Annotated in this window: 63 protein-coding genes (1 of these 63 running past the window's edge); 11 read left to right on the forward strand and 52 right to left on the reverse strand. The window is 46.1% G+C overall.

Annotated features, from left to right (window positions below):
- Positions 1-297: 297 nt before the first annotated feature.
- Both FC61_RS10720 and FC61_RS10725 read right to left on the reverse strand, forming a co-directional pair.
- Positions 298-687, reverse strand: coding sequence for a CvfD/Ygs/GSP13 family RNA-binding post-transcriptional regulator (locus tag FC61_RS10720; protein WP_011667910.1), 390 nt, complete (start codon positions 685-687; stop codon positions 298-300).
- Between the two features lie 33 nt (positions 688-720).
- The gene (locus FC61_RS10725) at positions 721-1,314 is read right to left on the reverse strand and encodes a peptidylprolyl isomerase (RefSeq protein WP_035464177.1); all 594 of its coding nucleotides are present in this window, start codon (positions 1,312-1,314) and stop codon (positions 721-723) included.
- A gap of 121 nt (positions 1,315-1,435) precedes the next feature.
- On the opposite strand from FC61_RS10725, the gene FC61_RS10730 reads away from it, so the two are divergent.
- Entirely contained in the window at positions 1,436-1,945 is a 510-nt protein-coding gene (locus FC61_RS10730; protein ID WP_011667912.1) for a phosphatidylglycerophosphatase A family protein, read from the forward strand.
- 99 nt (positions 1,946-2,044) lie between these two features.
- Positions 2,045-2,710: a VTT domain-containing protein gene (locus tag FC61_RS10735; protein WP_011667913.1), complete on the forward strand. Its 666-nt coding sequence runs from the start codon at positions 2,045-2,047 to the stop codon at positions 2,708-2,710.
- Positions 2,711-2,790: 80 nt separating this feature from the next.
- Here FC61_RS10735 and FC61_RS10740 read toward each other — a convergent pair whose 3' ends face one another.
- On the reverse strand, positions 2,791-3,144 hold the full coding sequence (locus tag FC61_RS10740) for a MerR family transcriptional regulator (RefSeq protein WP_021741093.1): 354 nt from the start codon (positions 3,142-3,144) through the stop codon (positions 2,791-2,793).
- Between the two features lie 72 nt (positions 3,145-3,216).
- On the opposite strand from FC61_RS10740, the gene FC61_RS10745 reads away from it, so the two are divergent.
- The 3 genes from FC61_RS10745 to FC61_RS10755 all read left to right on the forward strand — a co-directional run bounded on the left by FC61_RS10745 (position 3,217) and on the right by FC61_RS10755 (position 5,848).
- Positions 3,217-4,074 (forward strand): SDR family NAD(P)-dependent oxidoreductase, encoded by an 858-nt coding sequence (locus FC61_RS10745; RefSeq protein ID WP_021741092.1) that lies wholly within the window; start codon positions 3,217-3,219, stop codon positions 4,072-4,074.
- A 122-nt stretch (positions 4,075-4,196) separates the two neighbouring features.
- Positions 4,197-5,036 (forward strand): aldo/keto reductase, encoded by an 840-nt coding sequence (locus FC61_RS10750; RefSeq protein ID WP_021741091.1) that lies wholly within the window; start codon positions 4,197-4,199, stop codon positions 5,034-5,036.
- A gap of 17 nt (positions 5,037-5,053) precedes the next feature.
- Positions 5,054-5,848, forward strand: coding sequence for an SDR family NAD(P)-dependent oxidoreductase (locus FC61_RS10755; protein WP_021741090.1), 795 nt, complete (start codon positions 5,054-5,056; stop codon positions 5,846-5,848).
- A 238-nt stretch (positions 5,849-6,086) separates the two neighbouring features.
- Here the strand turns inward: FC61_RS10755 and FC61_RS10760 are convergent, their stop codons facing one another.
- From FC61_RS10760 to FC61_RS10860, 21 genes are all read right to left on the reverse strand, one after another.
- A complete protein-coding gene (locus FC61_RS10760; protein WP_021741089.1) occupies positions 6,087-7,493 on the reverse strand; it encodes an APC family permease in 1,407 nt (468 codons plus the stop codon).
- A 192-nt stretch (positions 7,494-7,685) separates the two neighbouring features.
- Positions 7,686-9,539 carry a SpaA isopeptide-forming pilin-related protein gene (locus FC61_RS10765; protein ID WP_042516658.1) on the reverse strand — a complete coding sequence of 618 codons (1,854 nt, stop codon included), beginning with the start codon at positions 9,537-9,539 and terminating at the stop codon, positions 7,686-7,688.
- Between the two features lie 332 nt (positions 9,540-9,871).
- Positions 9,872-12,103 carry a WxL domain-containing protein gene (locus FC61_RS10770; protein WP_021741105.1) on the reverse strand — a complete coding sequence of 744 codons (2,232 nt, stop codon included), beginning with the start codon at positions 12,101-12,103 and terminating at the stop codon, positions 9,872-9,874.
- Positions 12,104-12,342: 239 nt separating this feature from the next.
- The gene (locus tag FC61_RS10775; RefSeq protein ID WP_021741104.1) at positions 12,343-12,984 is read right to left on the reverse strand and encodes a WxL domain-containing protein; all 642 of its coding nucleotides are present in this window, start codon (positions 12,982-12,984) and stop codon (positions 12,343-12,345) included.
- Positions 12,985-13,580: 596 nt separating this feature from the next.
- Positions 13,581-14,210 carry a TIGR01906 family membrane protein gene (locus FC61_RS10780; protein ID WP_011667919.1) on the reverse strand — a complete coding sequence of 210 codons (630 nt, stop codon included), beginning with the start codon at positions 14,208-14,210 and terminating at the stop codon, positions 13,581-13,583.
- Positions 14,203-14,997 carry a TIGR01457 family HAD-type hydrolase gene (locus FC61_RS10785; RefSeq protein ID WP_021741102.1) on the reverse strand — a complete coding sequence of 265 codons (795 nt, stop codon included), beginning with the start codon at positions 14,995-14,997 and terminating at the stop codon, positions 14,203-14,205. The genes FC61_RS10780 and FC61_RS10785 overlap by 8 nt, the downstream gene beginning before the upstream one ends.
- A 12-nt stretch (positions 14,998-15,009) precedes the next feature.
- On the reverse strand, positions 15,010-15,681 hold the full coding sequence (locus FC61_RS10790; protein ID WP_042750156.1) for a YutD family protein: 672 nt from the start codon (positions 15,679-15,681) through the stop codon (positions 15,010-15,012).
- An 11-nt stretch (positions 15,682-15,692) separates the two neighbouring features.
- Positions 15,693-17,078 (reverse strand): bifunctional metallophosphatase/5'-nucleotidase, encoded by a 1,386-nt coding sequence (locus tag FC61_RS10795; protein ID WP_021740967.1) that lies wholly within the window; start codon positions 17,076-17,078, stop codon positions 15,693-15,695.
- 59 nt (positions 17,079-17,137) lie between these two features.
- Positions 17,138-17,746, reverse strand: a complete 609-nt coding sequence (locus tag FC61_RS10800; protein ID WP_011667923.1) for a metallophosphoesterase family protein — start codon at positions 17,744-17,746, stop codon at positions 17,138-17,140.
- Positions 17,747-17,760: 14 nt separating this feature from the next.
- Complete coding sequence (locus tag FC61_RS10805) at positions 17,761-18,609, reverse strand: aldo/keto reductase (RefSeq protein ID WP_021740968.1); 849 nt, start codon at positions 18,607-18,609, stop codon at positions 17,761-17,763.
- 122 nt (positions 18,610-18,731) lie between these two features.
- Positions 18,732-20,135, reverse strand: a complete 1,404-nt coding sequence (locus FC61_RS10810; protein WP_035464072.1) for an amino acid permease — start codon at positions 20,133-20,135, stop codon at positions 18,732-18,734.
- Positions 20,136-20,340: 205 nt separating this feature from the next.
- The gene (locus FC61_RS10815) at positions 20,341-21,531 is read right to left on the reverse strand and encodes an acetate/propionate family kinase (RefSeq protein ID WP_011667926.1); all 1,191 of its coding nucleotides are present in this window, start codon (positions 21,529-21,531) and stop codon (positions 20,341-20,343) included.
- 16 nt (positions 21,532-21,547) lie between these two features.
- Positions 21,548-22,570, reverse strand: coding sequence for a class I SAM-dependent methyltransferase (locus FC61_RS10820; protein ID WP_021740970.1), 1,023 nt, complete (start codon positions 22,568-22,570; stop codon positions 21,548-21,550).
- Positions 22,571-22,665: 95 nt separating this feature from the next.
- On the reverse strand, positions 22,666-22,860 hold the full coding sequence (locus FC61_RS10825; RefSeq protein ID WP_021740971.1) for a hypothetical protein: 195 nt from the start codon (positions 22,858-22,860) through the stop codon (positions 22,666-22,668).
- A complete protein-coding gene (locus FC61_RS10830; protein ID WP_021740972.1) occupies positions 22,860-23,282 on the reverse strand; it encodes a prepilin-type N-terminal cleavage/methylation domain-containing protein in 423 nt (140 codons plus the stop codon). Before FC61_RS10830 ends, FC61_RS10825 begins: the two co-directional genes overlap by 1 nt.
- On the reverse strand, positions 23,279-23,491 hold the full coding sequence (locus tag FC61_RS10835; protein WP_021740973.1) for a hypothetical protein: 213 nt from the start codon (positions 23,489-23,491) through the stop codon (positions 23,279-23,281). The genes FC61_RS10830 and FC61_RS10835 overlap by 4 nt, the downstream gene beginning before the upstream one ends.
- Positions 23,463-23,912 (reverse strand): prepilin-type cleavage/methylation protein, encoded by a 450-nt coding sequence (locus tag FC61_RS10840; protein ID WP_021740974.1) that lies wholly within the window; start codon positions 23,910-23,912, stop codon positions 23,463-23,465. The genes FC61_RS10835 and FC61_RS10840 overlap by 29 nt, the downstream gene beginning before the upstream one ends.
- Entirely contained in the window at positions 23,899-24,210 is a 312-nt protein-coding gene (locus FC61_RS10845) for a competence type IV pilus major pilin ComGC (RefSeq protein WP_021740975.1), read from the reverse strand. Before FC61_RS10845 ends, FC61_RS10840 begins: the two co-directional genes overlap by 14 nt.
- Positions 24,203-25,261, reverse strand: coding sequence for a type II secretion system F family protein (locus tag FC61_RS10850; RefSeq protein ID WP_233995603.1), 1,059 nt, complete (start codon positions 25,259-25,261; stop codon positions 24,203-24,205). The genes FC61_RS10845 and FC61_RS10850 overlap by 8 nt, the downstream gene beginning before the upstream one ends.
- Positions 25,191-26,156 carry a competence type IV pilus ATPase ComGA gene (comGA, locus tag FC61_RS10855; protein WP_052471855.1) on the reverse strand — a complete coding sequence of 322 codons (966 nt, stop codon included), beginning with the start codon at positions 26,154-26,156 and terminating at the stop codon, positions 25,191-25,193. Before comGA ends, FC61_RS10850 begins: the two co-directional genes overlap by 71 nt.
- A 104-nt stretch (positions 26,157-26,260) precedes the next feature.
- Positions 26,261-26,998, reverse strand: coding sequence for a YebC/PmpR family DNA-binding transcriptional regulator (locus FC61_RS10860; protein ID WP_011667935.1), 738 nt, complete (start codon positions 26,996-26,998; stop codon positions 26,261-26,263).
- Between the two features lie 278 nt (positions 26,999-27,276).
- Here FC61_RS10860 and FC61_RS10865 point away from each other — a divergent pair, with 278 nt between their 5' ends.
- Both FC61_RS10865 and FC61_RS10870 read left to right on the forward strand, forming a co-directional pair.
- Positions 27,277-28,755, forward strand: coding sequence for an ABC transporter substrate-binding protein/permease (locus FC61_RS10865; protein ID WP_021742021.1), 1,479 nt, complete (start codon positions 27,277-27,279; stop codon positions 28,753-28,755).
- Positions 28,748-29,488 carry an amino acid ABC transporter ATP-binding protein gene (locus FC61_RS10870; RefSeq protein ID WP_021742020.1) on the forward strand — a complete coding sequence of 247 codons (741 nt, stop codon included), beginning with the start codon at positions 28,748-28,750 and terminating at the stop codon, positions 29,486-29,488. Before FC61_RS10865 ends, FC61_RS10870 begins: the two co-directional genes overlap by 8 nt.
- A gap of 56 nt (positions 29,489-29,544) precedes the next feature.
- Here FC61_RS10870 and FC61_RS10875 read toward each other — a convergent pair whose 3' ends face one another.
- Both FC61_RS10875 and ccpA read right to left on the reverse strand, forming a co-directional pair.
- Positions 29,545-30,372, reverse strand: a complete 828-nt coding sequence (locus FC61_RS10875) for a hypothetical protein (RefSeq protein WP_225356124.1) — start codon at positions 30,370-30,372, stop codon at positions 29,545-29,547.
- A gap of 148 nt (positions 30,373-30,520) precedes the next feature.
- Positions 30,521-31,522, reverse strand: coding sequence for a catabolite control protein A (gene ccpA, locus FC61_RS10880; protein ID WP_035464741.1), 1,002 nt, complete (start codon positions 31,520-31,522; stop codon positions 30,521-30,523).
- Between the two features lie 194 nt (positions 31,523-31,716).
- Here ccpA and FC61_RS10885 point away from each other — a divergent pair, with 194 nt between their 5' ends.
- A complete protein-coding gene (locus FC61_RS10885; protein WP_011667940.1) occupies positions 31,717-32,814 on the forward strand; it encodes an aminopeptidase P family protein in 1,098 nt (365 codons plus the stop codon).
- An 84-nt stretch (positions 32,815-32,898) separates the two neighbouring features.
- On the opposite strand, the gene FC61_RS10890 is transcribed toward FC61_RS10885, so the two are convergent.
- Positions 32,899-33,261 carry a hypothetical protein gene (locus tag FC61_RS10890; protein WP_011667941.1) on the reverse strand — a complete coding sequence of 121 codons (363 nt, stop codon included), beginning with the start codon at positions 33,259-33,261 and terminating at the stop codon, positions 32,899-32,901.
- Positions 33,262-33,282: 21 nt separating this feature from the next.
- The gene (locus tag FC61_RS10895; protein WP_011667942.1) at positions 33,283-33,687 is read right to left on the reverse strand and encodes a DUF948 domain-containing protein; all 405 of its coding nucleotides are present in this window, start codon (positions 33,685-33,687) and stop codon (positions 33,283-33,285) included.
- A 169-nt stretch (positions 33,688-33,856) separates the two neighbouring features.
- Between FC61_RS10895 and FC61_RS10900 the strand changes: the two genes are divergently transcribed.
- Positions 33,857-34,738, forward strand: coding sequence for a mechanosensitive ion channel family protein (locus FC61_RS10900; RefSeq protein WP_021742017.1), 882 nt, complete (start codon positions 33,857-33,859; stop codon positions 34,736-34,738).
- Between the two features lie 148 nt (positions 34,739-34,886).
- Here the strand turns inward: FC61_RS10900 and FC61_RS10905 are convergent, their stop codons facing one another.
- The 7 genes from FC61_RS10905 to FC61_RS10930 form a co-directional block, all read right to left on the reverse strand.
- Entirely contained in the window at positions 34,887-36,254 is a 1,368-nt protein-coding gene (locus tag FC61_RS10905; RefSeq protein WP_042516660.1) for an MFS transporter, read from the reverse strand.
- A gap of 158 nt (positions 36,255-36,412) precedes the next feature.
- Entirely contained in the window at positions 36,413-36,709 is a 297-nt protein-coding gene (locus FC61_RS10910; RefSeq protein WP_011667945.1) for an ArsR/SmtB family transcription factor, read from the reverse strand.
- Between the two features lie 13 nt (positions 36,710-36,722).
- Entirely contained in the window at positions 36,723-36,881 is a 159-nt protein-coding gene (locus FC61_RS12425; protein ID WP_011667946.1) for a hypothetical protein, read from the reverse strand.
- 209 nt (positions 36,882-37,090) lie between these two features.
- Positions 37,091-38,197, reverse strand: a complete 1,107-nt coding sequence (locus FC61_RS10915) for a PrsW family glutamic-type intramembrane protease (protein WP_021742903.1) — start codon at positions 38,195-38,197, stop codon at positions 37,091-37,093.
- Between the two features lie 13 nt (positions 38,198-38,210).
- Positions 38,211-39,668, reverse strand: a complete 1,458-nt coding sequence (locus tag FC61_RS10920; protein ID WP_052538421.1) for a serine hydrolase — start codon at positions 39,666-39,668, stop codon at positions 38,211-38,213.
- Positions 39,669-39,682: 14 nt separating this feature from the next.
- Positions 39,683-40,369: a double zinc ribbon domain-containing protein gene (locus FC61_RS10925; RefSeq protein WP_021742901.1), complete on the reverse strand. Its 687-nt coding sequence runs from the start codon at positions 40,367-40,369 to the stop codon at positions 39,683-39,685.
- Between the two features lie 7 nt (positions 40,370-40,376).
- The gene (locus FC61_RS10930) at positions 40,377-40,652 is read right to left on the reverse strand and encodes a Mor transcription activator family protein (protein ID WP_021742900.1); all 276 of its coding nucleotides are present in this window, start codon (positions 40,650-40,652) and stop codon (positions 40,377-40,379) included.
- Positions 40,653-40,815: 163 nt separating this feature from the next.
- Between FC61_RS10930 and FC61_RS10935 the strand changes: the two genes are divergently transcribed.
- The gene (locus FC61_RS10935; protein WP_021742899.1) at positions 40,816-41,001 is read left to right on the forward strand and encodes a YlcI/YnfO family protein; all 186 of its coding nucleotides are present in this window, start codon (positions 40,816-40,818) and stop codon (positions 40,999-41,001) included.
- Between the two features lie 258 nt (positions 41,002-41,259).
- Here the strand turns inward: FC61_RS10935 and cbpB are convergent, their stop codons facing one another.
- From cbpB to murI, 4 genes are read right to left on the reverse strand one after another with little or no spacing between them, the layout of a single operon-like run.
- Entirely contained in the window at positions 41,260-41,751 is a 492-nt protein-coding gene (gene cbpB, locus FC61_RS10940) for a cyclic-di-AMP-binding protein CbpB (protein WP_021742898.1), read from the reverse strand.
- 21 nt (positions 41,752-41,772) lie between these two features.
- On the reverse strand, positions 41,773-42,291 hold the full coding sequence (locus FC61_RS10945) for a YfcE family phosphodiesterase (protein WP_035465108.1): 519 nt from the start codon (positions 42,289-42,291) through the stop codon (positions 41,773-41,775).
- A gap of 2 nt (positions 42,292-42,293) precedes the next feature.
- Positions 42,294-42,893, reverse strand: a complete 600-nt coding sequence (locus FC61_RS10950) for an XTP/dITP diphosphatase (RefSeq protein ID WP_021742896.1) — start codon at positions 42,891-42,893, stop codon at positions 42,294-42,296.
- Between the two features lies 1 nt (position 42,894).
- On the reverse strand, positions 42,895-43,725 hold the full coding sequence (gene murI / locus FC61_RS10955) for a glutamate racemase (protein ID WP_021742895.1): 831 nt from the start codon (positions 43,723-43,725) through the stop codon (positions 42,895-42,897).
- A 190-nt stretch (positions 43,726-43,915) separates the two neighbouring features.
- On the opposite strand from murI, the gene FC61_RS10960 reads away from it, so the two are divergent.
- Positions 43,916-44,440: a YslB family protein gene (locus FC61_RS10960; RefSeq protein ID WP_024525492.1), complete on the forward strand. Its 525-nt coding sequence runs from the start codon at positions 43,916-43,918 to the stop codon at positions 44,438-44,440.
- 87 nt (positions 44,441-44,527) lie between these two features.
- Here the strand turns inward: FC61_RS10960 and trxA are convergent, their stop codons facing one another.
- From trxA to tgt, 13 genes are all read right to left on the reverse strand, one after another.
- On the reverse strand, positions 44,528-44,845 hold the full coding sequence (gene trxA, locus FC61_RS10965) for a thioredoxin (protein WP_011667952.1): 318 nt from the start codon (positions 44,843-44,845) through the stop codon (positions 44,528-44,530).
- Between the two features lie 88 nt (positions 44,846-44,933).
- Complete coding sequence (locus FC61_RS10970) at positions 44,934-47,297, reverse strand: endonuclease MutS2 (RefSeq protein WP_021742893.1); 2,364 nt, start codon at positions 47,295-47,297, stop codon at positions 44,934-44,936.
- Between the two features lie 24 nt (positions 47,298-47,321).
- The gene (locus FC61_RS10975; protein ID WP_021742892.1) at positions 47,322-47,858 is read right to left on the reverse strand and encodes a CvpA family protein; all 537 of its coding nucleotides are present in this window, start codon (positions 47,856-47,858) and stop codon (positions 47,322-47,324) included.
- 1 nt (position 47,859) lies between these two features.
- Positions 47,860-48,120, reverse strand: coding sequence for a cell division protein ZapA (locus tag FC61_RS10980; protein ID WP_021742891.1), 261 nt, complete (start codon positions 48,118-48,120; stop codon positions 47,860-47,862).
- A gap of 144 nt (positions 48,121-48,264) precedes the next feature.
- Positions 48,265-48,576 carry a DUF1292 domain-containing protein gene (locus tag FC61_RS10985; protein WP_011667956.1) on the reverse strand — a complete coding sequence of 104 codons (312 nt, stop codon included), beginning with the start codon at positions 48,574-48,576 and terminating at the stop codon, positions 48,265-48,267.
- A gap of 8 nt (positions 48,577-48,584) precedes the next feature.
- Positions 48,585-49,022: a Holliday junction resolvase RuvX gene (ruvX, locus tag FC61_RS10990; protein WP_011667957.1), complete on the reverse strand. Its 438-nt coding sequence runs from the start codon at positions 49,020-49,022 to the stop codon at positions 48,585-48,587.
- Positions 49,019-49,291: an IreB family regulatory phosphoprotein gene (locus FC61_RS10995; protein ID WP_024525493.1), complete on the reverse strand. Its 273-nt coding sequence runs from the start codon at positions 49,289-49,291 to the stop codon at positions 49,019-49,021. The genes ruvX and FC61_RS10995 overlap by 4 nt, the downstream gene beginning before the upstream one ends.
- Before the next feature lie 111 nt (positions 49,292-49,402).
- A complete protein-coding gene (gene alaS, locus FC61_RS11000) occupies positions 49,403-52,042 on the reverse strand; it encodes an alanine--tRNA ligase (protein ID WP_035465118.1) in 2,640 nt (879 codons plus the stop codon).
- A 311-nt stretch (positions 52,043-52,353) separates the two neighbouring features.
- Entirely contained in the window at positions 52,354-53,712 is a 1,359-nt protein-coding gene (locus tag FC61_RS11005) for a DEAD/DEAH box helicase (RefSeq protein WP_011667960.1), read from the reverse strand.
- Complete coding sequence (locus FC61_RS11010) at positions 53,709-54,674, reverse strand: DHH family phosphoesterase (protein WP_024525495.1); 966 nt, start codon at positions 54,672-54,674, stop codon at positions 53,709-53,711. The genes FC61_RS11005 and FC61_RS11010 overlap by 4 nt, the downstream gene beginning before the upstream one ends.
- 96 nt (positions 54,675-54,770) lie before the next feature.
- Positions 54,771-55,892, reverse strand: coding sequence for a DNA polymerase IV (gene dinB / locus FC61_RS11015; RefSeq protein WP_015473545.1), 1,122 nt, complete (start codon positions 55,890-55,892; stop codon positions 54,771-54,773).
- A gap of 118 nt (positions 55,893-56,010) precedes the next feature.
- Positions 56,011-56,436 carry a preprotein translocase subunit YajC gene (gene yajC / locus FC61_RS11020; RefSeq protein WP_021742886.1) on the reverse strand — a complete coding sequence of 142 codons (426 nt, stop codon included), beginning with the start codon at positions 56,434-56,436 and terminating at the stop codon, positions 56,011-56,013.
- A gap of 71 nt (positions 56,437-56,507) precedes the next feature.
- On the reverse strand, positions 56,508-57,383 hold the 3' portion of the coding sequence (gene tgt, locus FC61_RS11025; RefSeq protein ID WP_021742885.1) for a tRNA guanosine(34) transglycosylase Tgt. The gene runs 270 nt beyond the window's last position; only the last 876 of its 1,146 coding nucleotides appear in the window; the start codon falls outside the window, past its right edge; its stop codon occupies positions 56,508-56,510.

A 57,383-nucleotide genomic window follows, 5' to 3' on the forward strand; every position in this document is an offset into this window, starting at 1 on the left:
AAGTGCTCCGTGACAACTTTTAAAGTATATCATGTCGTCCAAATCATGTCAACATCTTTTTAAAACTTTTGAATATATATTCAACCAGGTGGCTGAGATATTCAGATGCTCGATGCCTTTCGACAACATAAATCATTGTATCAGTTGCTGTTTGACGCGTCAAGCATTATTTTCAAATTGTATGACTATTCAGCAATTTGTTTTTTATGCATTTCTGTCGTTCACAGCAACAGGTAATATCTTACCAAGCATCCCGTCTTAGGTCAAGGGAAAAATGAAAAAAATAAAGGCCCCTCTTTAGGAGGAGACCTTTTCTTGATCTAAACGTCGTGACGCTTCCGCTTTCCAACCGGATAGTCGGTCCGCAATTGGTTTAAAACCAATGTTGATTCGATGATTCGTCCAATAGTGTCGATGCTGATGTGGTAATGTCTCCTGATTAAAGTCAACATGTTCCAAACACCTTAACGACAAGCTAATCTTACCTGTAAACTCATCGATGTCTAAAATAACAACATCCACCTCTTGGTTAACTGCTAGATAATCATGGATATCCTTAACATAGCCACAATGACATTCTGAAATATGAATCAGTCCCTGGCGATGACCGCCAAGACTGACAAAGGCCCCATAAGGCTGAATTCCGGTAATATGGCCGGTCACCCGTTGGCCAATCTGAAATGCCATGCTACCGTCCTCCTTCTTATAGTAGGTTTTTGATTAGTCATTTTCTTGAATCGTCACTTTATCCATTGTTACAGGCATTGCTGGCTGATCACTAGCATCCGTCTTGACCTGAGCGATGGCATCGACAACATCCATTCCCGAGATCACTTGACCAAAGACTGTGTGGCGGAAGTCCAACCATGGCGTACCACCATTCTTATAGGCATCAACGATTTCATCAGGGAAGCCAGCATCCTTCATTTGGCCTTGCATTTGTTCAGTCATGTCCTTATCTTGCACAATAAAGAATTGACTACCGTTAGTATTCGGGCCAGCATTGGCCATTGACACGGCACCACGCAAGTTATAAAGCTCTTGTGAGAACTCATCTTCAAATGGTTGTCCCCAGATACTTTCGCCACCCATCCCAGTACCAGTTGGATCGCCACCCTGAATCATAAAGTTAGGAATGACCCGGTGAAAAGTTAAGCCATCATAGTAACCAGCCTGAGCGTGGGTTACAAAGTTTTCAACCGTCTTTGGTGCTTGTTCGGGGAACAGCTGTAGCTGAATAGTCCCCATCGATGTCTCAATCGTGACTTGTGGGCCCCTGGCGTTAGCCAAATCAATTTGTGGAAACTTTGTCATAATTATCCTCCATATCTTTTCAAACACTATCTTTTATCTATTATCACCGCCAGTCAACAAAAATGCAACTGACGCGGTCGGTGTTATACTGAAATTAATTAACTAATAAAGGAGATCCCTCATGGCAAAACCAGCAACTGCTTTAAAACAACGTACTATTGATCTACTCAACCAGCGCGGTGTCAATTTAGAAGACATTGCCGACCTGGTTATTTTCTTACAAAAAAACTTCATTAAAGACTTGAGTCCTGAATTAGCCTTGGATAGTGTCCAAACCGTCCTAAGCAAACGAGAAGTTCAAAATGCCATTATCACAGGTATCCAACTAGATATTGCAGCTGAAAATCACACACTCTTGGAACCCCTTCAAACCATTGTTGAACGTGATGAGGGTCTTTACGGTGTTGATGAAACCATGGCGCTATCCATCGTCGATATCTATGGGTCAATTGGCTTTACCAATTATGGTTACATCGACCGGGTTAAACCGGGAATCCTAGCCAAATTGAATGCCCATGAACCCGGAATCATTCACACTTTTTTAGATGATTTAGTTGGAGCCATTGCTGCCGCAGCTGCAGCACGATTGGCCCATGACGATCAGGGGGAACAAGATACACCCTTTAAGTAATTCTCATAATTTCATTAAGCTTCACTGATTCTGCTGACAGTGAGGTGTCTTCTGACTTACACTATGGTCACTAAATTAAAATGTATAAGGAGAACCTTAATGGGATATTTAATTGATTTTGTCCTTCACATTGACAGTCACTTGGTCAATATCGTCAATACCTTTGGCGGCTGGACCTATATCATCTTGTTTGCCATCATCTTTATCGAAACTGGTGCGGTTATCTTACCATTTCTACCGGGTGATTCGTTGCTCTTTGCCGCTGCAGCTCTAGCGGCTAATCCCGCTTATGGCCTAAATATCTGGCTTTTTAGTGGTCTATTCTTACTCGCAGCTGTTGCCGGTGATTCCCTTAACTTCTATCTTGGTAGCAAGGCGGGCGCCGCTCTGTCGAATCATTCCTGGTTTGGCCGTCTGATTAATAAAGACAAACTGGCTCAATCGGAAGCGTTCTTCCGTAAACACGGGCCCCTCGCAATTTTCCTAGGCCGCTTCATGCCAATTATTCGGACATTCGTTCCGTTCACTGCGGCGGGCTCAAAGTTTCCGTATGGCCGCTTCTTAACCTACAACGTTAGCGCTGCTATCACTTGGGTCTTTATCTGTTCCGGTGGTGGGTACTTCTTTGGTAACATTCCGTTTGTGAAAGAACACTTCTCCGCAGTTGTTCTGGGAATTATCATCATTTCACTGATTCCAGCCATCGTTGGTTGGCTAAGAGGTCGACACCCTGCAACGCCCAATCGCGTTCCTGAAGACGACTAAACCTATTCTCCACGCCAAGTCATTAGGACTTGGCTTTTTGTTTACGCCCATTTCCATCTAATAATCAGCGCTTCCGCCACCTATAGTTTATGTGTTTCAAGATAAGTAATCTTCTGGGCCAAAAGATTATCTGTTTTCTCCAGTTGCCGCATCTTTTCTTGAACGGTTTGCCGATAACCTTTTAGATAGTCTACTCGGTCTTGCATGCGGGCCTCTTGCACCCCCATCAAACTTTTAACAGGAACGCCCATCTCTCGTAGTAATACAATGACTTTAATCCACTCAACATCTTCTGCCGTATACTCCCGGTAATTATGAACATCCCGGCTAATCGGTCCGATAATCTTATATTCCTCATAATAACGAAGCGTTGCTTTAGATATCCCCACCATTTCAGCCGTCTTTTCTGCCGAATACACCGTTTTAACTGTCATTAGAAACTCCTTGCTATCAAGTTTACTTGATAGTTTAGAATCAATTTACATTCAAATCAAGGAGATCTTCTTATGACTAATAAAAAAGTGGCTGTCATCATTGGTGGTAATTCAGGCGTTGGTAAACGAACTGCCCTTGATCTGGCACGACAGGACGTAAATATCATTATCGTTGCTCGCAATACCAACAAGGGCCAGCAGGTTGTACAATCGATACGGCAACAAACTGGTAACTCTGATATCCAATTCATAGCGGCCGATCTGACCACTGAGTCCGCAGCGGCATCCTTAGCCAGCCAACTGGCTCTGCGGTTAGATCGCATCGACATTCTCGTCAGTTCCTTAGGTATTTTGACAACTGACCAGCAACTAACGCCCGACGGTTACGATCAAAATTTTGTTTTGAATTACTTGACTCACTTTTGGCTCATTAACGCCCTTCTCCCTTTAATCAAAAATTCTGCACAAGGACGAATTCTATTAATTGGGGCACTGCCAATCATTGTCCGTCGTTTAACCCCCACTTCACCGCAACCCGTCCCGAGTAGCTCTTCTTATAGCGGGTTGACCGTCACGAGCAACGCACTGGTTGGACGACTGTTACTAACAAGGAAACTAGCCACGATTCTTCAAGGAACAGCTATCACCATTAACATCTTCCATCCTGGAAACGTCCCGGACTCCAGTTACGGCACTCAGTCGACTGGCTGGCTTTTACGATTGTTTGGCCCCTTAATAGCCCAACTATCCAAGAAAAATCAACCAATCGGTGCTCGCCTTGCTACCGCCCCAGAGTTAGCCTCCGTAACGGGCCAATTCTTCAATGAATCCGGGAAAGTTATTCGATTACCGCAACAATTCTCACCAAGTCTAACCACTGATTGGTGGCAAACTAGTTGTAAGCTAACCTCCCAACCACTCAACTACTAATAGTCCCTTCTGACCAGCAAAACTTACTTTTTAGTTCCTATGCCACTTTAAAGTGGGTACTTCCGGTAATCACCATTTCGCTGTAGTATCGTGATACTATCAAATTGCAGGAGGCCTTTCCCATGATCACAAGCTTAACTGACCGCATCACTTTAAATAATGGTACCCAAATCCCCGGTCTAGGATTAGGGGTTTTTAAAATTGATAATACCACTACGGCAACAACCGTTGCTTCAGCCATTCAACAAGGGTACCGGCTCATCGATACTGCCCAAATTTATGGCAATGAGACCGGGACCGGAGCAGGTATTCAACAAGGACTAGCCGCAACTGGCTTACAACGTGCCGATCTGTTTATCACCTCCAAGGTTTGGAACGCGCACTTAACTTATGATGAAACCATTACTGCTTTTAACGATAGTCTCTCTAGCTTAGGGCTCGACTATCTCGATCTATATTTAATTCATTGGCCTGGACACGATGCCTACCGCGATGCTTGGCGGGCATTAGAAGACTTATATCGAGCGGGTAAAATTAAGGCCCTTGGCGTCAGCAACTTTGAACCGCATCACTTGAAAGACCTGCTCACCTTTGCTAAGGTTATGCCAGTTATTGACCAAGTCGAACGGCACCCTAAGTTAAACCAGGCGGCACTACGCACGTTCACAGCCCACCATGATATCAAGTTGCAGGCGTGGTCCCCACTCATGCAAGGACAGATTTTAGACAATCCCGTTCTACAGGAGATTGCGGCCAGTCATCATAAGACAGTCGCTCAAGTCATTCTCCGCTGGGATATTCAACAAGACATTCTGCTTGTCGTTAAATCGGTTAAGCCGAAACGCCTCGCTAGCAATGCCGCCGTCTTTGACTTTAAGTTATCGCCTGAAGATATGCAGCGTATTGACGCCCTCAATGCCGACTTACGCGTGGGACCCAACCCTGATGAATTTGATTTCTGACCTAGGAGGTTACATCAATGGATTTACATTTAACCGGAAAAACAGCGCTTATTACGGGATCTACTAAAGGTATCGGCAAGGCCATTGCAACTGAACTGGCTCGTGAAGGGGCCGATGTCATTATTAATGGTCGCCAAGCTTCGGTCGTTGAGCACGTCGTACAAGAACTCACTACGGCCTTCCCAACGACCCATCCCCGTGGAATTGCTGCCGACATTGCCCAGTCGGCAGACCAGCAAAAACTCTTTACGCAAGTCCCACAAGTTGATATTCTCATTAACAATATGGGAATCTTTGAGCCTATGGCCTACCAAGAAATTACCGATGACGTTTGGCGTAAATTCTTTGACGTTAACGTTTTAGCGGGTAATGCCTTAGCTAAATTTTATCTTCCCAAAATGCTAGCTCAAGACTTCGGTCGGATTATCTTTATCGCCAGTGAAGAAGCCATCATGCCTTCTGGTGAAATGCCACAATACAGTATGACCAAGTCCATGAACCTCTCCTTAGCTAAAAGCTTGTCAAAATTGACCGTTGCGACACACGTTACCGTGAATACCATCATGCCAGGCTCCACCATTACCGAGGGTGTTCAAACTATGTTGAACACTATGTACGCTGACAGTGGTCTACCACGAGACCAATGGGAAGCTGATTTCATGAAGAACCATCGTTCACGCTCCCAAATTCAACGCTTGATTCGACCAGCTGAAATTGGTCGATTTACTGCCTTCGTAGCCAGCCCAGATGCTAGTTCCTTTTCCGGTGAGGCCTTACGTCTAGATGGTGGATTGGTGCCAACAATTATGTAAGGCACTAGTCCTATAGCTAGTTTTTTTGGTTGACTTGGCTTGCCACTCATGCGATACTAGTCGAGGTGCCAAACCACGGTGAGGGTACGCGATCGGCGCGCAAGCGTTCCGAAGGTCGCCGCACCTCACCATTGCAGCATAACGGTCAAACGTTGTGCTGTTTTTTTGTGAATTTTTTTCTACATAATAAAACTAGGAGTGCCCCGCGTCATAGGGGTCACTCCTAGTTTTAATTTGACTATTCAGTTCGATTTTGCAGTTTAGAATGGCGCAAACCATAACCAAAGTAAACCCCAACTCCCACCAAGAGCCATAGCCCCACGGAAATCTTGGTCACGTTCGGCAACATAATAATAAAGTAAATGCTGGCTACCCCAGCCAAAATAGGTAGAAATGGGTACAATGGCATCTTAAAGCCATGATTTTCAATATCGGTTCGTCGCCGCAAGGGAATGACCCCAAAGGAAATAAAGGCAAACGCCAGCAATGTTCCCGCATTAATGAGCGAAGCCAATTCTGTCAGCGGCACCAGTCCCGCAAAGAACGCCTGCACAACCGTTGCAACAATAATGGCATTCTTGGGCACGGCACGCTTAAAACTAATCTCACCCATACGAGCCGGTAACAAGCCATCGCGCCCCAACGCATAAACCAGCCGAGAACCGCCAAAAAACATGGTAATCATCGACGTAAAAATACCGATTAATGCCCCAATGGTAATCAACTTATTCCACGTATTCAAGTGAATAAGTTGTAACGCATAGGCGGCCGGATCATCCACATTTAGTTGCCGATAATTAACAATCCCCGTCAGAACTAACGAAAAGGCGACGTATAAGATAACTGATACGACAACGGTTCCTAAAATACCCCGAACAACATTTTTCTCCGGTTCAATTGTTTCGGCTGAGTTAGCGGCCAGCGCATCAAACCCAATAAAAGCAAAGAAGACAGTTGCCGCGGCCGTTGAAATCCCACCTAGCCCCCACGGTGATGTTCGGAACTTTTGCGGATAAAATGGGACATAGTTCGCCGACTTAATGTAAAATACACCAACTACAATAAATAATATAATAATTGCGACTTTGATGACCACCGCCACATTCTCCACGCGTTTAGATAGCGTCGTCCCGTGAACAATAATGAACGCCACAATGAGCACAATCAGCGTTGCTGATAAATTGATCACGCCACCTTCCATCGGCCCTGCCTGCAAAGCTCGCGGCAAGTTGAAACCAACAGCGTGTAAAATATTATTATTAAAATACGCTGCAAACCCGGTTGCTTCGGCGGACACCGCTAGAAAATATTCCAAAATCAAGGCCCATCCTAGAATCCAGCCCACAATTTCGCCATAAACGACAGAACCAAATGAATAGGCTGATCCAGCAACTGGCATCGCTGAGGAGAATTCAGCATATGCCATCCCAACAATTCCAGAAACCAGTGCGGCGAGTAAAAAGGCCACAGCCACGGCGGGACCAGCGTGCAAGGCCGCCTCATGCCCAGGAAGAATGAAAATCCCCGTCCCAATCACGGCACCAATTCCTAACGCTACCAAATCACGTGCACGCAGCGTCTTGGATAACCGAGCATCTGCTTTCAAATATGTTGCAATTGACTCTTTTTTAAATATGTCTTTCATAACCCACCCCTATAAGTAATCATTCTGCCACGAATCTTTTAACTGTAATCTAATTAAGTTGCCATTTCAACCCCATTTTATGGTTAATTCCCCTAATTAGCAAATAGCGTTGACCGTTTAAGACCATGAACCCCCAAATTCTCAAAAAAAATGACGTGCCCCGTTAAGGGACGCGTCATTTCCTTTATGCAATTAATCTCGTCGTTTCAGCTCATACCAGCCGTAGCCACCAATACCTACAAGGATGAGAAGTACCCCTCCAACTACTTGTAGACCTTGACTGGTCGTTCGTTGCTCACCGGTCTGTGGCAGGCTATGTCCACTAGCATAAACCGCACCATTACTGTGACCCATTCGATGTTCCGTTCCCGTGCTTGACGGCGTCATCCCGGTCGACATAGTCCCAGTTGGGGCACCTGTTCCCGTCGAAATCGAACCATTCGTAGTCGCTGTTACCACGTGTTTAGGTGTCACTCGGCTTGACGGTGCTACCTTTGGCTTAACGGTTGCTACCGGCGTGCTAGGCGTCTTAGGATGTCCCGGCTTGGTCGTAATAGGCGTACCTGGAGTCGTCGGATGCTTTGGCATCGTTGGTGGTACCGTTGGTTTTATCGGCTTAGTTGGCTTTACCGGTGGTGTCACACCAGGCTTGGTTGGAGACGTGACACCCGGTTTTGTCGGCGGTACCGTGGTTCCTGGATTTTCGGGTTTCGTCGGTGGCGTGGTCCCCGGATTGCTGGGTTCCGTTGGATTCGTAGGGGTGCCAGGCTCCGTCGGCTCAGTTGGTGTAGTCGTTCCCGGATTACCCGGCTCCGTTGGATTCGTTGGATTTTCCGGTTCTGTTGGCGTTGTCGTCCCTGGATTCTCTTTTAAGGGATCGTCTTGCGCCGTTACACTCACCGCGGCCGTCTGATTAGCAACAATCGTAAATGTCACTGGTTTTTCGCTCACTTGATACCCGCTGGGTGCAGCCGTTTCAATAAACTCATACGCACCTGGCTCTAATTTTTCATACGTAATTTTACCCTGTTCGTCTGTCTTTAATCCCGTTGCAACGACCGTTCCGTCGGCCTTTTTCAACGTGTAAACCGCACCCGCTAAGACCTTACCTTCTGGGTCAGTTTTGGTTAATACAACTGAACCAGTGGCCGTGTCTGGCTGCGTACCACCACCAGTTGCACTACCGCCCCAGGCAATAGTAGAATCACTCTTTTGACCATTAAACGTAACAGAGTTTTCCCAACCATTTTGATCAAAATTCGTTGGTGTTGTGTCATAGGTTACTCGAGCAGCATTGGTCACACCGGGAACCGTGATGGTTAGTTGACTACCACTAACCGCTACACTAGGCGTTACATTTGACGAGCCCACAAAGACGCCAGTTGGCATCAACTGCCCCCGTTCTGCAGTGGCCGAGCCCTCAATATACGTTTGGCCGGGTCCCATGGTATCAGTTAACACCGCGTCATTTGCATCTTTACCGGCTTGTGCAGCATAAATCGTCCATCGTAATTTGGTCGGTCGCCCTTGCGCATCTGACTCAAGAATAATGCCTTGCTTTGCGATCTTATTACTCTGCGCATTATTCCCAGAACTTTCACCAGCCTTAACCGCGAAATTCAAGGTACCGGCACGGTTGGTCGCCGGCGCAGCTAACGCATTCGTAAAGGTAATAACACCGCTTGCTTCTCCGGCCTTAATCGTGAAAACCCCAACTTCTCGACCAGTGTCATCTGGAATTGAGATCACCATATCGCTGGCCGCATAAACACCATTCGGGAGGGAAACCACTGCTGTATCACCACTAGTTATTGGTATCCCATCCTTAATCGCCCATTTATAACTTACCTTATAGCTTTGACCGACTGTCACATTGGTAATAGGGGTCCCATCAAAATTCGTTAACTTAGCATCGCTCCCCTGTAATCCAACGGTTGGAACCGTATCAGCTTGAGCCGACATACTTTGCGTCAGAAATCCTCCTGCTAACAAAAAAGTCAACGCGACAAGCAAGCTCCACAGAACTGTGCGCGTTTTTCGTCTCATGTTAACACCTCCTCCAAAAACAAAACCGACAACTTATTTCCTAACGCTGCCCACACTATACGCGAAAATGATGGGCTGTCAGTAAATAACCCATTCGAATGGTTAATTTTAGCTAGTTCGTGCCCCAAACTAGCTAATTTCACGTTAAGTTCGTTTACAAGCGGATTCGTTGCGGTTCCACCGTTGAAGCGGCTTCGCTATTCTATAGTTAAGAAGCGATGGCCGTTCATTGATTCAAGACAAAAAGATGAAACCTAGTAGCCAACTAGACTTCATCCTTCATTATGGTGCTTTCTATTCCGCTCAATACTTTTGTTTCGCCCTAGTCAAGGTTAGCTGGGAGCATCATCAAGTGACCACGTTAATTCGCCTTGATAGTTTCCAGCCGTCGCGCCACTATCGATTGAAAGAAACATCCCTGTTTGGTGGTCCCAATCATCGGTAACGCCATAAACATTATGGTTTTTTGCCTGTTTTTTAGTCGTTTCGTGCGTCACAATTGGCGTCATTTCCTTTTCAATTGGTAGCTTTCCTTCGCGAGTCGCATAGACTGGCTTGCCACGTAAATGATCGCCTGCTTCGTTAATAAAGGCCGCAGCTTTCACACTCAAGCGCCATTTAGAACCAGCGCCTCGTGTATCTTGCACAGACAATTCCCAACCATCACCACGTTTTAATTCCTGGCGTTGACCAGTCAGTTGTTTCGATTCAAACGACACGTCACTAGGTGCCGTTAATTCTAAACAGCCTGAACAAGAAATCGTCACCTCTTCTGCATTTGACCGTAACTCACCAGAAGTCGCCACAACTTCAATGACATTATTACCCTTTTGTAATTGGTTAGCTTGCAACGTAACCTTAAACGTCCCATCTTCAGCAACTTTGACCGGTTCTTTTTGAACCTTGCCGTTGATCGTTACGTGCACCCAAATTGGCTCGTCATGTGCAAGGGAGGCAGCACTATCTAAGTCAACTTGACCGGTAATGGTGGTTGACTCGTTGACTGGCAGTGAGAGATGTTGATCGCTTGTGACCGTTAACGTTAATTCTTGACTGGGATTAATGACAAAATCAGGTGTCGTTAATTCACCAATCATCACGTTAGACGTGTATTTACTAGTTGTGCTCGCGACCTCACGCCGGTCTTTGACCGCGGCGGCGCGACCCGTAAATCGAATACTAGCCGTGGCAACATCCTTATTTAGCTTCTCTGCCAAGAAGACATTAATTGACTGGCCTTGACGATCATCAAGGGAAATATTTTGCACTTGCCCATTACTATACGTGACTTCGGCCTTATCATAATCAATATCCGTAGGGAGCTTTAAGTAGCTTTGAATATTCGCCCAGTTAGCTTGCTGCCCATCTTGATAGTTGAACTGATAGGATAGCTCGAGCTTATCCTTGGCAAAGACTTCATCCCCCGCCTTAACTTCCTTCTTCCGCGTAAGATTTTTTAGTGTTGTAGTTGTCTTACCGTCGATAAGATCTGGTGTTTTTTCGAAGACAACAAACTGATTTGATGCTTGACCAGAAGACGTTGTCCCCGTGAACCCCCATCGTGCTTTACCTGTTCGGTCTGGATCAATGAGGTTTACATTAACATCTACTGTTTGTTGTTGCCCAGTAAGTTTTTCTCCTGTCTTAGGGTCCTTGTCATCAAAGATGTACGTCATCTGGCCGTATGAATCATTTTCATGGTTAGCCGGTTGCCACTTAAACGTGACATGCCGCCACTCACCATTCGATAAAAACTTAGTTTGTCCACGAATACCATCATCAATTAATCCTTGATGCAACATGCCATAATAGTAATTCATATTATTAGCCGGCGTATGTCCACTTCCAAACCATCCTGAATCTTTATATCGCTCGTATGTTTCTGGCTTTGCTGCATAGTTAGAAGCGATATGCTCAATATGTTTGGAAACCAGCACATCGAATGAACTAACTTTTTGAGCCGCATACTTTCCTTTTTCAACATTCGCGTGCGTATCAAATTCCACGGCCCAAGCATTTTGCATGGCGGTCTTCGCAAGCTCAGTTAATTTGGACTGATACCTATCGACATCTGACGCCCAAATACCCAAACCTTCTCCTGGAACACTACCATACTCGTCCAATTCTGGCATCGCGTTAATACCTCGCGAATCATTATGCAAAGAAAATGCCATACCCTCACCAGACTTTCCACGCTGATTACCAAAGTATAACCACATGGATGCCGTTTGAGGTTCATTTAGATTAAATTCACTACCACGTTTGGACCAAACCGATGCGTACTCACTTATGTGCCGCGTCATTGATACCACCTGTGCTTCTGGCGTATCTGGATTATTTCCATTTACGACTTCAGCTCTACTTTTATTATCATTATTTGTTTTTTCAGTCGTCACGACTGAATCGTCCTGATTCATCACAATTCCTAACGGTGCTGTTTCTAATGCTTTCTTGTAGTCAGCAGGGTTAATCGTTCCCATATCCGCTGCCTGAGCAGTCATGCCACCAGTACCGACGGCCATCAAAATCGCCCCAGCACATATCCACTTCTTTAACACCTTCATCCCTCCGATAATTAAGTCATTTTATTTTCAAACGTTCGCGCCACTAGTCAATGACACCTCAACTTTTTTGATCAATTTCATTTGGTATAAGAATATTCATAAAGACGGTTTCATTCATCACATAACAAAGGGTCTGTAGCGTTTGCGACAAGCGCAAACCGGCAGGCCCAACGAGTCATTCTTCATCACAGGTTCACTGTGACCCAACGCTCTATGAACAACAATCTCCTCCTTATTTGTTACTGTGGCGCGTTGCTTAACTGCCAAGTCAGATTAGAAACATACGATCCTGGTAACTGACCAGCCGGAACTGACAACTTGAAATCACTCAAAGCGTACTCCGTATCCCAAATGCCCAGACCACCTTTGACTGGTGCAGACAGAACTAGTTGATTTTGTCCATCACCGCTCAAGGAAACTGCACTCATCGCTGGCTTAGGTGAAGCGTTATCTGCATTAGCCGGGGCTACCCCAGCCGCCGCAAATGATAGCTTCGCGCCATATAGCGAATTGTTGGCAGTCGAATCCGTAAATGCCGAATTCATTACCTGAACGTTCCAGCCACTGGCAATCCCATCGTTGGCCACTTCTAGATCGGAGTCTACTTTAGCCGCCTGAACGCTGAGATCCGTTGAGCCATTAGGCGTTGCATTACTCCCAAAGTCAATATTTGGCACCTTACTTAATGTCAGTGACGGGTTAGTCGTTGTAAATACCGTCGTTGCTTGACTGTCTTTAGGTGTCAACGTCGCACTAGGACTTGAAGAACCAGAACTTGAGGAACTACCTGCTGCTAATGCTGGTACTGCGGCCGCTAATCCTAAGCCTAATCCGACTACAGCTAAACTGCTTAACCAAATTTTTTTCATTTGGAGAGCCATAATCCACACTTCCTTAGTTAAATCTAGCTGTTAACAGGTTTATACACATTTGTCATCATACTGATTGACAACCTACCCCCACCACAAAATTTAAACCGTGCCGACCACTCTGTTCGTCAGCGTTCAAACTAACGTCACGTGGAGTAACCCTCCGCTTGATTCACGAGTATCATACTCACTTCCGCCTTAAAAAACTAGTCAACAGCCGGAGTTTCGTATCTATTCACTTAGTGATGGTAACCGCTCACAATTTATTTTTAATAGCCTTTTACCAACTGATTGATTGCGGGGGCCACTGATCATTCCCAAAAATCGTCACTCCTACTGGTGCCGATCAGCCCTAGAAACTCCTGAATTATCGTGCGGTCGCTACTGCTATTCTTAACAAATCATTCATACGCACAACTTAATAATTTTAGTTAAATTATCATCCCCCCATTATCTTTGGCCCTTTAATCAAACTAAATTTAAGATAACTGATTGGTCAAGAATCAACGTTTCTCCTTCGAAAATCTCCCCAGCCCGTTCTACCCCAAAACAAAAAAACGTCATTCATTAATGAATGACGTGCCGTTAAATACTTATTGATGCCCTAATTAAGCTTGGTGAATCGCGTGTCTACCACGCCAATACAACCAGCCTACACCCAGTTCAAATAGAACAAACGCTAAGATAAAGCAATGCAGAAAGAATGTATCCGGTAACGCGTTAATAATTGGGTCCAGATCCGGATCAAACAGCCAATCATTATTTCGGAACAGGACTTGATGAAAGGCAATGAAGAACCCATTAAAATTAATCGTCAACATCACACCCAAAAATACAGGAATGACCGCCGCCACTTGGGCCGGTCGAATCAGTCGCCATTCCTCCCCCCGCTGATGTAGTTGTCGTAAGAACCAGCCAGCCGGAATGATCGACAACACTAACACGATATGATTAATCAAAAATAATCGTTTAACATCTTCAAAATGAATCATGCCGGTAAAAGAAGTTGGAAAGTTAGTCATATTTAACTCCGTCACCCACGGCAATTCCAAATAGCGTAGCAACTGGTAATAATTGTGCATAATCCTTGTCGGTGACATATTCACGAGGTGCGTAATTCCTAACCAGTGAATATCGAGTCGATATAGCCAGAATGCATTGATCGTTAAGGTTATCGTTAGCGTTAGTAATGCTAAAAATAACGCCGTGAAACCACTCCAACGGTTTAACCTAGTCACGTGGTCCCACCTCGAGATCCCATCGATCCAGCGCACTTACGGTGTAGGTCGGCTGAATATTTTGCTGGGCAACTTGTTCAGGAGTCGAGACACCCGTATACGTCAACAACGTATCCACACCGGCATGAATACCGGCAAGAATGTCGGTTTGATAATTATCCCCAACCATAATAGCTTGGTCCGCCGCTACTCCTAATTGGTGCAACGCATTTTCCAACAGAATCGGTTCAGGTTTACCAATAAAGATCGGGTCCGTTTGGGTAGCATACCGCACCAAATCAACCAGTGCACCCGCACCTGGCATTAGCCCCCGTGCCTTGGGAATATTAGAATCTGAATTCGTGCCAATGAAGGTTGAGCCACTGCGAATGGCAAGAATTGCCTTAGCAAATTTTTCATACGTCACATCACTATCTAACCCAACCACAACGTATTCTGGATGTTCTTCATCCACCGTAAATCCTTTAGCCGCCAGCGCCTGATGCAGACCAATCTCGCCTACCACATAAACAGTTCGCTTACCGGTAGCCCCTGCACGTTGATCTAAATAATCAGCCGTTGCTAAACCAGCCGTATAAACATTATCCGTGGTGACGTGAATATTATGATTGTCAGCTAGATTAGCCACCACATCAACCGGGAGTTTGGTCGTATTATTCGTTACGAATTTGAACGGAATTTGTGCAGCCTGCAGCCGTTCTACAAAAGCTTTCGCCTTAGGGTAACGTTTAGCCCCAGCGTAAATGGTGCCATCCAAGTCGATTAAATAAGCTTGATACTTTTTCACTGCAACCGCTCCCTACTCTTCTTCCTTTTTTCGAATGGTAAAATGTCGCCGACCTTGACCACCCGTTGCGACGGTCACCGTCTTAGCTGCCGTTGACGTTGGCTTAACCGTCGTCCGCCGTTCTTCCGTGTATGGATGGGTCGTATTCCGCCGCCGATGCCGAGACCGCCGCCGATGGTTATTATTCGCATGACTGGGCTTGTCTCCGGCAGTATCCGCCTTAACTGCTGGTTGTGCAGCCGTTGCGGTTGTTTTTTCAACTTTAGGGCCATTGGTATTACGCCGACGTCGATTTCGCCGCGGTTTGGGTGCTGTTTTAACGTCTAAATTATGCAGGATAAAATAAGCACACCCAAAGTTACACATTTCATATAAATAATCCTGAACGGCTTCAATCTGATTTTGTTTCGCACCGGAACGCTCTTCGGCATAAAATCCCTTCAAGCGAAGTTGTTCAAATCCCCAGTCGCCAACAATATAATCGAATTTACTTAAAATCGTACTGAACCGGGCCGCAAACTCCGTAAAGTCAAAACCGTCACGTACATTAACGACCAATTCATAAGGGTGGTTATTAATCGTTAAATGTGTTTCATCCACCCGCACCACTTCAGCGGCTGGCTCGCGGGTTTCTTTTTGTTGGGCAACTAGTGCCTCCAAATCTTTGCGATCCACCGTCGTCATCCTCTCATTTGTTAAGTTAACGGATAGTGCCGCGCCAAGTACTGTGCGAACACTTCTCGTAATAAGTCGTCATATAAAATTTGGTTCTTACCAACAATCGAAATTGTCGGGAAAAACGGAATAAACAGGTAATGATCTACCATTGCGATGCGATATTGACGGGTAGGTGACAAGGGTTCACCGCGCCACGTAACTTGATGAGTTACCGCATCATAGGCCAGACCTAGGTAATTGAGTTCGCCAAAGATTTTACCGCGAAAGCCCATCCCTTTTTGTGGGAACCGACGTAAAAATAACCGAGCCAGCTCAAATTCTTGGACGAGCCGCCAAAGATCATAACCACTTAGTGTCACCGTCATTACGTGCATATTGTGCGGTAATAACTGATGCAGTTGATTTTGATTAACCACACCACTGGGCAAATCTTGTAGAAATAAGCCAGCGTTCAATATGGCTGCTTGCGTACCCGCATATTCCGCAATAGCATGCAGCCCTTCACGGACCAATCGGGGTTGTCCAGTGGGATCGGCTTCCATCGCTGTCGGTAAATTAGCGACTCGTTGCTCAGATAAGATGGATTCTCCCAGATCTTGTAAACCTGTAATCTCAGCAGTATCGCCATCCGCAACCGGTAACGTTGCCGTTTCCGTTACACTAGCCACCGCTGATTTCACCTGATGATCCGGTGTGATTGACAACTCAATCTTGCCGATATACCGCCCAAATTTGCCAGCTGCTGCTAGTAAGCTTTGATGATCATGTTCTCCATGTGGCAATAAGTGATGCGTATGACTGCCGATGATTACCGTGACCTGTGGAAACCGTTTGGCTAGTAAGCGATCGACATCCAGCCCAAGATGGGACAACAGCACACAGACATCGAACTGACCAGCGAAGCGCTGTAAGAGTGCCGCTAAGGTCGGTTGCACGTCTAAAATCTGCCACCCGGCCAACGGATAGGTTAGATGATACGGCGCCGTCAATCCCAGAATTAATAGCCGCGTCCCAGCCGCCGTTGTTAACAAGCGATGATCAATGGCCCAGTCTGGTAGTTCATGGGTGTCTGGTGTGCGTAAGTTACCCAGGATCACTGGAAAATTCGCATGGTCGTACAGGTGGTCTAATTGCGCCCGCACAAACCCCAGTCCTTCATTATTCCCAATCGTGACACCATCATACCCAATTTGATTCATTAACTGGATATTTTGCTGACCGTTAGTCGCTTCACTAACTGGATGTACCCGGTCAACGTGATCACCCAGATCAAAGGTGTACACCGTTGCCCCATCGGCCATCACTTGTTGGCGCGTTGTTTTGAGATACCGCCGAATGCGCGGCCAATTTTCAAAATGCGAATGCAGGTCATTGGTGTGCAAGATTGTTATCCGTTCCATCATCTCATTCTCCTCTTAACACTGCTTTTAATCCTACGGCATCCAAACGGAACGGTCAAGCGCTATTGTTTTTCACGGAACTCCTGAGCCTTACCCGTGACCATCTGTTCAATTTCCGTTGGTGAAAACGGCGTACCAAATGGAACACTGGTAGTCAAGTACCGTTGTTCCGGTGTATCAACACCAACGTTAATATTTTCTTTAACCGGAACAGCATAGTGATGAATGTGCCCGTGCAAATTAATAATCTGATTGACAATCCCCAACATCATCGGATAATGCGTTAAGTAATATTGCCGATGATCGTACTTAATCAATGCTCCCACATCATGAAAGGCAAATTTGGGTTGACCATGGTCACTAAAATTATGGGCCGCCAAGTATTTAAATAACGCTCGGCTATCATGATTGCCCTTAATCAATTCTAAATGACCGTTCAGTTGCGATAAGACATTGAAGACCGCCTCATCGGACTTGATGGCTGGTTTCGTAAAATATAGGGCAATGTCGCCCAAGTGATAAACCGTGTCCGTTTCAGCCACACGAGCATTCCAGTTATCAATAATGGTTTGATTCATTTCATCAACACTGGCAAACGGTCGTGGTGCAAAGTCGCTATCACCTAATAAATCTTTGTGGAAAAAATGCGTATCTGATGTAAAGAATTGCATCTGCTGAGCCTCCTTTATAACGTGTCCAGTGGTTGTTTGGTCGTAGGTGCAGGGAAAGCTTGGTCTAACTGTGCCAATTCTTCCGCCGTTAAGGTTAACGCACCAGCAGCGATATTTTGCTGCATGTGAGCAATCGAACTCGTTTGGGGAATTGCCAAGATCTGGGGTTGACGAATCACCCAAGCTAACAAAACTTGATAGACTGTGGCGTGATGAGCTGCCGCAACCTGCTGTACGATTGCGTTCGTTGTCAGATGATGCCCCCAGACATCCCCCTGAGCAATCGGTGAGTAGGCAATCAACGGTAACTGATGGGCCCGCTGCCACGGGAGTACATCATATTCCAATCCACGACTCCCCAAATGATAAAGGTCCTCATTGGCCGCCGCTTGATTGCCACCCGGGAGTGACCACAGTTCATTAAGATCCGCCTGATCAAAATTTGAAATTCCCCAGGCACGAATCTTGCCCGTCGTTTGTAGCTGCTGCAAGGTGCTTACAGTTTCAACCAAGGGAACAGTGCCCCGCCAGTGATACAAATATAAATCCAAATAATCCGTGCGTAACCGCTGTAAACTGGCGTCTAAACTCACAGCCATTTTTTGCCGTGACGCATTTTCTGGCAAGACTTTAGAAATCAAAAATAAATCTTCCCGTCGTTCATTAGCCAGTGCTTCGCCAACCAGAGACTCAGCACGGCCTGCGCCATACATTTCAGCCGTGTCAATGACCCGGGCTCCGGCCGCGATTCCTGCTTGAATTGCCGCAATCTCTGCCGATCGTTGTGCCGGTTGATCGCCCATATGCCATGTGCCAATGCCGATAGCCGGAACAGTTTGTCCCGCAATGGTCAATTGCTTCATCTTTAACGCCTCCGTTATTTACTTATTACCCCTATCCTAGCACTTCCCCCTATTTTTCGCTGGTTCCAATCCCTTATCTAATCAAAAACAGGATCGGGTATGCTCACCGATCCTGTCCTTGATTAGTTTGAAGTTTTATCAGTTTGCGACCGGTTGTCTACAGCTTGTTGGTCATGCCAAACTTTTCCAACACTGAGTGCAACCAGCCAAGCCACTGATCCCATTAAGGCAATCAATGTATCCGTTCGGAACAGCAAGATGATCGCCACCATCGCCAGAAAGGCTAAAATAAAATAATCACTCCACGGGAAGAACGGCATCTTAAAATCAGTCGTTAAGCCATTGGCTAATTGTTGCTTTTTATATTTTAGATGCGCCACGACAATGGCTCCCCAGATAAAGAGAAAACAAGTGGTCGCAATACTAGAAACAAATGCAAAAACATGCCCGGGAATAATAAAGTTCAAGCCAACTGAAATAGCAATAACCAGCGTTGAAAATCGCAATGCATGAACCGGAACTTGCGCGTGCGACAATGTCCCCATTCGCCGAGCAAAGGCCCCTTTACCTTGGTACGTCAGCGAAAATAACATCCGGCCGGTTGTAAAGAGGGAACTGTTGCAGGCCGAAGCCGCCGCGGTCAATACAACGAAATTAATGACGGCCGCCGCCGATTGGATGCCCACGTTCTTAAAGACTTGAACGAACGGACTACTAGTTGGTGAGACTGCGGTCCACGGGTAAATACACATCAACGCCAATAGGGAACCTAAGTAAAATAAAATAATCCGCATCGGAATCTCATTAATCGCCTTAGGAATAACTTTTCGGGGGTTAGCCGTTTCTGAAGCGGTCATCCCGACCATTTCAATCCCCACAAAACTAAAGAGAACCATTTGAAAGGATAGAAAGAACCCCTTAGCGCCGTTGGCAAAGAAGTGACCAGTAGTCAGGTTAGCTACACTGGCATGCCCCGCTGGCGTGGGAAAATGAACCGCAACCATGTAAGCCCCCGCCAAGATCAGCGCAATAATAGCCACCACTTTAATAATGGCAAACCAAAACTCCGTCTCGCCAAACGCACTAACGGTAACAGAATTAAGTGTCAGCAAAACACCTAATAAGACAACTCCGGTGACCCATTGTGGTAAATGAGGAAACCAAAATTGCATGTATTGTCCTGCCGCTGTAATTTCAGCCATTGCAATCGTAATCCAGCAAACCCAATAGGTCCAACCGGCAACGAAGCTCATATTATCGCCTAAATAACGTTTAATGAAATCAATGTAAGAATGTGCATCTAAGTCCGACAGTAACAGTTCACCGAGCGCGCGCATTAATAGAAAACACATCACGCCAGTTACTAAGTACGCCAGTAAAATAGCGGGTCCTGCTAAATGAATCGACTGCCCGGCGCCCAGAAATAAACCAGTTCCAATCGTGCCCCCCAGCGCGATGAGCTGAACGTGGCGACTTTGAAGTCCCCGCGAAAATTCTTGGGTTTCATTTGATTGACTTTTTTTCATCTTAATCGCCCCTTTGTTGAAATACATTATACACGGCTGATAGATTAACGCTAGCGACCACCTAATGGCATTCCTCCAGCCAAGACGGCCTCAACCGCGGTATAAAAGAATTTCATTCATCTTATACATATATAAATGATACTTGTTCAACTTTAGGTGAAAAAAAGACACGCTGGCTTTCTGCCAACGTGTCAGTCAATCGATCTTATTTCCGTAAACGCTCAATATCACGGACAATCATTAATTCCTCATCAGTTGGAATTAAGAGTGTCTTAATCTTTGAACCTGCCTTACTCAAGTCGCGTTCTACGCCACGAATGTTGTTCTTTTCAGAATCAACACCAATTCCAAAGTAAGCCAATTTATCCGCAACCTCTTGACGAATGGTAATATCATTTTCGCCAACACCAGCCGTGAAGACAATCGCATCGGCACCACCTAATTCGGCTAGGTAAGCCCCAACGTAACGCACAATCCGGTTGATGAACATGTCCCGAGCTAACTTGGCCCGTGGATTCTTAGCTTGAACCTTTTCCAGATCTCGCATATCAGCTGATACACCAGAAACACCCACTAAGCCTGACTTCTTATTCAGAATGTTAATCATATCATTGGGCTTTTCAATGTTCAGCTTTTCCATCAAGTAAGCGACTAATGAGGCATCAATATCCCCAGAACGGGTTGCCATTTCAATCCCAGCCAATGGCGTGAAGCCCATGGATGTATCATATGACTTGCCATCCTTGATCGCTGTAATTGAGCCACCAGCACCCAAGTGCATCGTGATTAACTTCAGGTCTTCTAATGGCTTGCCCAACATTTCAGCAGCACGATGGGCAACGTAACGGTGGCTTGTCCCATGGGCACCGTACTTCCGAGCGCCGTACTTTTCATAGTATTCGTAAGGAATGGCATACATGTAATTTTCTTGAGGCATTGACGTATGGAATGACGTGTCAAAGACCGCCACGCTCACCACGTTAGGCAAGATCTTCTTAAAGGCCTTGATGCCCATGGCTGCAGCTGGATTATGCAGTGGCGCGTATTCTGCCAAGTCTTCAATCTTTTGTAAGACATCGTCATCAATGATGGCTGAATCTTTGAATTCTTGCCCACCAGCAACGACACGGTGACCAACACCCGTGATTTCATCAAAGTTCGTAATAATCTTGAGTTCAGTCAATTGGTCTAACATCAATTGAATAGCTTCGTTATGATCGTTGATATCTTGATGAGTTTCGTACTTTTGCCCATCACCATACTTGATTTCAACTAACGAATTACCCAAACTAATCCGGTCAATGGCGCCTTCGGCAATAACTTCTTCTTCCGGCATCTGGAATAGTTTGAACTTTAATGTTGAACTTCCGGCGTTAACGGCTAATGATTTTCCCATGTAGTAACTTCTCCTTTTATTGACGATCCGTCAGTAGGTTTTGTTCTTCCCACTCGACGATTTCTGCGACAAATTTCTGAAACGCTGACTGATCCTTAAATGATGGGAACTCACCCAACATCACCTGCTCAACTTGCTTGGCATTAGCGCCTGGCTTTTGTAAGAACAAGATTGCCTTTTGTGCATTCGCATTGGCAAATAACTCACTTGGCAAGTTCAGCAGTCCTTGTAGATAGACATTATTTGGCAACCATTTCAACAAGCCCTTGGCCGCCTCAGTTTGAAACAGCTGAGTTGGTACCAGGAAAACGCCAATTCCACCCGGCGTTAGCTGATTAACTGCTTGCTCCAACAATAGGTGGTGAACGAATGAGTGGCCTTCGGTAGCATGCGTTTGAAAGTTAGCCGCATTATCATCGATTGGATAATAACCAATCGGCAAATCAGCCACAATCAAGTCGCTGGCCGGAACCAGCAATTGTTCCAAAGCATCTTGGTGAATGAGCTCAACCGGTAACCGTTGTAAATCACTCGACGTCTGCGCAATCGCTAGCATGGTATCATCATTGTCAACACCATACGCCGCAATCTCACCCGCAACCACATCTTTCAATTGCGCCAATACCGCTGTCAACAAATTCCCAGTCCCCACCGTTAAATCAAGCACCGTCAAATGTTGTTTATTCTTTTCTAAACGTGCAACCAAATATCCCATAATATACGCAATCGTATCTGGCGTTAGTTGGTGGTTGGCTTGAATGTCATCAACTCGAATTGCCTTTAACATGGCCAATTGAACGGCCCGGCGAACCGTAGGCGCATCAAAACTTTGCCAATCGACTTGCTGATAAAGCGCCGTCAATTTAGCCACAGTTAGTGCGTCTGGTTTCCCGTCTTCAACTTGAACTTGCCCGTTGAGGAGATTATCTCCCGTTTCAACGAAGGCATCTAAATAAGATGTGCTTAGCACTGCTTGTAAGGTGGTCGTCGATTCATCTAACACCTTAAAGAGTGCTTCTGTCTGTTCTTGTGACAGCACGCTTCGCCTCCTTGTGAAATTGACCTGATTCGTTGTATCCGCTATCTATAGTACCGATTTTTCGAAAGTTATTCAAGCAATCTTTGTGGCTAATCCTATTTTAACGGCTTTACAGCGGTATGACCCGGTACTTTTTTCACATGCTTGGTCGTTTGCTGCTTCAATCGTCGCGTGGCTTGGTTATACTCCGTGATTAACCGCGTTGTGCTCTCTCGCCGGGCAGCTTGACCACTGACAACCAGTATCACTAATAGACTAATCCCCGCTAAGAAGAATAGTGCCCACAGCATTAAGAATCCTTGCCGCGTAGATCCAGTAACACGTGCTGTGATGGTAATCCCTCCTGTCGAATCGTCATTTTTACCAATCCTGAATAAGGTGTCGCCTGCCACTTAACCGCCACCACATGTTTCAATAATGGGTAATAACCTTGTCCCCGGCTATTGGTTAATTTTAAAATCTGGTGGTGTAATGAGACATGCACAGTCGTTTGCCGCTGTTGATCCCACAATTTGAGAATAGTGCCAGTTGTCGAGCAAAACTGATATTTCCCAGGTTGCTCCAAAACCCGGACCGCTTGATACCAAGCAACTGGATCATGTTGCAAGGGGCGCACCAACCGGCGATCCGTCCCGGTTGCCAATAAGAACAGGCCGCTCGCAACGACTAAAGCTAGTACGGCTTCAATCAGCGTAAATCCATGACGATTCATGGCTGTGCCTCAGCCCAAGCTAGCAATGCTTGATCATGCCGATATCGAGCCTGCGTCAACTGCTCCTGACGTTGCTGGGCCAAATGTTCCGTTGTCAGTAACACGTGTTGGGCCGTTGTCACTGTCAAAGCGACAATACTTAACGCTAATAATGCATCTGGCAGTAACCAGCCTTGTCGCTTAATGCCGCTTTGATGTTGCGCCCACATAAAAAATCGCCCCTCCTAATTGAAATGTCTGATACCACCACAAATGATTGGCCGTACTGAACCACTCAATCGTCAAGGCTGGCGCTGCACCGGTCGCTGAAATGCCCCATTCATACGCACCACCCCGCCACTTCAACGATTTGGGTGGCGTCAAGCGATGTAATTCATGGTAGGGTGCCATCTGATAAAGCGTCAGTTCACCTGTCTGGCGATTGATTTTAACGGCTACCGGCCGTCGCTGCTGTTGCGCAACCTGACGACCCGCTGTCCACATTTGCTGCCAAGTAGACCAGAAGGCACGCTCAGCCATTCGCTGGTATTGTCGATGGCTTTGCGTTCCAACTAAAACGGTTAAGCTCAAGGTAATAACTAAGACAAGGAGCGTTTCATATAACGTAAATCCCCGTTTATTTTGATTCATGAATCGCCTGGTCATCTTTGATATGAATACCCTCGCGTTTGGCTTGGGTTACCTGTTGGGGGGTCAAATACTTAGCCGCTTTAAGTTCTTGAAAGCTAACGGTCTTCGTGCCCTCATGATCATCCAAGTAAGCCGTTACTTGGCCCTGCACCACCGTCAGCATGGCCCCACCGTGGATGTGTTGGGCATGGCGCCGCTGACCATTCAAGTTGGGCAAAATAATTAGGACCAATAGGGAAATAATAAATAAAACAATCGTCATCTCAATTAGCGTAAACCCTCGTCGCCGCTTAATCATGGTAAACCTCCTGTAAATTCTGATACATCGGTAACAGTAAGGTTAAGTAAGCGCCCACGACCATCACAGCGACCACCCCCAGTAAGATTGGTTGAACTAGTGCCAGTAGTCGTTCACTTCGCGCGACCAGCTCACGGTATTGCAGCTCACTATATGCTTGTAATTCTCGACCCAATTGTGCGTGTGTACTACCTTTTTGAAGAAAGACGACTAATTGGGCCGGAATATACGGCTGCCCACGCAACCAGCGCAACGGCGACTGACCAGTCATTAATTTCAGCTCCAATGCCTGGGCTAACTGGCGTAACAGCGCCTTATCGGGTAACTGATTTAAAACGCGTAACATTTGTTTCACACTCAAGCCAGTTCTAATCAGTTGACTTAAATTGGCCGTCAGATAATAAGCATAATATGCCCGAACTAGTTGACCAACAAACGGAACTCGTAAATACAGCGTTGCCAGCCGTAACCGCGGCTGTCTATGCCACCACTGCCAGGCTCCTACTAGTCCTAACAAACAGCTACCACCGAGTCCCAGCCAACCGTACCAACCTCCTTGATTGCCAATCGATTGGACCGCTAAGTCCCCCTGGAGCTGCGGTAAAATGCCCACCTTTAACGTCACAAATAGGCCGAGCATACTCACCAATAGCCCTAATGGATACATCAACAGTTGCTGAAAGCGACGACGCTGAGTTGCTGCCAATCGTAAAAATTGGGCCGCTTGTTGTAAAGCCGGTTGTAGATCACCGTGGGCCAGCGTCAGTCTTAATTGAAAATACACATTGGCTTGTAAGTAAGGTGCCAACACGTCAATTAACGGTGTGCCTTGTTCCAATTGCTGTTCAATCGTGGCTAGGCTACGGGGAAATTCGCCGGCCACCGTTCGTAGAAACGCAATGGCTTGCTTCAAAGAAAAGCCACTGGCTAACTGATCCGCCAACAACTGGCAAAACCGGGCCTGTGTCGCCAATGACCACTTACCCGGTTTGGAAACTCGCCGCTGTTTTGGCTGTAATATGTCCAGACTGCGCTGCTGTTTCAAGTGCATGCCGCCACCTTTCTGAAACGGTTGTCGTTTCTTGCCAAAGATCTGATTCAGTCAAGATATCCAACAAAACGGCCGGGCCCTGCTGGATGCGAGGAATTAGTCGCTGGTAGCAAGCGGCCGTTAAGACTTGTTGTAACTGTGTGGCATCTACTCCGAGATCTAGTAATCGATTCACCGTTCCAGCGGCACTTTTAGCATGAACCGTACTCAAAACTAAGTGACCACTCAACGCTGCACGAACCGCAGCCTGTGCCGTCACGGCGTCCCGAATTTCACCAATGATAAATGCATCCGGGCGATGACGTAAGCCAACCTTAATCAGGGTATCATAGGCCATACCAGCAGCTTCATTGACTTGTAATTGAATAAATTGCGGTTCCTTGATCTCCACTGGGTCTTCAATCGCTAGGACGACCGCTGTCGCAGCTAGCTTTTGCGCTGTTGTGTACATGGTGGTTGTTTTTCCCGCACCTGTGGGCCCGGAAAATAACATTAACCCGCGTTGTTGCGCCAATTGCTGTAGAACTCCGGCCTGTTGTGGTACTAAATAGGCATTTTGCGTCTGCTGATAAGCGTAAATTAACCGGATTACGAGTGACTCCTGATGCGCATAATCCCCAACGGTTGAGAACCGCAACTCGACTGGGTATGGCTTATGCCAGGTCAGTGCGCCTACCTGTGGCCGGCGACGCTCACTAACCGTCATATTGGCATGAAATTTGAAGTAAGCAATTAGTTGTTCCCCCACAGTCCGCGTCACGGTTTGCCACGTCACTACTCCCGTGACGCAACGTAAGCGAATTTGGAGTCCTGCTTTCACAGGCAAAACGTAAAGATCACTTGCGCGCTGCTCAATTGCCGTCGCAATCATTTGTTCAATCAACGTGTCGATCAATCTGCCTCACCTCCGGGTGCTTTTAGTTATCTCCGCAATCGCCATCGGTTAGCATTAAAATGCGTGAAAAAAAAGAGACCCGCAGGCCTCTTTTTCCTCAAATCTTATTCAACACCTTCAGGCAACACCGCTGCTTCATAAATATCTGAAACATCATCGTTGTCTTCAAGTTCGTCAATTAAACCTTGGTATTGAGAAGCCTTAGCTTCTGGAACTTCGGTCGTGTTTTGTGGGAACATCCGCGCTTCAGCCGTGTCCAAGGAATAACCCTTTTCTTGTAAAGCATCACGCACAGCCGTAACTGATGAAGGATCCGTATAGATCTTAAATGCGTCATCAGTCGTTTCCATGTCGTCTGCCCCGGCGTCAAGTGCGTCCATCAACATCGTATCTTCATCCGTATCGAGGTCTTCACGGAGGATCACAATGTAACCCTTCCGATCAAACATGTATGAAACGGACCCTGCTGCACCCAGTGAGCCACCATGGTGCGTGAAGGCAGAACGGATAGCAGCCGCCGTCCGGTTCTTGTTATCCGTTAAGGCAGCAACCATGATTGCTGTCCCGGCTGGACCATAACCTTCGTAGGTGATTTCTTCGAACTTAGCGCCACCAACACCAGAAGCTTTATCTAAAGCCCGCTTGATGTTTTCTTTAGGCATGTTAGCTGCCCGCGCCTTGTCCATTTCCAAACGAAGTTGAGGGTTACCGTCGGGATCAGGACCACCTGCTTTTGCAGCTTGGTACAAATCACGTGAGATTTTTTGGAAAATTTTTCCACGTTTTGCATCCTGAGCATTTTTCCGGCCCTGGATGTTATGCCATTTAGAATGTCCTGACATCGTAACTCCTCTTTTCTAAAATTTATTCGAATATCCGTATAAAACAGACACTGTTTATATTAGCACTTACTCAACATTCATTCAATTACTAGGCCCATAAATTCGCTATTCATTTAAAATGTATAAATTTTTATAGATTTACCGTGTTATACGGACGTTACCGCTTTCATATACGAATAATCAGTGTATAAAAATAGATATATCAAAATAAAACTTGTATAAATACGCACTATCTATTATACTCGTTAGCAATAACAAAATTATTGAGGAGCTATTATATGAAAAAACACGTCATTTTAGTCCTTGCGTTACTATTGACGATGGTATTTGGCATGAGCACACTGACCACGAGTACGGCGCATGCAGCCACCGACAGTTCACTAACCAAGGTTCAAAAAAAGGGGACGTTGGTCATGGGGACCTCCCCTGACTACCCACCTTATGAATTTCAAGCTACTGTTCACGGCAAGACTAAGATTGTTGGAATGGACGTGGCAGTTGGTGAGAAGATTGCTAAGGATTTAGGCGTTAAGTTGGTCGTTAAATCCATGTCCTTTGACTCTTTACTCGTGGCTTTACAAACAGGTAAAGTGGATATGGTAATCTCCGGGATGAACCCCACCGCCGCTCGGAAAAAAAGCGTTGATTTCACCCACACCTACTATCAGGGTGGCTATAGTATCGTCATCAACAAGAACGATAAGGGCATCTATAAAAATAAAGATTCCTTTGTCGGTAAGACCATCGGGGCCCAGACTGGTTCAACGATGTATAACGAATCTAAAAAGCAAACCTCAGGCACAACCGTTAAAGGTATGACGTCCGTTTCCGACCTCATTTTGGCCCTGCAAAGTCATAAGATCCAAGGGGTCGCCATGGAAAAGCCATCAGCTCAAGCCTACGTTGCAAACAACAAAGAACTGGCGGCGATTCCCAGCGATTTCAATCTAAATGCTTCTGATACGAGTGCCGCGGTCGCCTTCAAGAAAGGCTCATCAGCCCTCGTTCACGCAGCCAACAAATCTGTTGACCAGATTAAAACACAAAATCTAGTCAACAAAACTTACTTGCCAGCGGCTGGTAAGTATTTAAAAACTAATACTGTCAACACCAGTATGTGGCACTATTGGAAGGCTTTTCTAACTGGGGTTGAATATACGTTAATTATCACCGTTTGCTCCGTCTTCTTTGGCTTCATTCTCGGGGTCTTACTCGCACTTGCCCGGATGGGTCAAGGTGGCGTCTTCCGGACCGGCTTACGTTGGTTAGCAACGGCTTACGTCGAATTTATTCGGGGAACACCAATGATGGTCCAGGTCATGTTCGTCTACTTTGGTTTAGGCCTCATCGTCAATTTGCCTGCACTGACCTCGGGGATTATCGCCATCTCCCTTAACTCTGGTGCCTACGTTGCTGAATACATTCGAGGAGGCATTAATTCCGTTGACGCTGGCCAGACTGAAGCTGCTCGTAGCTTAGGGATGTCCAGTGGCGCCACAATGCGTTACGTTATCTTGCCCCAGGCATTGAAGAATATCTGGCCATCATTGGGAAACGAGTTTATTACCTTAATCAAGGACAGTTCGATCGTTTCAATCATCGGGGTCTCCGAATTGATCTTCCAAAGCAATATTGTTCGGTCTGATACTTACCGTGGTGTTGCCCCAATTGCCGTTATCATGGTCCTTTACTTCATCTTGACCTTTACGGCTTCGCGAATTTTGAATTACTTCGAAAGGAGAATGCAACATGACTAAACCAATTATTGAGGTTAAAAACCTAGCTAAAAACTTTGGCAAAAACACGGTTTTAAAGGATATCACTGAAGACGTGATGCCTGGTCAAGTTATCGTGGTTATCGGCCCGTCTGGTAGTGGTAAATCAACCTTTCTTCGCTGTCTCAATCTCCTTGAAACACCAACCAGTGGTGAAGTCGCCTTTACCGGTGAAAATCTAACGACCTTAGATGCCAAACGAGTCAATGAACTCCGCGAACAAATGGGAATGGTCTTCCAAGGCTTTAACCTCTTCCCTAACATGAGCGTTCTCGAAAATATTAAGCTGGCACCCATGAAAGTCAAAGGTGTGGATGACAAGACCGCAACCCAACGAGCCCATGAACTTTTACAACAAGTTAATCTGGATGATCATGCCGACGCCTTCCCTAACAGCTTATCTGGTGGTCAAGCACAACGGGTTGCTATTGCCCGTGCGCTTGCGATGGACCCCAAAGTCATGCTCTTCGATGAACCTACTTCCGCACTTGACCCTGAAATGGTTGGCGAAGTACTCAATGTCATGCAAGATTTAGCGAATCAAGGAATGACGATGGTGGTCGTCACCCATGAAATGGGGTTTGCTAAATCCGTTGCCGATCAAGTCTGGTTCATGGCTGACGGCTACATCCAAGAAACGAATACCCCGGATGAGTTCTTTAGTCATCCCCAAACCGAACGTGCTCAAGATTTTCTATCAAAAATTTTAATTTAAAAAAAGCCACACAATTAGGAATTAACCCGATTGTGTGGCTTTTCTATTCACATCATTTAGGCGTTGCGGAATGTGCGATGACCCAGTAATACAACCAAGCCAACAATTATTTCTGCGATACCCATAAAAATAATGACAGCCAACCCATTATGCCCAATCGTGGTGAGCAATGCGGCCACCGTTTGACTAGAACTGGTTACCACTAACGGTAACCCAACATAGCTCACCGCACCGGCTATAGTTGTCAACAGCCCGCCTAACGTTAATCCTGGCCCCAGACTAGCAAAAACGTGGTGAACACTTAACGCGTAAAAGAACGTCACGACTAGAAGTAATAACGTCGCAATCATCACCCACAAATTCACCTTCTGAGCGAATTGAATTTTTATTGCCGCCTGCTTCATCGCCGGGGTACCAAATGCCGCCTTAGCCAATTTTCCAGCCTGTTTCGCTATACGACTAATCACCCGATTAGAGGCCGTGGTGCCCATGGTAACCGCCTGACTACTAACCGCACTCGATAAATCAGTGTCATCCACTGATGTCGTGGGTGTTTGCCCATACAATTGAGCGACGCCCATCGCCAAGTACGGTTGCGCCAGGCTAGTCGTAATCGGTGACCCGGAGATCCCGTAACTTTGCAATTCATCATTTAATTGATTAATTACCTTTTCCCCGGTTGTGGAACGAGAAACAACGCCGGCTGTGTACGTGGCATTAAAGACGGTCATTCTTAGACCAACCGTTAGAGTCAACAATAAAACTAGAACAGCTAACCACCGAGCTAACGCCGGGCGCCGTTGATAAGGGCTCACCGATTGGGTTTCTTGTATCTCTGGTTCTTCAGTGGCATGATACCGTGCCATTCGACTATTGGCGCTCACTCCAGCACCTCCCATAAAGCAATTTCATTGTTTTCATTTTAGCACATCACCATTTTATCTGGGTTAAACTGACCTTAACCGTCTCTAACCTTAACCTTTTCCCAATTTTTGCCAAAATAAAAGGCACCGGTCCCCCGGTGCCTAGATATCACTTCGTTGAGCTACGCTTCATTAACCCATAAGGTAAGATAACCGTGTTTTCCTCAACTGTTTCATTATTCATCAGCTTCGTCAGCAACCGCATTGCCACCGCACCAATATCGTACAGTGGTTGTGTGATTGAGCTCATCTTGGGCCGAACCAGTTCCGTTAGCTTGGTATCGTTACTGGTAATCACTTCAAACTCACCAGGAACATCAACCCCAGCATCGGTCAGACCGTTCATTACCCCTGCAGCCAATTCATCATCACCCACAAATGCTGCCGTTGCACCCGCAGCATTCAAGGCTGGTTCTAGTGATTGACCCGCTTTATAGGTATAGTCAGTTTCAAAGACTAACTTTTCATCATAGGTAATCCCAGCATCTTTCAATGCCTTCTTATAACCCTTTAACCGGTAATCATGATTGATGGCCTGATCCATTGGGCCAGAAACGAAGGCGACTTTTTTATTGCCGTGATCAATCAAGTTTTTAACGGCTTCTGCCACCGCCGCAACGTAATCAATGTTAACGCTTGGTTGGGCCTTTTCAGCATCCACGGAACCAGCCAATACAACTGGTGCCTTAGAACGCTTGAATTCTTCACGCAATTCGTCCGTAACCTGATTACCCATAAAGATAATCCCGTCAACTTGCTTAGCCATCAAGGTATTGAGCACTTGAACTTCTTTGCCACCATTTTCATCAGAGTTCGTCAAAATGATATTATACTTGTACATCATCGCAATATCATCAATTCCTCGCGCTAATGAAGAGAAATAGGCGTTCGTCACGTCAGGAATAATTACTCCCACCGTGGTCGTTTTCTTGCTGGCTAATCCACGTGCAACGGCGTTAGGCCGGTAGTCCAACCGATCAATAACTTCTAAAACCTTTTTCCGTGTGGCCGGTTCGACATTCGGATTGCCATTAACGACCCGGGAGACGGTAGCCATTGAAACTGCCGCTTCACGGGCCACATCGTAAATTGTTACAGTTTGTTTTTCCATAGCGATAGCCCTTTCTTCCTTGTTTTGATTTGTTTTCATCCGTTTTCAAGCAACTTGACCAGTATACAGAACCTCGCCGATTCGCGCAACATTGAAAACGTTTTCAAATCAAAGAATACCTTAATTTCATAGAATTTTCAAGCCAGATTGCTGCATATGGTATAATTAAAGTACTTTTTGAAGGGGTGAATTGAATGACGAAACTTGAACAAATCCAGCAATGGACCGCACAACACCACGCTAGTATGACTTATCTGAGCAATCCCAAGACCATCGAGTACCTGACGGGCTTTGGGAGCGACCCAATCGAACGGGTTCTGGCCTTAGTCGTCTTCCCCGACCAAGACCCCTTTATCTTTGCGCCAGCTCTTGAAGTCGAAGTCATCAAAGAAACGGGATGGCAATTCCCAGTCATTGGTTACCTGGATCATGAAAATCCTTGGGCCATGATTGCGGACCAAGTTAAGCAACGCCACGTAAACCCAGAACACGTGGCCATTGAAAAGGGTCAACTACAAGTTGCCCGGATGGAAGCCCTCGCAGCGCAGTTTAGTGCACCTAGCTTTGACCTTGACATCACCAGTTTCATTGAACACATGCGCTTGATTAAGTCTGCCGATGAAATCAAGAAGTTGGAAATTGCCGGTAAGTGGGATGACTTTGCCTTTGAACATGGCTTTGCAGCCGTGAAGGCCGGTAAAACGGAGCAATCAGCCGTTGCCGAGTTGCAGTACGCTTTGATGAAGGAAGGCATTATGGAAATGTCTTTCGGTAGCCTCGTTCAGGCCGGTGCCCACGCCGCTGAACCGCATGGTGCCACTAACGATACCAAATTTCAAAACAATGAACTGGTCCTATTCGATTTAGGGACGGTCTATGACGGTTACATTTCTGATGCGTCACGAACCGTTGCTTTGGGGACACCAAGTGCTAAAGAAAAGGAAATCTACGACGTCTGTCTGGAAGCCCAATTAACCGCACAAGCCGCCGTTAAACCAGGGATGACTGCCGCTGAGCTGGATAAAATTGCTCGCGACATCATTACCAAGGCGGGTTATGGGGAATACTTTATTCACCGGCTCGGTCATGGCATGGGTATGAGTGATCATGAATTTCCTTCCATTATGGCGGGAAATGACTTGGTTCTGGAACCAGGCATGTGCTTCTCCATTGAACCAGGCATCTACATTCCTGGCGTTGCTGGAGTACGGATCGAAGATTGTGTTCACGTTACCGCTGATGGTAGCTTACCCTTTACACACACGTCAAAGGAACTCACTTACGTGGGATAATCCTTTAAAGGACTGGTTAACCAGTCCTTTTTATTTTGGGCAATAAAAAAGGGATTAACCGACTCGTTAATCCCGCAATCATGCTTATTCAACTGGCTTTTCTGGCACATCATCAGCACTAGGTGTCGCTGCATCGGCCGTTGCCGTTGCTTCATCGCTACTCAAGACAATATCGTCATCCGCATCAGCGGCCGTTTCATCACTAGCGGCATCATGCCAAGCCGGTGCATCTGCTTTGTTAGCCAAGCGTTCGTCCAAGGCTTCCTTAAAATCGTCAGCAGCGTCAGCAGCATAAAAGGCGTAATCAATGGCCCGATCCTTTAAGGCATTGTAACGGTCACGCGCGGCGTCCTTTAAGGCTTCGCGTTGTTCCAAATCTAAGGCGTGATAAGCCGCATAGGCTGCCCCACCCAATACCAATCCTGCCAATAACTTGTGTTTTGCCATATTGATGACTTCCCTTCGTGATTAGTTCTTGTTTTTGCGATTCCGATACAAATCAAAAGCGGTCTTGCTGACACGTGCGGCCATCGACGTTTTTGCCGTCTTCTTAGCCGTCACGCCCACGCGATCCGTTAAATTACGGGTCGCCGTATTCAGATCTGAGACACTTTCACCGAGATCAGCGGCAGCCTGAAATACGGGATCAATCGTGGCAACCTTTTTATTCACGTCCGTCAGCAGTTCATTCGCATTAGCCATAATATCTTCGGCTTGGTGACTAATGACATCAATATCTGACGTCATCGACTTCATTGAGCGATTGACCTCACCCAACGTTTTATTCATCTTTACTAAGAACATGCCAATGAAGAGAACCAAGATCAAAAATGCAATTGCTGCGATCAGGCCCGCTACTTGTCCACCGGTCATGACAACCCCTCCTTGTGCTTCATTACTTACCAATAGAATAGCATTCTCACCGCTTACACGCAATTAATACTCTGCATTTCACCACCATTTATTTATAGTGGGCTGGGCGTGTCTTAAAAAATCTGCTAAACTGAGGGATAAATGACTTCAGCTAAAGGAGACGCAAATCGTGACCAGCTTAGTAACCCCCACCGCCACTTCGAGTAAGTGGTTGCAACATTATTTAAGTTCCTTTGACTGGGAAAAATTCTGGCATCTGATCACCAGTCGCTTTTTAAGTTTAATTTTCCTCACTCTGTTGTTCTTCGTGATTAACGTTGTGGGCAAATGGATTCTCCATCGCTCATTTAAACGCTACCTCAAGCCCGCAGCAGACGGTACTGGCAGCAATCGGCTCCAGACGATTAGCATGCTCAGCCTCAATCTCTTTCACTATACGGTGCTCTTCTTTTGGATTTACGCCCTGTTATCAACCTTGGGTGTGCCCGTTGGGACGTTAGTCGCCGGCGCTGGGATCTTCAGTCTAGCTTTAGGACTCGGAGCCCAAGGCTTTGTCAGCGACCTTGTCACTGGTATTTCCATTCTATTAGAACAACAATTCGATGTGGGTGATACAGTCAAGATTGGCACGATTGAGGGCACCGTCACAGCCATGGGCTTGCGAACGACTCAAGTCACCGGGGCGGACGGTACCATCAATTTCATCCCCAATCGAAACATTACTATTGTGGCGAACCGCTCGCGCAACGATATGCGTGCCACCGTCAATATTCCAATTGCCCCCACCACACCGGTCGAACAATTGCCAGCAATCATTCGAAACGTCAATGAGCGCTTAATGCCGGAACATCCCAGTGTCATTGGCGAACCGGCGTTAACTGGTGTCGTCACCTTGCCCACTGGCGAGTTGGTCTACCAGGTGATTGTCGTTGCCAAGAGTGGAAGTCAGTTTGCTCTTCAAGCAACCTTTTTGACTGCCTATTTAAAAGCCATTCGGGAGGCCGGTATTCATTTACCGACCCATACGCCAGCACCAGTTGCTGGTCAATAATGCGTCTCAGAAAAGAGACTGCGATATAAGCCCCTAAAAATTAGGCGACCAGCGAAAATCCGAAGATTTTCGCTGGTCGCCTTTTTGTGACAACGTGAGATAGTGACGATGGCTTTTTGTATAAAGATCGTTATGCTATTTAAACTAACTAATCTTCACTAGTTAACAGTCGCGCGTACCACAATCCTAGCAACGAAAGCCAAGCCGCCAGGATCATTGCTGCTTGAAACCCCTGAGTAAAGGTCACCGCTGTTTGAACGCGTCCAAAGTAACCAAAGACTGCTACAGCCAAGGTTGTTCCAATCGCACCACCCAGCAAACGAAAAACATTATAAATACCGGAGGCCTTGCCTAATGCAACTGGCGCCACAGTGCTTAACACGGCTTTTTGTAAGGCTGGCCCGGCCATTGATAAGCCGCATCCTGCCAGAATCAAAGGGCCCACATACCAACCGTATCCCCGAGTTGGCGCAGCCAGTCCTGCCAGTGCACCATAACCCACCCCCTGATTCAACAACCCCAACATGGCCATTCGTCGCTCACCAAATCGGTCCACAGCCCACCCAGCAAATGGCGCCACCATGACCAAGGTTCCGGTCCACGGTAATAATTCCAATCCCGCCGTCAACGCATTGGCTTGCCCAACGATCTGAAAAAACTGCGGTAAGAAGAAAACCACCCCGTACATCGACGCATATAGTAAAAATGTTGCCCAGTTGCCGCCACGAAAGACTGCCGAGTGGAAAAAGTCCAATGGCATTAGTGGCTGCGATGCCCGTTTCTGCCGCCAAATAAACCAAGCTCCCAGTAACCCACTACCGACACCGATACTCATGGCGACCACGCGATCCACTTGCGCTGACGTCAGTGCCGATAATGCCCAAATTAGGCCGGCCGAGGCCACCATAATCAGACTGGCATCTAATCCGCTTAACCGCTCACGACGACCATAGCTTTCCGGAAGCAGGCGCCCCGTTAGCCCCAAAGCAACCACGCCAACCGGCACGTTAATCCAGAAAATCCATTGCCAACTTAATCGGGCAACAATCAAGCCACCTAAGGACGGCCCGACAATCAAGGCTAATCCCCCAATTCCGCTCCAAATGCCCAAAGCACGACCACGTTCACTTACGGGTAATGCGTGTGACAAAATTGCCATAGACAGCGGCGTCATCACCGATGCGCCCACGCCTTCCACTACCCGGGCAATGATTAGCCATGTAATATTAGTCGCTAACGCACATAAAATTGATCCGAGGGTAAAAATCACTAAACCATAACTGTAGACCCGTCGCCGACCATATCTTTCTCCCAAAGCAACTCCGACCAATAACACCGCCGCAATCGTAATGTTATAGGCATTCAATGCCCATTGAAGTGTTCCTACCGTTATTCCAAAATCTAATCGAATAGCTGTCGATGCTGTCGTCACAATCATCGAATCCATCATTGACATAAAAAATCCCAGCGAGGTTAGTATCAGAATCCACTTGGTTTGAGTCCCTTGTCTGTTCATTGTCCATTCCTTACCTTCTGCCATGAACGTCTTTCAATCGCGATTAAAATAGTTCAAATATTTTTGAACTATTTTACCATACCATCCCGGTTAACGGCTGACAAGCAAAAACCGTTATAAAAAAAGTGATACCGTTTCGGCACCACTTAACCACGTTACTATCGTTGCCTATCCGCAAAAAAATCCGTGACGTAAGTTTGAAATACTACGGGGTTCAACTGCACGTATTTTTCACGGGCTTCTTTACGCGCCGTAATTAACCCTGCATTCTGTAACAACTTAAAATGATAGGTGCCTGACGTCTTACTAATCTGGATGGCCTGTTGGACTTCACCACAGGCCACCTCATGGTCAAGCTGTTTTAAGTAATGGACGATCTTCAAGCGGACCGGATCAGCCAACGCTTTAAAAACTTTAAGCTGTTGCTGCGGATCAACTTGCTGTTTTCCTGCCATTAGCTAACCTCCCTTAACGGTCCAGTCGCCACCAGTCGACCGTACAGAATATACTCAGCGCGAATAAAATAACAAATGAGGCAAAATGCCCTGCCCCTGTGGCGGCCATAATAGCTAAACCAATGGTAAAGAGCCACAAAATTGCGATGAAAACGCCTAGAATAATTTTCATAATTCGGCTCACCCCCCGTCCAGATTCGTTTCAGATTATTATCATTAATTAAACCACGTAAAAAAAATAGAATCAACTACGTCTTAAGCGGATAGAAGCTAACCGATCAAGATCATTAGTTTCACTAAGTTCTGTCCTATACACAAAAAAGGCCTCACTACAGTAAATCCTGTGTGGAGCCCGGTCAAGCCAATACTCTCATTTCTAAATCATTCTATCGGTTGGTGTTTCAAACGCGATATCTCTTTTAATCCCGCGCTCATCAAAACAAACACGATTATCCAGGCTAACACAATCAACAAAATTAGCTTTAGATAAGCGCTACCTAAAATAGTGATGTCCCAATCCCACGCAGCGTGCATCATCACTGATAGAATAAAAAATACAAGAAAACGTGTATCTAATAACTGGCTGAACTTAAACGGTTGGTCACGTTTAACAATCATAATCGCTCCACCAGATATCGCCGCCCACACTAAATGACCCCCAATGGCCGACCAACCACGTAAAATGGCCACTGCTACGAGCTGACTACCTGCATCATAAATATATCCAGCCGTTTCAAAAGCCGCGAATCCTGCACCGACCGCTGCACCAATTAAGATACCGTCCAAGATATGGCGAACATTCAATTGGCTAATAAAGTACGAAATAATTAAAACCTTCCCTAGTTCTTCAACAACGCCAATTGACACGGAATCCTTGAGTGTTAAGACGCCCAAATACTGACTTGTTGTACTAAAAGTCACAAATTGATACAAGAATAACGTGACAACTAATGAAAATATACCACCGATGAAGAAAACCTTGATCACTTCAAACAAACTAATATCTTTGAATGCATTGGCTTCAAAGAAAAAGACCAGCCCAGAAAATGGGACAGCAAATGCACCAACCAAAATTAGTCCTGGAACTGCTTTATCATTGTGGAAACTTACGGCCATATACAAAAGCACCACAAAGGCCAACAGAAAACCGATTAAAATTCGAGAAAACAGCCATGGTTTAGCCCATTCATCCGACACATCCGCTAATGCGGGCGTCGTGCTTTCGGTCCCTGCAATAAAAATGGCATCTGCTTCTTTTTTAGAATGATGTTTAAAAACCTCTGAAAACAAGTCTGAAATATTTACTTTGACGGCACCTTTTTCGCCAGTGTATTGATTTAGTTTCGCCGTTGCACTGTCATAAATTCCTGTAATTTGATTTGTATTTGTAGCTGGTTGATCTTGACTAACTGTTAATGTTTCTCCACAACTCGGACAAAACTTAGCATTTTCTCGAACCGGCTTCCCACAATGTGGACAGTATTTCATATTTATTCCTCGCTTACGCCAATATATTTTGATACAGCATTAATCCTAATTTATTCATCGCCGCCAGTTGATCAGTTTCCTCTCCATCTTCAGATAGTACTACTGCCACAAAAGCACCCTGGCTATTTCGGACGATTTCGGCATCATTTTGTACCCCATAATCTGCATACTCCCCAGTCTTATTGTAAACCGTTGCTGTACTAGGAAGCTGATTGGGTAACTTTGTCCGATTTTGATTCTTTCTCAAGATAGCTAACATTTCATCATCAGCCTCACGCGAAACCAAATGATGATTGTAGATCATCTTGAGTGTCGTTCCCATATCACGCGCGGACGTCGTATTATCACGCCCATTATCTAGTGCCTTCGTATCCAACATCTTTCGCCGCAACTTTGTATCAGTTGCACCCATGCTTTTAATCTTATTATTGATTAACTGAAAGCCACCCAATTTGTCAATCATAATGTTAGCTCCCGTATTATCACTATCGTCGATCATATATTCAATGATCTCTCGATAGCTTAATTCGGTTCCCGCACGCATATTTTGAATGACACCAGTGCCACCAACTTTTTCATCATTCGTTAATGTATGCGTATCATTCAAGTTGAAAACACCCTCCTTAGCCATTGCATAGGCGGTAACCATAATATAGATTTTGATGCTGCTTGCCGATCGCTGCGATCCGTTATTCACAACGACACTTTGCTCGCTGTTAACCGGCGATACATACACCGAATTTGTTCCACCAATTGCTCCCACAGTTGCTCCAATATCTTTTTTGATTTCAGTCACATTAAAGTTAACTGATTTATGCTTCTCACCACTAGAACTAGTACCTGATTCTTTAGTCGCGACATTTGAACGCTCCTTATTAGTCACTGCCGGTGTGCTTGGTGCCTTAGAAGAGGCACTCGGATGGCCATAAACAAAATACGCACCAACACCAATTAATAAAATAATCACCAGTCCACTCACAAGACGTACCCCCTTAGGGAGCCGTGACACCCTTTGCTTATCCGGTGTACCACCAGTCATCATCGATGCCCCATCGGGCGCTGACGAAAGTTTTCCTTGAGAACTTTCTGATTCTGAACCAGATTGAGATTTCTCCTTTCCATCAATAGCATGTTGAACCTGGGGTCTTTCCTGGGCGCTGGATATCGCATTGTCACTTCCATTTGCCATGGTGCTTGTCACATCTGCAGCAGACGTAGGAACCTGCTGTTCTGCCAAATCGTGTACGGCATTTGAACGATTACTCTGTTGTAATTGTTCTTCATTGCCCGTATCTTTTGGTGTAGCTGACTGAAAATCGTACCCACAGTTCTCACAGAAACGACTTTCACTGGTGTTTACTGTTTGGCATTGGGGACACTTTTTTAGATTATCAATAAATTTGATCCCACAATTCTCACAAAAAGCAGCATTATCTGGATTTTCATGATTACAATTTTGACACTTTCTCATACGATCTATCCCCACTAACTAAAATTGTGACCGCAATTAGGACAGAATTTAGTGTCAGCTGACACGACATGTTGACAATCCGGACAGGTCATTTCCTTAGGTTTGGGGTTCAAGTCCGTACCACAGTTGGGGCAGAACTTCGTATTTAAGCCAACCTGCGCATGACAATTAGGACATTCCTTACCCAACTTGGTACCACAAGAGGCACAGAATTTAGCACCCTCAGCATTGATGGCTTTACAATTTGGACATACAATTTCTCCATCATGTGCACTTTGACTAGCGGCCATTGATACCGTTACCGATTTACCACCACTCATAATAAATTGTTCAACAAAAGCAAATAGCTCTTCAGGCAGTTTCTTCTGATTCCACGCGCCAATCGCCGCGGTGACTGCTAATGGAGCAAAAGCCACCATTCCAATGGTTGCTGCTCCTGCTTTATCAATCCATTTTCCCGAACCAACATTCACCATAATCTGGTCTTCACCAGCTTTGAATATTTGCACTTGAACAGCCGAATCCATACCAACAACCTTTTTCCAACTGTCTTCTTGTTTAGCCTGTACCAAATAGCCTTCATTAGTTTGCATAACTTCTGTATGTAACTGTTTTTTCTCACGAAGCCAGCCCTGAATGGCCTGCCCAATCTTTTCAACATCTAATCCATCACTTAACTTAAAAATTTTCGAATCTGCCATAATAAAATCACTCCGTTTCTCTATTTTCTTTTGCTGCTCTTAAGACTGAATGTACCCATTTTTGCGAGTAGCCATATTTACGAGCTAAATTAACTTGGTTATGACCGTCAAATTCCGTCACCACATATTTTGCCGCAACTTTACGGTCATACAAATGAATCGGAAAATTCAATTGGGTCCCTTTATAATGCTCGTAAATAATCATCATCGATTCGGTTCCAACTAAATCGTTTAGGCTGCTATAAAATTGATGTAAGGCATTTAGTTCAACTTTTTCAGCCACGCAATGTCCCCCCTTAATTCAACGTATTTTAGTCTTATTACTTATCCCGCCTTATTCACGATTTAGATAAATAAGCACATTGTATTGCTTTACAAATTGCTTAATGTAGTGCATATTATTAATTCATAAATCTTTACAATTATCTTGCAGGAGGTAATTGCAAATGGCTTTTAAAATCCGACATGATCGTAAAGAAACAGTGAATAAAACTGTTCGGTTTCCCCTCCCACTTGTGGAGAAAATTGAGCATGCTATCTCTGGCGAAGATGTTACATTCTCGACTTTTGTTATTCAGGCTTGTGAATATGCACTTGATAACATGGAAGATCCCAAAGATAAACAGAATTAGTTTGATCAACGACTAAGCAATCTTTACGTTTAGTTTATCGCAATACAAGCTGCATTGCAAATTGCACTGTGGCTTTTTTATTTACTCATTTTCTCTTAACGGCCCTTCAATTTTATCCGATCGAATTTTTTAATATCTATAACATCCATGTCTGACCATTCAATGAACGCAAAAAACCATCACCAACTCTCGTTAGTGATGGTTTTATCTGAATCACTGGTTACTTCATACACCTTCTGATACGGTAACTGCGTCCTATTATTTTATATCTCTACCAATTACTGGTACGCGTGGTGTCACCTCATAATTCTCATCCAAATTATGTGCCAAGTAATTAACACGTTTTAAGATTTCTCGGCGCGTAATAATCCCTTGAAAAACCTGCTGTTCATCAATCAATGGGATAAACGGTTCATCAACTAAGTAACTTAAAATGGTTTCCAACCGTGCTGGATCATCCACCCAATGTTCTACTGGCCGCATCGCATCTGCTACCGTGTAGTTACTTAATTGTTCAACAGCCGCGCCTGGAACCTTTAACAATTGGTCGGTAATCGCGGCTAACGGTAATAACCCTTGCAGGTGATCATCCGCATCCAACACAGGAATCCGCGTATAGCCAACCTTAGATAACACCATCAGGGCGTGTTCTAGCGTATTGGTAGCCGTCACATTTGCTACCACCTCAGCGGGAATCACATAACTTTTCGGGTCCTTGCGTAACATCTGCTCGACAGCAGGGTCAATCATAGGTGAGTCATCCTTTCTGCATTAGGGCCGCTTAAAACTAAAATCAAGATCGGTAACTGGCTGGGCATCGCGCGTGTAATATTGCACGTCCCATTGATCCGCAGTTACTGTAACCACCGCACAGGTGCCGCCCAGTTGGCGATACTCACCTCGCGGCTGACTAATACTCCCGGGATTGACAAAAACGTGCCCACCAACTGCTTCCGCCGCCAATTCATGCGTATGACCAAAGAACACCAGGTCTGCTTGCACTTCATCCGCATGCAGCTTTAGCTTGGTTAAATCCCAGTGCACGGCATCATAATGTCCATGGGTCAATAACACCTTACAGTCATCAACTGTAGGCGTTTCGACTAGCGGCAATTCACTATCGAAGTCCATGTTACCTTGAACCACATATGCCCCTTTGAACCAAGGATCGGCTGCTTCCATCTCAGAATCACCACAGTGAAATACTGCATCCGGCTTTAGTGCCTGCCGTAAACTAACCAATATCTCACGATCACCATGATTATCACTAACTACCAACCAACGTGCCATGCTTAGTCCTCCCACCATTGATCAAACTGCGGCAACATCGCTGCTGTGGCCTTAGCCCGGTGACTATGCTGATTCTTCTGGACTAATCCCATCTCAGCAAAGGTCTGGCCTTCAGCAGGGACGTAGAATAAGGGATCATACCCAAAACCATCGGCTCCCCGCGGTGCTGTCAGAATTTCGCCACGAACTTCACCCGTTGCCACTAATTTTTTACCATTAGGCTTAATCAACACGAGTGACGTGTGAAAAGCCGCCCCGCGCTTCTCGGCGGGAACATCATGTAACTCTGCCAGCAATTTCGCGTTATTCTTAGCATCATCATGATCCCCCGCATAACGCGCGGAATAAATACCAGGTGCCCCGTTCAAAGCATCTACCATTAAGCCAGAATCATCCGCTAGTACGGGCAACTGAGTTGCTTGGGCCACTGCTGTCGCCTTTAAAGTTGCATTCTCAGTAAACGTCTGACCCGTTTCAGCGACCTGATCCAGTGTCGGAAAATCAGCCAGAGTTTTGACCTGCAAGCCTTTCGGTTCAAAAATAGCGCGGAATTCACGGGCCTTCCCCGCATTATTGGTGGCAATTACAATTGTGTTTGTCATTTTAGTTAACCTCCATCGGGGTTGTCAGCTGGGCAATAGACACGTGCTTTGCTGGCGTCGGTTGCTGATCCAACCACTGACTAGCTAATGTATCAAAGTGAGCCGTCTCCCCCGTGGTAAAGAACTGGGCCGTTCCACGCGTTGTGGCTGGATTAAGTAACCCGTGCGTCTTTAGGATAGCCGCTGCTTGTTCCGCAGTTGCTAAGCCGGGGTCCACCAAAGTCACCTGTGAACCCACAGTGCGCTGAATAGCACTTCGCAATAATGGAAAATGCGTACAACCCATCACCAACGTATCAATTTTCTTATCCGTAAGTGACGCCAAGTTTGCCGCTACTACGGACTGGGCATGTGTGGTCGTTAAGTCATTTTGCTCAGCCAGCGTCACCATTTCCGGACAAGCCACACTAAAAATTTGACTATTAGGTGCTGCTGCTAAAATATCTCGCCGGTACTGGTCACTCTTAACCGTTCCGGCCGTTGCAATCACCCCAATTCGGTGATTACGGGTTGTCTGCACCGCGGCCTGCGCACCCGGTGCAATAACGCCGATTACCGGAATGGGCAATGTTTGCTGCATCGTTGTCAGAGCCGCCGCGGTTGCCGTGTTACACGCAATCACCAACGCTTTGATTCCCGCTTGTTGGCGTAAAAATTGCGCAATTTGTTTGGTAAACATTGTGACCTCAGCCACCGAGCGCGGTCCATATGGCAAACGCGCCTGATCGCCCAAAAATACTGTATTTTCAGTGGGCAACAACCGTTGAACTTCCTTTAAGACGGTCAAACCACCGACCCCTGAATCCATTAGACCAATCGGATCATTTTGCATGAAGCAACGCTCCTTCTCGATTTACTTGAAACTATATTATCGCCTTTTTATGAACCGGTTTCAAGTTACAGCCATTTAAAACTGTCATACAGACGTAAAAAATTGTTAAATTTCTGTCATCAAGAACTTCGCGAAAAAATTACGGTATAATAAATTATATGAAACTATTCGGATGAAGGAGTCTACCATCGTGAAAAACTTATATCAAACCGCTATGCAGGATGCTGCCGGCGAAGCAAATTTTCCGCAACTATTACTGCGAGAAGCACTTTTACCGGAATTATTAGGGGAAGATCAGGGCGCCATTACGTATTGGGCGGGCAAGTCACTCGCCCGTCGGTTTCCAATCGGTAACCCACAAGACGCTAGTGCGTTCTTTGCCCAAGCCGGATTTGGCACGCTAACGATGGTGAAGCAAACGGCCCAGTCCACGCGGTGGCAATTAAGTGGCGACATTGTCCGCTTACGTAAAACCCTTAGTGGTGACGAAGCTTTCACGCTGGAAGCTGGATTTCTCGCTGAAATGATGGCCCAACAACTGGGGGTTGCTGCCGAAGCTGAACTCGTCGATACACCACGCAAACTGCAAAACCAAGCGGTAACTTTTGAAGTCTACACCGATCCCACAGACGTTATTCCGGACTACGATGCGCCACAACCGCTGACCATTAATCATCCGAAACCGATGACTGATGAGGACACTGCCACGGACTAAGCGTCAAAATATTGGGAGTCACAGCAGGCGTCCCATTTCAAATTCTAATAATAAAAGCGTGTCGGATAATCCGACACGCTTTTATTATTACAGGTATTGATCCAAGATCTTCTTTAATTGATCCTTTGAGTGGTAACCCACAATTGAGTCCACTACGGTGCCATCTTTCTTAACCAGCAACGTTGGGATACTCATGATCCCAAAGGATTGTGGTGTATTCGGGTTAGCGTCAACATCCATCTTGTTGAATGTGACTTGATCGCCCATTTCGTCGGCTAATTGTTCGACGACAGGTGATTGCATCCGACAAGGACCACACCAAGTTGCCCAAAAGTCAGTTAACGTCACGCCCTTGGCCGTATCTGCTTCAAAGGTTTTGTCCGTTGTTTCTACTACTGTTGCCATAACCAATTACCTCCCTAGTTCTCAATACAAGCTTTAGTCTACCAGAAATAACCAAAATCACAACTAAATTGCTTACAATTTGTTAGCCTTACTTAAAGTGCACAACCGTTGAACCATCGCCACCGGCATTAGCCGGAGAAAAACCGAAACTTTTAATCCGATTATTACGCTTCAAATAGTCCGTAACACCCTTTCGAAGTGCCCCTGTCCCTTTCCCATGAATGATGGTAACGGACGGATAGCCAGCCAACAGGGCCGAGTCAATGTAACGATCAACCTCTGCCATGGCTTCTTCATATCGGTGCCCTCGCAAATCCAACGTTGCGGACATGCCGCTTGATCCACTACGTTTGACACTAGCCCGTGGTTGTTTAGCTGATTTAGCCGGATCTTGGGCCTTTTCCAAGTCATTAGTCGCGATCTTCATCTTCAAGATTCCTAGTTGAACCTCCCAATGCTGGTCGTCCAACTGCTCCATCAAGACACCAACCTGTCCATATGACTTCACTAAGACGCTATCGCCCTTATGAAAGTCAAGCTTAGCCTTTTCTCGCCGCAGTACGCGATTTTTCTTCAGCTTACTATCCTGCTGTAAGGCGTTCAGTGCCCCTTGAGCAGCAATCAATTCATCTTCCTTGACCACGCTCTTACCAGCGGCCAATTGCTTCTTACGGAGATCTGAAATAATCTGATTGGCCCGCTTACGGGACTCATCGACTAATCGGTTAGCCTCGCGCTTAGCATCTGTCATCAACTGATCCTTCTGGTGCTGGTAAGCATCGAATTGTTTTTTCAGTTGAGCATGCAGCTCATCCGCCTCGGCTAATTCTTGACGTAACCGTTCTGCGTCCGCATCTGCATGCCGCTTTTGTTCCGTCAAATCAGAAATCATCGCATTTAGGTCCTGACTGTCCTGATCGGTCAAGCCACGTGCCGCAGCAACGACCTGTTCAGGCATCCCCAACCGAGCGGCAATATCCAAAGCATTGCTTCGTCCTGGAATCCCAATCAGCAAGTGATAAGTGGGTTGTAACGTCTCACCGTCAAACTCCATACTAGCATTAATCGTTTCTGGTCGGTTGTACCCATACGCTTTAAGTTCCGGGTAGTGGGTGGACGCCATGACATAACTCCCCAGTGTCCCCATTTGATCCAAGATGGCAATCGCCAGTGCGGCCCCTTCTTGTGGGTCGGTTCCGGCACCCAACTCATCAACAACAATTAGACTGCGTTCATCGGCCTGCCGCAAAATAGCAACAATGTTTTCCATATGCCCTGAGAACGTACTCAAACTTTGTTCGATCGATTGTTCATCCCCAATATCGGCAAAAATATCATCGAAAATACCAATGACACTATTTTCATTGGCCGGGATAAAGAGACCCGACTGCCCCATTAATTGAACCAAGGCCAACGTTTTGAGCGTAATCGTTTTCCCACCCGTGTTGGGTCCAGTAACGATGATGGTCTTGTAGTCGCGACCAATGGTAATGTCGTTAGCAACGACTTTCTTGGGGTCAATCAATGGGTGCCGTGCTTGACGCAAATTGACCTGATTGTTCTCTGACAACTTAGGCTCCGTTGCCTTTAATTGATGGGCGTACTTCGCCTTGGCATTAATAAAATCAAAATGCCCGAGAATTTCTGAATTACGCAGAATTTCTGCTTGATAGGGGTCTAACAATGCCGTTAACTCTGCCAGAATTCGCTGTTCTTCATGCCGTTCATCAATTTGGTTTTGACGCAAGCGATTGTTAAGACCCACGACCGCTTGCGGTTCAATAAATAACGTCTGACCACTTGCGCTTTGATCGTGGACAATGCCACCGAACCGTTGTTTATACTCTGCGCGGACCGGAATCACATAACGTTCGTCACGAATCGTAACAATGGTCTCACTGAGATACTTGGCGTCCTTGCCCCGGGTATATTGGTCCATCGTCTGACGAATTGCCACTTCTGTTTGGGCAATGTGTTGTCGAATCTGCCGTAAGGCTGGTGACGCCTCGTCGGTGATATGACCGTCCCCCTCTAAGGAAGTTCGTAATCGCCGAGTCACGTCGGGTAACGTCACCAACTCTTTGACCACGCGATCTAACCGCCGCAGGGAAACGTCCTTTTCCGTTAAATCTCGGAAAAATTTAACCACCGAGCTAGTCGTCCAGAGCACCCGACTAATTTGCGCCAACTCTAGCCCATTCAAAGCCGCTTCCATAGCTAGTCGGTGTAAATGTGGCCGAATATCATCCAACTTTGGTAACGGAATACCATTTTCTAATCGGTAAATATCCGCACCATCGCGAGATTCATCTAACCAAATCTGTAATTGTTTTGCATCTGCTGTGGGGGCTAGTTCGGCCAGCTCATGCTGTCCAGCTGCCGAGACCAGATACCCTCGTAGCGCCTGTTTAATGCGCTCGTATTCCATAATCTTAAGTGTTTTTTGATTCATCGGATTCTCCTCTCCCGAATCAGTCTACTGTTCGTGTTCAGTCAGCCACCAGTTATAGACCTGTTTGGATAAAACTGGGGTCTTCTTAACGATCCATTGCGCCACTGGCGACTGCTGGTAACTGGTTTGAAAACTGGTACTGGGTAATAAAATCAATAGGTTCAATGTCAAAAAAATCACGACATAGCGAATCACTAAATTAATCAGACCACCCGCTAGCGAGTTGACTTGATGAATGACCGGTAACCACGTGACCTTATTAATCCCATAGGCTACTCGCCGAACGATAAAATAGCCCACGGTTAAGATCGCCGAAAAGGCTAGACCATTAAGAAAAAAGCTACTGCTCTGGCTAGCAGTCACCGCACTTACCGAACTGTTCAACGAAACCTTACCAATAAATTGCCCAATTCCAGCCGCCAATGGTTTGGCGCCAAAGCGGGCAATGACCCAAACAATCAAATAGCCCACGGTTTTAATCAGTTGCAAAACGAGTCCTCGGCGATAGCCCCGCCGAAAACCCAGAACGAGGATTGCTAAAATTAGTAAGCTTAAGACCAAATTAGTCCTCCGTTTCTGTCGTCTCGTCAGTTGCCGTATCGTCTTGAGCGGCAACCATTTTCAGTTGGTCGGAGACAGCATTAAACGCCATCAAAATGGCTGCGTCTTCTTTACTCATATTAGGTGATAATTGTTTTAATTGTGTGAACTGCTCATTCAAAACTTCTGTCACCGCTCGCATATGTTCATCAGTCGCTTGACCAACGATCGTATACGTTTTGCCGGCAATAACCGCTTTAAAGCGATGTGTGTCTTCCGTCATGGTTAAATTCCCCCTGTTTTACACAATGCCTTATTTTACCATTAATCCGTTGGCGGTCGCACCCCTCGCACGCAAAATTGTGATGAACTTAAAATTCGGCATACAAAAAAGGACGGAATGTCTTCCGCCCTTTCATCATCGTGATTAGTCTTTGCTACCGGCGTTAGGATCAATGGTCCCGTCCGCTAAGAAAGTATTCAAGACTGATTCAACCATGTCCCATTCTTCGTCGGACTCGATCAATTGCAAGTCACCACCGGATGGGTTAGCTGGATCATCATCAGCAGGTAGCGCGTAGGCTTGGATATCAACTTCCTCGTCATCGCTCTTACCAGCTGGGTAAATCAAAATATATGACTTACCAAAATCGTCAGATTCAAAGGTAAATAAAACATCGTATAATTCTTCATTACCGTTTTCATCAACTAATGTAATTTGTTCTTGGTCTTCGTTCATGGGAAACCTCACTTTTCTCGGGTTAATTTACCGTGCCGATCTAAATAGTTCTGCAGGATTAACCCGGCTGCTAATTTATCAATCACTTGCTTACGCTTACGGCGTGACGTATCAGCTTGTTCCACTAACATACGCTCCGCCTCAACGGTTGTCAACCGCTCATCTTCAAAGTCAACGGGTAAGTTAAATCGGGCCGTCAACATATCACCATAGCGCTTTGAAGCCTCAGCTCTGGGACCCAATGAGTTATTCATATTCTTAGGAAGACCAACCACAAACCCTTGCACATCATGACTGGCGATTAATTCGCCAACCCGATCAAGGCCAAATTGTTCTTCGTCTTCATTAATCCGAATAATCTCAACACCTTGTGCCGTCCAACCTAGTGCATCACTAACCGCAACACCTACAGTTCGTGACCCAACGTCTAATCCCATTAACTTCATGACTTTTTCACCGATCCATTCTGATTCAAGTATACCCGAACCAACTCTTCGATGATCTCATCGCGCTCATGCTTACGAATCAAGTTCCGTGCATCATTGATACGCGGAATGTACGCAGGATCGCCCGATAGCAGGTAACCGACAATCTGATTAATGGGATTGTACCCTTTTTCCTCTAGCGCTTGGTAAACCGTCACTAACGTATCGTGAACATCCTTTGGTTGATTAGCGCCAAAGTCGAAATACATCGTTTTGTCTAATGAACTCACTATAAAACACCCCCGTACTTCCTCACTTTGATTTAATTTTACTCGATTGCTTGGCAAACTACAATTAAGGTCACTTAATGTAATCTATTCGTAATACTGTAAAATGTTGGCTTACTTTTGTTCAGCCAACCAACCGGCTGCTGCCGTCATCGCATCTGGTAGGCCTGCTGGATTCTTACCACCCGCTTGGGCCAAATTTGGCCGACCGCCACCACCACCATTGATCTTAGGTGAAATGGCCTTAATCAGGTCACCAGCTTTGACTTGCTTTTGCTTATCCGCACTCACTGCCACAATTAGATTGGCTTTGCCATTAACTTCTGCGCCTAAGACCAGCACATCAGACAAGGCTTGGTCGCGCCACGTATCTGCCAAAGCACGCAATTGATCCATTTTGGAAACTTGAACGGTTCCACTGATCAATTGGTAATTACCAGCTGTCGTGACGTGGTCAAAGACGGCCCCAGCTTCTTGGCTGGCTAATTTACCTTCTAAGGTTGCTTGTTGTTGTTCTAAGGCCTTCACTTGGGCTTGTAAGGCTTGGACCTTCTGTTCGATTTCATCGACCTGAGTGACCTTTAAATCGGCTCCTACGGCATTTAAAATCTCATCGTGGTCATGCAAGTAAGCATAGGCCGCTGCAGAGGTTACCGCTTCAATCCGGCGAACACCAGCACCCACGCCAGATTCAGAGGTAATCTTGAATAAGCCAATTTCATTAGTGTTCTTAACGTGATTCCCACCACAAAATTCAGTGACAAAGTCCCCGGCACTAACCACCCGGACAACCTTTCCATACTTTTCACTAAATAGCGCAATGGCACCCATCTTTTTGGCTGATTCAATGTCTGTTTCAACGGTTGTTACTGGCAATTCTTCAAAGATCTTCTGGTTAACCAGTGCTTCGGCCTTGGCCAAATCAGCTGGATCTACTTGACCGAAGTGGGTGAAATCGAATCGCAAGTAATCGCCCTCGACCAGTGAGCCCGCCTGTTGGGTGTGTTCCCCAAAGACTTCCCGCAAAGCTTTATCCAGCAAGTGGGTCGCCGTATGGTTTTTCTCAACCTTGCTGTGGAAGATCGTATCAACCTTCAACTGATAGGTGGCACCGGTTTCCATCGGCGCAACCACCGTTAAGGTATGCAGATTCTGGCCATTTGGTGCATGTTGAACATCCGCAACGTGGGCCACCACATGACCAGCTTCATCCAAGATGTCCCCTTTATCGGCAACTTGACCACCCATTTCAGCGTAAAATGGCGTCACATCAAACATGGCTTCGGCTGTGCCACTGGTGACGTTGTCAACCAGTTCGTCCCCTGCGACCAAGACCGTTAGCTTACTGGTCGTGGCTAACTGCGTGTAGCCCACATATTCACTTGGCGTCTTAACATTGATCAACAGATCATGTTGTAACCCCATTGCTTTTTGCTTGCCCCGCGCATTACGGGCACGATCTTTTTGCTTTTGCATTTCGGCTTTGAAGCCAGCCTCATCAACGGTAATCCCTTGATCGTCGGCGTATTCTTCCGTCAATTCAACTGGGAACCCATACGTATCATAGAGCTTGAAGGCGTCGGCTCCAGCAATTTGATTACCGCCCTGTTGCTTCAAATCGGCAATCAAACTGTTCAACAGATTCAATCCATCCGTCAACGTTTCGCCGAATCGATCTTCTTCTGAACGAACCACCTTAGCGATGTAGTCACTTTGCTCGAGAACTTCTGGGTAATAAGCTTGCATAATTTGACCAACAACCGGTACTAATTGGTCCAGAAAAGCCCCATCAATGCCGAGCTTTTGTCCGTTCACAATGGCCCGCCGAATTAACCGACGAATAACGTAGCCACGGCCTTCATTACCAGGCAAGGCCCCATCACCAATGGCAAACGTAATGGCCCGCGCATGATCGGCAATTACCTTAAATGAAATATCATCTTCGGCATTAGCCCCATAACGCTTTCCGGCGCTTAAGGCTGCTGTTTTTTCAATCAGTGGCATAAACAGGTCGGTTTCAAAATTAGTTTTGGCATTTTGGAAAATCGACACAACCCGTTCCAGGCCCATCCCCGTATCAATGTTTTTCCGTGGGAGCGGTTTGTAAGTGCCATCCGGTTCATGGTTGAACTGGGAGAACACGATGTTCCAAACTTCCAAGTAGCGTTCATTTTCGCCACCAGGATAATTTTCAGGATCGTCAGCGGCTAAGTTGTTAAAGGCTTCGCCCCGATCATAGAAAATTTCAGAATCTGGACCTGAAGGCCCCTCACCAATATCCCAGAAGTTATCTTCGACGGCAATGATGTGGTCGGGAGCAACCCCTACCGCTTCCCAAGCATCCTTAGCATCCGTATCCTTGGGGTAAACCGTCATATACAATTTATCAGGGTCCCAACCAAACCAGTCAGGTGAGGTCAGTAATTCCCACGCCCAGGCAATTGCTTCTTTCTTGAAGTAATCACCAACGGAGAAGTTTCCGAGCATTTCAAACAACGTGTGGTGCCGGGCCGTTTTCCCAACATTTTCAATATCGTTAGTCCGAATACTCTTTTGCGAACTGGTCAATCGGGGGTTTTCGGGAACCACTTGACCAGAGAAATACTTCTTCATTGTGGCTACACCAGAGTTAATCCAAAGTAAAGACGGATCATCCTTGGGGACCAATGACGCGCTAGGTTCAATAGTATGCCCTTTGGACTTGAAGAAGTCCAGATACATCTGCCGAATTTGACTACTTGTTAATTCTTTCATCGCTGCAATAACCTCCCAAAAAATGTCAAAAACACCGTTGCCCGTAAAGACGCCGAAGCGCGGTACCACTTTACTTGCAACGATGTTTTAATCGTTAACCTCTTAAACTCATAACGCTGAGTCGCGTTGTTTGTGAGGGAGCACCAAGGCCATCGTGACTCGTTTTTCGCAGCATCCAAAACGTTTCTGAAAATCACGCTGACGTGGCATATCCTCAGCTCATATATTATTGAAATATATTTAAACAGTTAGTTTATTTGTCTCCACTAGAAAGTATAGAGACCCGATTAGTCCTTGTCAATTGCAGAATGTTATTGATAACGATCGGATTCACGCTTACGCCGTTTCCGTTCACTTCGCGCACTCTGCCGTTGCGCAATCCGCCGTTCCTGATCTTTCTTGCGGTGAATTGCTTGCTTGATCTGATGCTTATACCCTGGCTTGATCTTTTTCTTCTTCTTCTTGACTAAACCAATCAGAGTTGGATCTAGCTTTTCCGTACTCTTAACCCGTTTCTGCCGCCGATTCCGGTCATAGGAATCCACAATTTCACCATTACTAATTCGTTTAGGTTGGAACTTAATCCCCATGGCTTCAATCTCGGCAATCTTGGCTTCTTCATCTGGTGAATACAAGGTAATCGCCGTTCCTGGCATACCTTGCCGCCCCGTTCGGCCAACCCGGTGAACAAAGAAATCCAAATCTTCAGGAATATCATCATTAATGACGTGTGAAACACCTTCAATATCAATACCCCGTGCCGCCAGATCCGTTGCGACAACGAATTGGAATTGAAGATTCTTCACTTCACGCATGACCCGTTTACGTTCACGAGGCTTAATCCCCCCATGAATCATGGCAACCTTTAGCCCTTGCGATTGCAAAAAGTCATGAATCTGTTCAACCCGGGTCTTCGTATTCGCGAAGATTAAAACCAGATAGGGTTCCCCCATCGTAATTAATTGGTAAATTAACTGGTTCTTGTTTTGACCCTTGGTTGAAATCAACCAATTATCAATTGTAGAACTAATCACAGTGGCCGTTGGAATCTCTTCAACAACCGGATGATTCATATATTTACGTAAAAACGGATCTAACCGTTGGGGAATTGTGGCTGAAAAGACCATCATTTGCAGGTTTTTCGGCATTCTGCCAGCGATTTTGTCCACTTGATCTAAGAAACCAAGATCCAAAGTCATATCGGCTTCATCGACCACAAACTGACGAGTCGTATGCACGTCCAACGCCTGTGATTGAATCAAATCTTGCACCCGACCGGGCGTCCCAATCACCAGTTGTGGTTGGTAATGCCGCAGCTTTTCAATTTGTCGTTGTTTATCCGTTCCACCAACGTAGTTTCCAATGCGAATTTCAAAGGGGGCTTCCGCCGCCAATTGTTCCGCCGCCGTACGAATCTGGTAAGCCAGTTCACGGCTTGGCGTGGTAATTACGGCTTGTACTTGGTTCTCAGAAGTCAATTGATTAAAGATGGGTAGTAAGAACGTATGGGTCTTACCACTCCCGGTTTGTGACTGACCAACGACATCGTGGCCAGCACTAATTACTGGGATTAGTTTTTCCTGAACAGCGGTTGGCTGTTGAAACCCAATCTTTTGTAGCGCCGTCATCAGATACGGCTGCAAGTTAAAATTTTTAAAATCTGCGGTCATTCATTTTCTCCTTTAGTGTCCGCCACTAACTGATCCAGTTCGTGGATGACTTGGTCAATTTCGGCCTGGTCTTTAGCCGCCGCACCACTGGCCAGCGCGTGGCCGCCCCCGCCGTGGCGCTTGGCTAATTCATTGATCGAAGGCCCCTTCGATCGTAGTCGTACGCGGAAAGTCTTGTCCTTGGACTCTACAAAGATGGCCCAAGCCACGACTGATGTGATCTTACCTGGCAGTGGCACAATGGCTGACGTGGAATCACTAGCCGCCAAACCAAAAGATTCGACAATTTCATCCGTCAACTTGAGGTACGCTGCACCACTGGGCAAAATTTCCAAGTTCTGATAGGCATAAGCCGACAGCCGAGCCATCTCTGGTGAAATTTCATCTTCGGCTTGATTAACCGCCGTCATTGAAAAATCATAAGCTAATAGCTTACCCGCCACTGCAAACGTGTTGGCTGATGTTGCCGGATACATGAAACGTCCGGTATCCCCTACGATACCTGCATAAAGTAGTCGTGCTGCATCATCGGGCATCGTCAAGTCAGCGTGATTCGCTTCAAACCAATCATAGATGATCTCTGAGGTACTGGAAGCCTGTGGTAATACCCACTGCAAATCACCGAATGCGTCATCATTAGGATGATGATCAATCTTAATGACTGCGGCCCCTGTTTGCCAGCGTTCATCATCTACTCGTGGTTGGTTCGCCGTATCCACGACGATCACTAAGGCCTGGTGATACGTGTCATCACTAACCTCTTGATCGGCTTGCCCCATCCAGTCAAATCCCGGATAGTGCTTACCCACAGCCAACACCGTTTTTTCAGGAAAACTAGCGCGTAAAATAGCACGCAACGCCAACTGGGCTCCGATACAATCCGGATCAGGACGCTGGTGACGGTGAATAATAATGGTTTGATACTGTTTGATTTTTTCTAAAATGGCTGTTTCAATTGCCATGTGGTTCACCCATTTTCTATCCGATTTTTCGACGAAGACGCGTCGATACCGCGTTTTAGTATACAAGTTTTGCCGACTAATTACAAAGAAAGTCTGCTAATTCAATCGATCCGAGTCAAATAATGGCAACCGCACATTTTCAAACGTCTGCGCGGCCAACCCCGTAATCGTAATGCCAAGTAACCGAACCTGCTCGTTTTCGCCAGCAACACTTTGATATAAATCCAATGCTAAATCGTAATAAGTCTGCGCATCGTTCGCAATAAAATCGGCTTGGGTGTAGCGCTTAGTGAGGGTTTTAAACGCACTGGTTCGCAGCTTTAACACCAAGGTTTTACCGTGCCGCTGTTTTTCTTGAACCGTTGCCGCCACCATTTCGGCCAGTCGTTGTAATTGATTTTCAACTTCACCTAACGTGGTCAGTGGCGGCCCGTATGTCCGTTCCTTGCCAATAGATTTACGTTCACGCTGGTAGGCAACCGGCCGCTCATCAATTCCCCGGACCCGCTGATACAAAACATAGCCAAATTTGCCAAACTCATGAATGAGGGCCAACTCCGACCAGTGATACAGGTCGGCTCCGGTATGAATGCCCAACTCATGCATTTTAGGTACCGTCTTCTTCCCAACTCCCCGAAACCGTTCGATCGGTAACGCCATCAAAAAATCATGAGCGTCTTCCGGCAAAATAACACTGACGCCAACCGGTTTTCGAAAGTCCGAAGCTTCCTTAGCCAAAAACTTGCTATAGGAAATGCCCGTTGAGCAGGTTAAATGGGTCTTTTCAAAAATCTCGACCTGAATTTCATGAGCTACCTGGACGGCTGAATGTAAATGATGTTTATTCTCAGTCACATCCAAATAGGCTTCATCAAAAGCCACTGGTTCAATTTTATCCGTGTACTCGTGAAAAATTTCATGAATTTGGTCAGAAATTTGCCGATACAACGGAAAATTGGGCGGTTGAAAAATGGCCTGCGGGGCTAATTTCAATGCCTCGTTGGCATTCATGGCTGAATGTACCCCCAACTGCCGGGCCGCATAATTGGCTGTAGCAACCACGCCGCGTCCACCGGTTTTCCGTGGGTCTTGAGCAATAATTAACGGGTGCTGTTTAAATGCTGGATGGTCACGCTCCTCAATTGACGCATAAAAAGCATCCATGTCAACGTGAATAATTTTTCGTTGAGTAAATTGAGCTGGAATCAACGTCACCACCTCCTCGAATAGTTAAATTATACCCGAACGGGCGTTTGCCTTCAACTTAAAACCCGCATATCTAACCCCTAAAAAGCCGAAAAAAAACGGCCTCCAGGAGACCGCACTTTTATGACACTTATTTAGCTGATTCATCGTCAGTCTTTTCAGCTGGTTCATCACTGGCTGATTCGTCAGTATTTTCAGCTGGCGTGTCTGCACTAGCACTAGTTGTGTCAGCACTGACAGGTGCCGTGACAGCTTGTGGTGCCTGTGACGTTACTTGAGCGATTGCTCGTAAGTCAAAGACCAAGTAGATACCGTCACAATCCAAGGTAACCGTTTGGTCAGCTTGGTTGATTTCATCGATAACCCCGTGTAACCGGCTAATCGTGATGACATGGTCACCCTTTTTAAGTTGGCTCATCATGTCCTTATGCTTCTTTTGCTGCTTTTGTTGTGGCCGCAACATTAAGAAATACATCAAGCCTAAGAAAACAACTAGAATAAGTAATGTTGAGTACCCACCACCAGCGGCAGCACCAATTGCAAGATTTCCTAACACATTTGTTCACCCCTTTATGCTCTATCTATTGGACAACTTTACCAGAATCCGGGGAATCCGTCCAATTATTTCTAGAAATTCTTCGGATGTTCGGCATTGTAGCCATACGTTTCAAAAACCTCTTCGCGAAGTTCCGTCAAATTATCATCCATAATCGCCTGGCGAACACGCTTCATCAATTGATGCAAGAAGTAGAGATTATGATAACTAGCCAGACGTTGGCCAAAGGCTTCATCCGCTTTAAACAAATGACGTAAGTAAGCCCGGGTATAATTCCGACACGTGTAACAATCACAGTCAGGATCCAATGGTCGAAAATCATGGGCGTAAGCCGCATTCTTCACGACTAATCGACCATGGGTGGTCATGCACGTCCCTTTACGAGCAATTCGGGTTGGCAACACGCAGTCAAACATATCAACGCCACGCATAACCCCGTCAATCAGTGAATCAGCTGTTCCAACTCCCATTAAGTACCGGGGTTTATTGGTTGGCAACAAGGGCGTCGTGAAATCTAAAACCCGGTTCATCTCAGCCTTGGATTCCCCAACTGACAAGCCGCCAATGGAGTAACCCGGAAAATCTAAACTGACCAAGTCTTTGGCAGATTGGCGCCGTAAATCCTCAAAACCAGCCCCCTGAACGATACCAAACAAGCCTTGAGTGGCGGGGTTAGCATGCGCCCGAAGTCCCCGTTCAGCCCACCGACTCGTACGTTCTAACGAATGTTTGACGTAGTCGTAACTCTCAAAAAATGGTGGGCACTCATCTAAGCTCATCATGATATCTGGGCCCAGCTTATTTTGAATGTCAATGGCCTTTTCTGGTGACAAGAATAGGCGATCCCCGTTAAGTTCATTACGGAAATGCACGCCCTCTTCGGTTAACTTCCGGTGCTTAGCCAGTGAAAAGACTTGAAAGCCACCGGAGTCGGTCAAAATCCCCTT

Origin of the sequence: Levilactobacillus brevis ATCC 14869 = DSM 20054, from assembly GCF_001433855.1 — a bacterium.
GTDB classification, from domain to species: Bacteria; Bacillota; Bacilli; order Lactobacillales; family Lactobacillaceae; genus Levilactobacillus; species Levilactobacillus brevis.

Bases quoted from the DNA above. Each gene is read 5' to 3' on its own strand.
- FC61_RS10730 (WP_011667912.1), top strand. From the start codon at position 1,436: ATGGCAAAACCAGCAACTGCTTTAAAACAACGTACTATTGATCTACTC.
- FC61_RS10795 (WP_021740967.1), bottom strand. From the start codon at position 17,078: ATGATGGAACGGATAACAATCTTGCACACCAATGACCTGCATTCGCAT.
- FC61_RS10790 (WP_042750156.1), bottom strand. From the start codon at position 15,681: ATGACGACGGTGGATCGCAAAGATTTGGAGGCACTAGTTGCCCAACAA.
- FC61_RS10885 (WP_011667940.1), top strand. From the start codon at position 31,717: ATGACGAAACTTGAACAAATCCAGCAATGGACCGCACAACACCACGCT.
- FC61_RS10755 (WP_021741090.1), top strand. From the start codon at position 5,054: ATGGATTTACATTTAACCGGAAAAACAGCGCTTATTACGGGATCTACT.
- FC61_RS10925 (WP_021742901.1), bottom strand. From the start codon at position 40,369: ATGGCAGATTCGAAAATTTTTAAGTTAAGTGATGGATTAGATGTTGAA.
- FC61_RS10830 (WP_021740972.1), bottom strand. From the start codon at position 23,282: ATGAATCGTCATGGATTTACGCTGATTGAAGCCGTACTAGCTTTAGTC.
- FC61_RS10850 (WP_233995603.1), bottom strand. From the start codon at position 25,261: ATGCACTTGAAACAGCAGCGCAGTCTGGACATATTACAGCCAAAACAG.
- FC61_RS10870 (WP_021742020.1), top strand. From the start codon at position 28,748: ATGACTAAACCAATTATTGAGGTTAAAAACCTAGCTAAAAACTTTGGC.
- FC61_RS10985 (WP_011667956.1), bottom strand. From the start codon at position 48,576: ATGAACGAAGACCAAGAACAAATTACATTAGTTGATGAAAACGGTAAT.
- FC61_RS10810 (WP_035464072.1), bottom strand. From the start codon at position 20,135: ATGAAAAAAAGTCAATCAAATGAAACCCAAGAATTTTCGCGGGGACTT.
- FC61_RS11010 (WP_024525495.1), bottom strand. From the start codon at position 54,674: ATGGCAATTGAAACAGCCATTTTAGAAAAAATCAAACAGTATCAAACC.
- FC61_RS10760 (WP_021741089.1), bottom strand. From the start codon at position 7,493: ATGAAAGACATATTTAAAAAAGAGTCAATTGCAACATATTTGAAAGCA.
- FC61_RS10890 (WP_011667941.1), bottom strand. From the start codon at position 33,261: ATGGCAAAACACAAGTTATTGGCAGGATTGGTATTGGGTGGGGCAGCC.
- FC61_RS10980 (WP_021742891.1), bottom strand. From the start codon at position 48,120: ATGACGGAAGACACACATCGCTTTAAAGCGGTTATTGCCGGCAAAACG.
- FC61_RS10945 (WP_035465108.1), bottom strand. From the start codon at position 42,291: ATGGCACGTTGGTTGGTAGTTAGTGATAATCATGGTGATCGTGAGATA.
- murI (WP_021742895.1), bottom strand. From the start codon at position 43,725: ATGCAAAATGATCCGATTGGTCTAATGGATTCAGGGGTCGGTGGTTTG.
- FC61_RS10915 (WP_021742903.1), bottom strand. From the start codon at position 38,197: ATGAAATACTGTCCACATTGTGGGAAGCCGGTTCGAGAAAATGCTAAG.
- FC61_RS10765 (WP_042516658.1), bottom strand. From the start codon at position 9,539: ATGAGACGAAAAACGCGCACAGTTCTGTGGAGCTTGCTTGTCGCGTTG.
- FC61_RS10970 (WP_021742893.1), bottom strand. From the start codon at position 47,297: ATGAATCAAAAAACACTTAAGATTATGGAATACGAGCGCATTAAACAG.
- alaS (WP_035465118.1), bottom strand. From the start codon at position 52,042: ATGAAAGAATTAACAAGTAGTCAAATTCGGCAGATGTATCTGGACTTC.
- FC61_RS10935 (WP_021742899.1), top strand. From the start codon at position 40,816: ATGGCTTTTAAAATCCGACATGATCGTAAAGAAACAGTGAATAAAACT.
- FC61_RS10835 (WP_021740973.1), bottom strand. From the start codon at position 23,491: ATGTGGGCGCAACATCAAAGCGGCATTAAGCGACAAGGCTGGTTACTG.
- FC61_RS10775 (WP_021741104.1), bottom strand. From the start codon at position 12,984: ATGGCTCTCCAAATGAAAAAAATTTGGTTAAGCAGTTTAGCTGTAGTC.
- FC61_RS10740 (WP_021741093.1), bottom strand. From the start codon at position 3,144: ATGACAGTTAAAACGGTGTATTCGGCAGAAAAGACGGCTGAAATGGTG.
- FC61_RS10770 (WP_021741105.1), bottom strand. From the start codon at position 12,103: ATGAAGGTGTTAAAGAAGTGGATATGTGCTGGGGCGATTTTGATGGCC.
- cbpB (WP_021742898.1), bottom strand. From the start codon at position 41,751: ATGATTGACCCTGCTGTCGAGCAGATGTTACGCAAGGACCCGAAAAGT.
- FC61_RS10735 (WP_011667913.1), top strand. From the start codon at position 2,045: ATGGGATATTTAATTGATTTTGTCCTTCACATTGACAGTCACTTGGTC.
- trxA (WP_011667952.1), bottom strand. From the start codon at position 44,845: ATGGCAACAGTAGTAGAAACAACGGACAAAACCTTTGAAGCAGATACG.
- FC61_RS10905 (WP_042516660.1), bottom strand. From the start codon at position 36,254: ATGAACAGACAAGGGACTCAAACCAAGTGGATTCTGATACTAACCTCG.
- FC61_RS10825 (WP_021740971.1), bottom strand. From the start codon at position 22,860: ATGCTGTGGGCACTATTCTTCTTAGCGGGGATTAGTCTATTAGTGATA.
- FC61_RS12425 (WP_011667946.1), bottom strand. From the start codon at position 36,881: ATGAAAATTATTCTAGGCGTTTTCATCGCAATTTTGTGGCTCTTTACC.
- FC61_RS10745 (WP_021741092.1), top strand. From the start codon at position 3,217: ATGACTAATAAAAAAGTGGCTGTCATCATTGGTGGTAATTCAGGCGTT.
- FC61_RS10860 (WP_011667935.1), bottom strand. From the start codon at position 26,998: ATGTCAGGACATTCTAAATGGCATAACATCCAGGGCCGGAAAAATGCT.
- FC61_RS11005 (WP_011667960.1), bottom strand. From the start codon at position 53,712: ATGACCGCAGATTTTAAAAATTTTAACTTGCAGCCGTATCTGATGACG.
- ccpA (WP_035464741.1), bottom strand. From the start codon at position 31,522: ATGGAAAAACAAACTGTAACAATTTACGATGTGGCCCGTGAAGCGGCA.
- FC61_RS10800 (WP_011667923.1), bottom strand. From the start codon at position 17,746: ATGCAATTCTTTACATCAGATACGCATTTTTTCCACAAAGATTTATTA.
- FC61_RS10725 (WP_035464177.1), bottom strand. From the start codon at position 1,314: ATGACAAAGTTTCCACAAATTGATTTGGCTAACGCCAGGGGCCCACAA.
- FC61_RS10805 (WP_021740968.1), bottom strand. From the start codon at position 18,609: ATGAAGCAATTGACCATTGCGGGACAAACTGTTCCGGCTATCGGCATT.
- FC61_RS10920 (WP_052538421.1), bottom strand. From the start codon at position 39,668: ATGAGAAAGTGTCAAAATTGTAATCATGAAAATCCAGATAATGCTGCT.
- FC61_RS10750 (WP_021741091.1), top strand. From the start codon at position 4,197: ATGATCACAAGCTTAACTGACCGCATCACTTTAAATAATGGTACCCAA.
- ruvX (WP_011667957.1), bottom strand. From the start codon at position 49,022: ATGAAGTTAATGGGATTAGACGTTGGGTCACGAACTGTAGGTGTTGCG.
- FC61_RS10910 (WP_011667945.1), bottom strand. From the start codon at position 36,709: ATGGCAGGAAAACAGCAAGTTGATCCGCAGCAACAGCTTAAAGTTTTT.
- FC61_RS10895 (WP_011667942.1), bottom strand. From the start codon at position 33,687: ATGACCGGTGGACAAGTAGCGGGCCTGATCGCAGCAATTGCATTTTTG.
- FC61_RS10815 (WP_011667926.1), bottom strand. From the start codon at position 21,531: ATGGGAAAATCATTAGCCGTTAACGCCGGAAGTTCAACATTAAAGTTC.
- FC61_RS10840 (WP_021740974.1), bottom strand. From the start codon at position 23,912: ATGAATCAAAATAAACGGGGATTTACGTTATATGAAACGCTCCTTGTC.
- FC61_RS10845 (WP_021740975.1), bottom strand. From the start codon at position 24,210: ATGATTAAGCGGCGACGAGGGTTTACGCTAATTGAGATGACGATTGTT.
- FC61_RS10950 (WP_021742896.1), bottom strand. From the start codon at position 42,893: ATGACAAACACAATTGTAATTGCCACCAATAATGCGGGGAAGGCCCGT.
- FC61_RS10720 (WP_011667910.1), bottom strand. From the start codon at position 687: ATGGCATTTCAGATTGGCCAACGGGTGACCGGCCATATTACCGGAATT.
- FC61_RS10865 (WP_021742021.1), top strand. From the start codon at position 27,277: ATGAAAAAACACGTCATTTTAGTCCTTGCGTTACTATTGACGATGGTA.